Below are 57,671 nucleotides of genomic sequence, written 5' to 3' on the forward strand. Positions count from 1 at the left end.
ATAATCATTTTTGGGTAAATGGGCGAGATACCGTTTGACAATTTTGGGGAAGTTAGAAAATAGCATTTCAGTTGATTATTAATAATTTATAACTCTGCAATTATACATTGCTCTGCCAATTTTAGCAATTTTTTCCTATCATTCAACACTTCTGATTTGGATAGCAGTAGCAGGATTCCCGTACAAGATATTTGGCTAGAGTTTCGCGAGGCTCACAATCAGAATATTAAAATTACAGGTTATCCAACTAAGAAAAACCGCGCTCTAGTTAGTAGAATTATTCGAGCTTCATCAAATCCTGATGATTTAGTGCTCGATTGCTTTGCCGGTTCGGGTAGGACTTTGAGTGTTGCTTCAGAGTTTGGGAGGAGATGGATAGGAATTGATAATAGTTCGGAGGCGATCGCAACTACTTTTCGCCGTTTTGCTAAGGGTTGCGAACGGATGGGAGATTTTGTCAGCCAGCAAACATCCCTACACCAGAATCAATCGGATGACGAGTCTCGCCAATTATCGCTTTTTAACTGAGATGAATCTATATTTCAAGCTGAGTCTCCCTTAGAAAAAAGCGATATGATTAATAATTTTGGTATTTATGCAATTAATTCGTTTGCTGGGGAACTAGAAGATATTGTGAGGCAATGGATAGAATGGCAGTAGCAGCCTACAAAAAAAATCACAAAAAGCATTCGGTCACATCGCAAAAATTTGCTCGACTATTACCATATAAGATTTATCAACTATTAACCTGACTTGATATCCTAACTGTTTTCCCTAAAATTTATCGCCATTCCCCCTGAAGAGTAAAAGCCGCCCAATAATAAGGATAACGCCACTCTTCCTGCTTCAACATTTCGAGTTGTGCCGCCCTCAATGCGGCCGCTGGCGTTAACCCTTTTTGCAGCATTCCCTGATAGAAACTCGACATTAACGTAGCTGTTCCTTCATCATCCACATTCCATAAACTCACCACCACTCGCTGAGCCCCCGCATACATAAATCCTCGCGTTAATCCTACCATGCCCTCGCCTTGAATGTTCTGCCCTAATCCGGTTTGACAGGCACTTAACACTACTAAATCGGCTGCAAATTTCAGATTGAAAATATCAGTAATTCGCAGGAATCCGTTTAAGGGATTGCCCTTTTCATCTACCAGTGACAAGATGATTCCCGATAGTTCCGGGTGAGTGCTATTCGCTAAACCGTGAGTGGCAAAATGAATGATTTTATATTGGCTTAAGTTCTGACTGGTTGCGAAGGCGCGGCTGGCTGCAAAATCCAAAGATGCGGTGCGAGAATTCGCCGGAACTAACGCTTGAATGATTTGAGCTTCTTGGCGAGTGAATTTTAAACGGCTGAACTGTATGTTATTGGCGCGGCTAGAGCGGCTTAAACCGAGATTTACTGATTCTATTGCTTGGGGATTGGCGCTATTAGACTGGGTTCTGACTCGTTCATCGTCAGCGCTAAAAACTGGATCGGCGAGCATTGCTAAAGTCCGAGTTGGGGGTTGTCTGTCATTGTAGTTTTGTCTTAAGATTCCCAAGGTGGAAGCGGAAGGCAGCAGCACAATTTCATGGTCTACAATTAAAGGCGAATTCCGATTTGTACCGGGTGTTTCGGGGAGCGAGAGGGCGGCAAAGGGGAGGTAATTGAGAATGCCATCGCCAACTATCAGCAGGCGTTTTTGACCTAGTTGTGCTGCTACGGGCTGTAAAATAATTTGACTAAGCGTGTTGTTAGCTTCAGCAACTCGATCGGGAATGTTTCGGTAGAGCGGGCTAGTCACAGCATCGCGGAAATTGCGGGCTGCTTTTTCTATTTCGGCACGTTTGGGCAATTCATAACTGGTGATACTGGTTTTAGTCACCGCCCACAGATAGCTGCGTTCTTTCCCTAAAGAATACTGGAGTAAAATTGTATTCTGATCGAGGATTTGTTGTTGAATCTGTGCCACGGTTAAAGGTTGCGGTTGGGTGAGAGTGGCGTACCGGGGACTGGTGGAGCGGATTTGGGCTTGAATGTCCTGATATTGTCCTAGTAAAGTTTGCCGTTTTTGGTCTAATTCTGCTTTTTCTGCGGGGGTATGATGGGGGCGGCTTATAGTTTCGATTCGGCGTGTTTCTAAGGCATCGAGTTGCTGTTGTAAATTGCGTTCTTGCTGCAATAACTCCGGGGCTACACCTTGGCGAATATCGGCGTTTGCTTCTTGAAGAAGTTCCAATAAAGTGCGGGCGCGGGAGCGTTCGCTGGCTTCTAAGGCTTTGCGATCGTAACCAGATTTGGGATTGGTTTTGTGCAGTTCCATTAACAGGTGAATGTAGAACTGGTAATAGTCTTGTACCGTGGCAAAGTATGAGATGCGGAGCTCGTGGTTGGTAATTTTGGTGCGGAGGTTTTCGATGATTTTGATGGAGGTTTCAATGTCAGTGAGGGCTGCGATTAAATTGCCTCGCTCGCCTTTGATATTAGCCATATTGTAGAGGGTGAGAGCTTCCCCAGGACGATCGCCCACAGTGCGAAACAGCGGCAGGGCTTGGTTGAAATATTCTTCTGCTTTCTGCTGTTTTCCCAATTCTGAGTAAGTAATACCTGCATTGTTGAGGGTGTGGGCTTCTCCACGCCGATCGCCCACTTTTGGTGTCAAATCGAGGGCTTGTTTGTAGTAGTCGAGGGCTGTTTGTTTTTCTCCCAAATCTGAATAGACTAAGCCAATATTGTTGAGGATAGTGGCTTCCTTAGCCCGATCGCCCATAGCCCGGAATAAGGGAAGGGCTTGGTTAAAATACTCTTTTGCTTTCTGTTTTTCTCCCAAATCGTTGTAGGCTAAGCCGATGTTGTTGAGTGTGGTGGCTTCCGCAGTGCGATCGCCCCAAGATGTGTCGCTGTTTGCGGGTAGGTTCGAGATGTTGCTGAGGTTGATACTTGCTTCAGGGCGATCGCGCATTTCCCGAATTAGGGAAAGGGCTTGGTTATAGTAGTCGATGGCTTGCTGTTTCTCTCCCAAAGCATAGTAGACGGCCCCAATGTTGTTGAGGATGGGGGCTTGCATATGGCGATCACGTATAGTCTGATGCCAAGAAAGAGCTTGCTTGTAGTAGTTCAGGGCTTGCTGTCTGTCTCCTAATCTATTAATAATGAAGCCGATTTGATTCAGCGTGTAAGCTTCGTCCTCCCAATTTCTAAGCATTCGATAAAGCGAACGCGCTGCATCAAACTTTTGCAAGGCCTCCTGGTAAGATGCTGCTGTTTCTTGAGCGAATAATCGCTTAGCTTCCTGAAGCAATCGCTCTGCTTCATCTGTTTTTTGATTTAATAGTTGTTGGTTTTTCTGAATTAATCGCTCGGCTTCCCCATCCGGGATTTGATTTCTACTGAGATCGAGGGTTGTCAGATATACCAATCCCGCTAAAGGTTGGGCATCTGCGATTTGATTTCTACTGAGGTGTAGGGCGGTCAGATTTGTCAATCCCGCTAAAGGTTTGATATCTGCGATTTGATTGGATTCTAGGAAAAGTAGTATCAGATTGGTCAATCCCGATAAGGGTTTCACATCTGCGATTTTATTGCCACTCAAATAAAGAAAGTTTAACTCAGTCATTCTCGATAAAGGTGTCACATCTACAATTTGATTAGATGCGAGGGACAGCCCTGTTAGATTAGTCAACCCAGCTAAAGGTTTTACATCTACGATTTGATTGGCTTCGAGGAAAAGCTCTGTCAGATTAGTCAGCCCCGATAATGGTTTCACGTCTGAGATTTGATTGAAATTGAGGACGAGGGATCTCAGATTAGTCAGTCCCGATAAGGGTTGCACATCTGTTATTTGATTTATACTGAGGTTGAGCTTTCTCAGATTGGTGAATTTTGATAATGGTTTGATATCGACTATTTGATTGCGAATCAGGGAAAGTTCTGTGAGATTAGTCAGTGCTGTTTGAGCGCGATCGCACTCTTGTGTTTTTGCTTTTGATAGCAACACCTCCACCGTATGTCTGGCTTCAGGGGTCAAATTCTCTTTGTTGGTACAGAAATCAGCAAAGCTTTCAAATGTCTGGGGATTTGGCGCGGCGGCAGAGCCCATCAGCATAGTCGCACCTACAGCTAACCCCCAACGCCCCCCAATCGAAAGTATGGGATTCATAAGCACTCGCTCAAAAAAGACATGATTAGCTGCTATCATAATCTATCGCACCTTGTGATGCCCGCTTTTCCTTCCGGCTTGCTAATTAGATGGGGAGCATTTGGTGAAACAATAGTGGCTACTGCTTCTCGCTGCACTCTCCAAGCATTATTAGAAACCGGGTTTAAGAAACTGGGTATTTCCAAAAAACCCGGTTTTTTATGAAAATTTCGGTTTCTGCACAAGTCCTATCTTACGTTAATCTTAACTCAGGAATTTTAAATTAGCGATCGCCATCAAATTTAGGATCTATTATTTGCTGCTGTTTTATGAAAATCAAAAAACAACAATTTAACAAATTGAATGTTATTTTCTCCCTAGCCATGCTCGGCATTTTTCTCTTTTCCTTAACTTTACGCTTTTGGGAACTAGAGCGATTTAATACCTTAGTATTTGACGAGGTTTATTACGCTAAATTTGCCAACAATTATCTCACAAAAACTCCGTTTTTCAACGCTCACCCGCCTCTGAGCCAGTACATAATTGCGATCGGCATTTGGATCGGCACTCATCTTCCCTTCGGCAAAACAGCCGTCAACAGTATGGCTGGCTCCCTGCTTTCCCCTTGGGATTACCGCTGGCTGAATGCTCTCACAGGTTCGTTTATTCCCCTAGTTGTGGGAGGGCTAGCTTATCAGCTCGTTGGGCGCCGCACCTTTGCTTTTCTTGCTGCTTTGTTTATCGCCTGCGACGGTTTATTTTTAGTTGAATCTCGCTACGCGCTGAACAACATTTATCTAGTTTTGTTTGGAATCTTAGGCCAGTTATTTATTTTAAAATCCGTAGAAGCTGAAGGTAAGAAGCGCTGGTTTTGGCTGGTGCTAGCCGGGATAGGTTTCGGCGCATCTGCGGCTATCAAATGGAACGGATTGTGGTTCCTTTTCGGTACTTATCTGATGTTGCTGTGCGCTTGGGCAGTTCGTTTTATTCAGGGAAACAAAGAAGATGAAGAACAGGTTCGCGAGGTTAATTCGGCTCTAATTCCTCCCGAAAGTCCCGTACAAAAACTGACTCAACTCAGTTTTATAGAAGTATGGTTGAGTCTAGCTGTGATTCCTATTTTAGTTTACAGCATATCCTGGATTCCTCACCTGCACTTTAATCCAACTCCCAATTTCTGGCAGATGCAAACGGAAATTTTGACTTATCACCAGCGGATTAAAAGCGGCCCAGATGTACATCCTTACTGTTCCGCGTGGTACGGTTGGCCGTTGATGCTGCGCCCGATAGTTTACTTCTTCAAAAAAGCTAGCAACAATGCACAATCAGATCCGGTTTTGCCGCCTTTACCTGAAGGTGCAACTGAGGTAATTTTTGACGTTCACGCAATGGGAAATCCCTTCCTTTGGTGGCTGTCAACCTTAGCTTTAGTGCTAGTAATAGGACTTTTAGTTCACCGGATTTGGGTGTGGCTGCAAACGCGCAGCGAGGCTTCTGTTGACACGATAGAACAGCAGCGGCCGATTTTGTTTCCGCCGACTGCTGAAATGTGGCTGGGGTTATATTTAATAGTTAATTGGGCAGCTAATTTGCTGCCTTGGGTGAAGGTGACTCGCTGCATATTTTTGTACCATTATATGGGCTGTTCTGTGTTTTCAGCCTTAGCACTTGCTTGGTGGACTGACAGGTGGCTGCACAGCCCTCAAACTCGACTCCGAGGGATGGGGGTAACAATTATTTTTCTGGTTTTGGGTGCTTTTATTTTCTGGATGCCTATCTATTTGGGACTGCCTTTGTCGCAAATTGAATGGAAAATTCGGATGTGGCTGCCGTCTTGGGTTTAAGCTAGAAATAATTCCTTTGTGAACGGGCAAGATGCCCGTTCCACAAGAAATAAAATTAAGTTTTGTGGAACAGGCATCTTGCCTGTTCCTAACAAAGGTACAAGATGCCCGTTCCACAAGAAAATTAAGTTTTGTGGAACAGGCATCTTGCCTGTTCCTCACCAAGGTGCAAGATGTAAGTTAGGATCGTCAATTAAATAATTTCCCTTTTTTCTTGTGGGATGGGCGTCCCGCCCGTCCTTTCTGGGCGGGCGGGACGCCCATCCCATAACAGTCATGAAAAGTGGATTTTATTTAATTCTCATCCCTTATAACATTTATGACAAAGGTGAGTTGGGAAAAGCGAGCATTATTTTTGATAGAGTGCTCGATAAACTGGTTCGCCCCGTTTCAGAGTAGCAATTTCTCTTTCAGTAGCCACAGGCAGCGGATTTTCTGCTAGCCAGTTGTCGCCGTTTTGACGTTTAAAACTGGGGTTAGATGAAAAGCGCTCGCACATTTCCCTTTCTACTTCCTCAATATCTGACTGGATAAAAACTTCGCCACCAATTGCCAGATAAGTTCCCAATTCATTGACTAATTCCTGCTGTACCACCCGCCGTTTGTGGTGCTTTTTCTTGAACCACGGATCGGGAAACTGAATGCTAACTCGCTGCAAAGTACCTGCGGGTAAAGTTTCTAAAATTGGTTTCAGGGAACTATTCGCATTGCAAAACAAATAGTGCAAATTTGTCAAGCCTTTTTCGTCCCGCCAAAGATTCGCCTCCTCTACCAGAGGTTCCCGAATTTCTAATCCTAGAAAATTCCAGTCTGTTTGTACTTGCGCCATGTGCCACAAAAACCGTCCTCTGCCGCAGCCGATATCTAAATGCAGCGGTAAATTTAAGTCCGCATAGATTTTAGTCCAATCCGGGGGACTTGCAGATGCTTGATATCTAATTGATAGGGGATTGACGTGTTCCCGCACTCTTACTCTTGCCAATTTGGCTGTCTCCTGAATGTAATTTTTAACCGCTGATGAAGGCTGATTAACGCCGATAAATATTGATGTTTGCGATGTTGTTCAATACTTTTTAATTAATGAGCAATTAAAACTTTTACTCGGCAAAGTTTAATTGCTCATTATTGCATTAGGCTTCTGGTTCAATGCCTGCTGCTCTTAATTGGGCGGCTAGTCGATCGGCCCGTTCTCGTTCTTGTTCAGCTCGATGTTGAACAATTTCTATTTCTTGCCTTTCCCTTTCTACCATCTCTACTCCCCACAATAACATCTCTCCGCTCTCATCCCACCACCGCAACCAATATCCGGTTCTTTCGGCTTTTGTTCCCTGCCAAACACCCAGAAATAACCCAACTCCTGAAATCCAATAACGGCCGAAAGCATCGGGTGGTTGTACTTCATACTTTCCTGATGAATCCAAGTGGTAGACTTCTAACACTCCGGCGGCTGGTTCAAAAAGTGCATAGACTGGAACGCGCAATATTTGCTCGTAAAAATACCATTTTCCAGGCGGATAAGTTTGTTTACTAGAATATTCATCGTTGGGACTAGCTGACAAAAATTCCATGACAATCGCCGGGACTTCTCCTTCTAAGTTGGGAGTGTAACTACGGCGAATTTCTTGACTAGAAAGCGGCTGGACGTTGCGGGCATAAAACCAATCTGGAGCTTTAATAACTAGCTTGCCGTTTAATGTAGCGCAAATTCCCATGTTTGGGGCAACTAATATTCCTGTTACAATTAGCCCCGCGATTTCTAAGATTTCTCGCAAGGCGGCGGCTAGCAAGGGTTGGTCGATATTTTCCACAGGTTCCTCGTCTAAAATGAAGTCGTCTGGCAATTTTTCCCAGGTAATTTTTAAGTTGGCTGTACTGGCTGTCACGGTATTTTCCCTCTCAATGAGATTACTGGAGCGCGACTCGCAATACTTCGCGATGAAAGAGCGATCGCTCTACTATAAATTTTATCCTGTCTGGCGATAAGGCGTCGCCGTTAGCATAGTGTTCGATCCAGGTTTTGCTGATTAAATAAGGATCTTCTGGCAATTCTGATAATAAGTATCCCGGCATTTCTAACTCATCCATCAATTGACTGACTTTGGGATCGTAGCTGAGAGCAAAACAGCGGCATTCTTCGGAGGCTGCCATAATTAAACTGTGGTAGCGCATCCCGATCGCCATTTCGACTCCCCGGAATACTCCTTTCAACTTTCTCGGATCGTCTAAACTGAGGATACGGCTCCTTTGCGGCAGGGCTTCGTGCAAATGTTGGGCAATTTCTAAGTCGTGAGACGCTTGAAAAGGCAGCAGCAAAATTAAGGTGCGAGTTGCTTTTTGAAAGTCAACTAAAGCTTGAGTTAAGATTGACAAACGCGCCGGAGTTAGTGTAGGATGAGAACGCAAACAAACAGCAACTCTGGGTGCAGGTAAATCCCACAAACCCGACACGGGGGAATTCTCTAAAGCCCACACCGGATCGGGCGCTAAAGTAAAGGGAATTTTCCAATCTGCAAGTAAAGTAGCTGAACCTTTATCCCGCACGCTGACGGCGGTGCATCCAGCAAAACAGCGCTGAGATAACTTGCGAGTCATTTCGCGCTTCAAAGGCCCAATTCCCTGGGCCCAAGCAACAGTTTTTAAGCCCATCTGCTGCGCTAATCCCATCAAACCCCCATAATAGAAAGGGCTCACAATGCTAGTAGCGTCTTGGATTAAACTACCGCCGCCCCAAATTAGGGCGTCGGAGGTGCGGAGTGCTTCGAGAACTTGAAAGGCATTCATCCGATCGCGCGCTGCTACCCCGTACCGCTGATTTGTCTCGACAGGATTGCCAGACAGGACGATCGGCGTCACGCCATCTGGTAACATTTGCAGTAGCGATGCCAACAGCGCCTCGTCGCCGCCGTTGCCTTTACCGTAATAGCCGCACAAAATTGCTCGCATTTCTACTCTTTTCTTTGTTTGTGATGGGGAATCTAACTATTTTAGATTTTAGATTTGGGATTTTAGATTTTTTTGAGATTAGAAATTTGATAATACTACTACCCAAAAAAATGATACTGTCAGCAAGCTTCAAGGCTTTACGTCATCAGTCAGCTCAAATCACAAATCTAATAAAATCTCCAATCGCTAATCTAAAATTGTATGACCAGCCCAAAAACAGGTACAAGCCCCGACTTAAGTCGTGGATGCTCCTAAAATTTTAGACCAAAGCTCAAGCTCCAAGATTCATCTGTGGAGTAAATCTAAAATCTAAAATCTAAAATCTAAAATCGACTGACTCATCATACTTTATATGAAAGTTGCGTAAGTCCCGATCGATAAATCTTTCATCTTCGTTCAGAATACAAAAAATGCACGCTTTGTCAATTCCCACCTGGATTATTCACGTCTCTAGCGTCGTCGAGTGGATTGCCGCCATCTGGTTAATTTGGACTTACGGCGAAGTCACTCAAAACCGAGCTTGGTGGGCCCTTTCCGCCGGAATGCTGCCCGCTCTCGTCAGCGCTATGTGTGCCTGTACATGGCACTATTTTGACAACTCTCCCGCCCTAGAATGGATTGTTACCCTGCAAGCGGCGATGACTCTCTTCGGCAATTTTACTCTGTGGGCTGCTGCTTGGTGGATTTGGCGATCGGCTCAACCAGAAAAAATTAAAGATTGAAAAAGAGGTAAATATTTTGAAAAAAATCACTATTTGGGTCAAATTAGCCGCGAGTTCGCTGTTGTTAACCGCAGGATTTTTACTTCCCAGCCAAGCCAGCAACACTTCCTCGCAACTCGCCCAACAGCCTAACTGCAAAAGTCCTCAAACTACACAGGAGCAGAATGCGTGTTCCAGTCAAGAGTTTCAGGCAGCAGACAGAAAACTCAATCAAGTATATCAGCAACTTCAGCCGAAACTCAACAGCAAACAAAAGCAAAGATTGATAGTAGCACAGCGTAGTTGGCTCAAGTTTAGAGATGAATCTTGCAATTATGAAATGGGGCAGTTTGAAGGTGGAACTTTGGCTGCTTCTACCTACGGTTATTGCAGAGCGAGGGTGACACAAGAACGGGTTAAAGACTTGGAGCGTTATTTGCAACAAGCAAGTTTGTAAAAGTTCGGTTTGTGGCACAGGCGTCCCGCCTGTATTTGTGGCACAGGCGTCCCGCCTGTATTTGTGGCACAGGCGTCCCGCCTGTATTTGTAAAAAAATCTAATTCACCAATCTTTCAGAATTGCAATGCCACAGAATTAGTAGCAATTAAACCTGCCTCAATCAACAATCCCTCGAGACTGTCAACCAGTCCATCAAGACAATGTATAATTTGGCGATCGCCCGCAGGTAACGAAATAGAATTAGTTAGACTGTGAATCTGGCTTTCCCAATCTTCAGGCAATTTTGAACACAAAGCTGTTGCCCGTTCTACCAGACGCTTTTCGCCCGGATGAGGGAGAGAATTAATAGCAAAAACAATATCAAAATAACTGCCTAAAAAAGCGGCTGTTCGATGAATAATACTTACTGAATCGCGGCGCAAAACAGCGGATTCTAGCTGGTGGCGGACTGAAAAAATCGGGTGGCGCAAAATCGGATAATTTTTGGCAATTATGGCTCGCAATTGCTGAAACCAACCGTCTCTGTCATACAATGATACTGAGGTGAGAACGTTCCACCAAAAACAGGTTTAATAACCTATTGATACCAGGGTAAACGCATCTTAACTTTCACCCCAAATATGCGACAGTTAAATCCGAGTAAATTTCTATGTAGTTTTTTGTAGTTTATTGGTGCTATCAATGGCAAGACGTTTTAGTAAAGCTGTAACTTACCAACAAAAACAAATAGATTCATTGCCTTCAATGAATATTTTAAATACCAGTTTTTGAGAGCATTTTGCTTTCCTTGAAAGACCCAAGAATAGAAAGAAGTAAAGAACATTTGCTCAAAGATATTAGATCGATTGCGATTCTAGCTGTCCAGACGCGGTGCAGACGGAGCGGTTCGGAATAGAAGCCTATGGTAATCCCAAATATGAATGGTTAAAAAGCTTTCTAGAATTACCGAATAGTATACCATCTCATGACACATTTAGTCTCCTTCTTTGCCCGAATTGAACCACAACAGTTTCAAGAATGTTTTTTGAGTTGGGTAAATGCCATAGTCGGGGAATTAGAACTAAACGTCCTTCATAAAGTTCCTTAATAGAATTTGAAACCCGATCGCACGCCGCCAATGAAAACTAATCTAACATCATACCAAAAAAAGCGGCTCCGCTTGTCGCAGAACCGCCGTCACAGAGGATGAAAAATCAAAAATTAACGCACAGCGCCCTGTACTGAAGGTGATTCAATTGTCTTCATGAAGTACAGCTTCACTAATTGCCAGCCGTTCGACAGATACAAAGGCAACTTTTGGAAAAACTGCAAGAATTTCGGAGTATTAGAAGCAACAATTGCAGTCAACTGCTGATTGTTCTTGAGGCAAACATCCAGGCGTTCATAAAATTCTGGATTGTTCACGTCGAGCATCACGGGGAATACGCGGCCTGCTGTTTCGTTGGTCTTTTTAATCACTTCGATGTCGTATTCGCGAGCATCGAGACCGAGCGATCGATAAAAACCCGCGCGCTGGATATCATTGAGATACATTGTCGCGAACACTGACAGCAAGAAGAAACGGCACCAAAGCTTAGCGCGCCAATCATTCAACATCTGAGGCTGAGCTCTCATCACCGCATCAAAGAAATCTCCGTGGCGGTTTTCATCCTGACACCAATTTTCAAAGAATCGGAAAATCGGATAAATCTGGTCTTCAGGATGGGCTTTTAAGTGCTGATAAATCGTGATGTAGCGCCAATAACCGATCTTTTCCGACAAGTAAGTCGCGTAGAAAATAAACTTCGGCTTAAAGAATGTGTAACTGCGGCTCTTTGTCAAGAAACCCAAATCCAGGGACAAATTAAAGTCGGACAGCGCTTTGTTGAGGAATCCGGCGTGCCGCGCTTCGTCCCGCGACATCAGGTTGAAACCCTCGGCGAGCACTGGATTTTTGTCTTTGAGCCTGCGTCCCAATTCTTTGTAAAGCAAGAACCCAGAAAACTCAGCGGTGCATGAACGTTCTAGAAACTCAATGAACAACTGGCGTTTTTCGCCGTCAATGTGATCCCAAGATTGAGCGAACTCCTCATCCCGCACGAAGTGGTTTTTGTTGTAGTCAACGCGGAACTCTTGGATAATTGCTTCTAGTTCGGCTTCATTTACCGAGATGTCCATTTTGGCCATCTCGTCAAAGTCGGTTGTGTAAAATCTCGGCGTGAGAATAGTTTCTTTGGCTGGGGCTTTCACTCCCGGCCGCAGTTCTTCAAAAGTGGGTTTTTTGAGGGAATCTACCATATTTTTATTGGATTTCTGCTTATAACTACTCGCTTGTTTCCATTGTCGGGTACTGCGGGCGATCGCGCTCGTGTATGTCCGGCCAGCGCTGGCGGCGCGCTTGGTTTGGCGCTCCGTGTGGAATCCCGGTCTAAGCTGCTGTAATTTCCACGCCCTCCAGTTTACCAAGCTCTCGCCCACGCAAATATGTTGCTGGCGTTAAGAATTGCTACGCAAAATTACTCACTGGGCATGGGCATAGGGCATGGGGCATGGGGCATGGAGCATAGGGAATTGGGGAATTGGTAGTAAATAACCAATAACTTCGGACTATTCACAAATATCTGCTGGTGTCAAGCTGTTTAAACACCCGATAGAAAGTACAAAATGTATAGAGGGACTCCAATTCTTAGAATAATCAGGCAGGACGGTCAGAAAATGAGCAATTTAGGTGTTAGTTACCTTTTATGGGCAGCTTGTTTTTTCGGCCCATTCGGACTCCACCGTCTCTACAACGGCAAGATTGGTACGGGTTTGCTGTGGCTGTTTACCTTTGGTTTGTGTGGGTTCGGGCAATTGTTTGACTTGCTGCTGCTGCCGAACATGGTGGACGAACACAATGCCAGTCTCAGGGGCAAACTCGGCGTATCTCGCGAAGGTATACCGCTATATCCAGTCAGCGGGGCGATCGCCGCGACATACCCCAAGCCAACTCCAGACCAGTTAGGGGTTAAACTCCTGAAGGCAGCTTATACCAAGAACGGAAGATTATCTGTCACCCAAGGGGTGATGGCAACCGGCGCTACTTTTGCCGAAGTGGAAGAGGCTTTCACGGCACTGCTCAAAACCGGTTATGTGAGTATCGAGAACGATGCCGTAACTGGCGTGGTGATCTACCACTTTCACGAACTTTAGCTGCTGCGGGTGCATTAACTAGGGGATTTTGTCTATTTTTCCAGAAGCTAATCGCTGAGGCACCCTACTACTTGATATGGCTGACCCAGCAGTTGTTGCGGTTTTTCGAGTAAGCATTGCCGGCAAAATCGGCTAGAATGTTTGTTTGTCTATATAAGCAAGCAGAAAGTATTTAGCGTCATGGCAGTCCCTAAGAAGAAAACCTCCAAATCCAAGAAGAATATGCGTAAGGCCACATGGAAGCGCAAAGCTGTCGTGGCAGCTCAGAAAGCTCTGTCTCTGGGCAAATCTGTTCTGACTGGACGTTCCAACAGCTTCGTGTATCCCGGCAATGAAGAAGAGGAGGAAGAATAGAAACGGCATACCGGGCATGGGGCGAACCCGATGCCCGATCGATCAATCCTTTTTTGCTGTTGGTAAAATCAGCATGGCATCGCCAAAGGAATAAAAGCGATACTGATGCTCGATCGCTTCTCGGTACAAATCCAACAGCCGAGGCCTTCCAATCATCGCACTTACCATCATCATCAAAGTAGAGCGGGGCAAGTGAAAATTGGTAATCATCCCCTCTACAACCCGCCACTTGTAACCAGGGTAGATAAACAAATTGGTCGGGCCGCAAAAAGGTTGCAAGGAAAAATCGCCACTCGCGGCGGCGGCTCCCTCTAAAGCTCGGACTGCTGTTGTACCCACAGCAATAATCCGCCCGCCTCGGGCTTGAGTTTCGCGGATTTTCTCAACGGTGGCGGAGGGTACTTCCACCCATTCGCCGTGCATTTTGTGAGTCGTCACGTCTGCCACCTCCACCGGGCGAAACGTCCCTACTCCGACGTGTAAGGTGACAAAAGTTTTTTCGATTCCCCGCTGTTCCAAGCGGCTGAACAATTCTTCGGTGAAGTGCAGGCCTGCTGTGGGGGCAGCCACCGCCCCAATCCGATCGGCATAAACAGTCTGGTACTGTTCCGCAGAAGCTTGGGAATTTTCGATGTAGGGCGGCAGGGGTACGTGGCCGTATTCGTCCAAAAACTTCGCCAGATTCTCATCTGTGGGGATGTCAAACTCCAGCAGCCTTCCCCCTGTTGCGTCGTCCCTCTCTATAACTGTTGCAGTCAATCGACGACGATGGGGCATCGTGGCATCGGGAAGGCAACAGCAAGGAGCTGTGGTCGAGTCCTCACAGGCAGGGGCGATGGGATCAAACTCAATTTTTGAGCCCAACTTTAAGCGTTTCCCCGGTTTAACCAAAGCCAGCCAGCAGTTGTGCTGCCGTTCTTCCATCAACAATATCTCCACAGCCGGGCCGTTGGGTTTGTGCCCGTAGAGCCTCGCTGGCAGCACGCGGGTGTTGTTCAGTACCAGCAAGTCGCCCGGTTGCAGCAAATCGGGTAAATCCCTAAAAATCCGGTGTTGGTGGCTGCTGAGAGAATCTACAGCCAGCAAGCGAGAACTGTCCCTCGGCACTACGGGATTTTGGGCAATGCGCGAGGGCGGAAGTTCGTAGTCGTAGCCGTCCAAAGACCAGTCCATCTCTGTCATCAAGTGAATTCCTGTGCGATCGATCTGTCAACTGGGTAACAAATTGGGTAAAAACCCCCATCCAAAGTCGGGTGCTTTTCCCCTTGTGGTGGCGGGTATAGCCCGCGAGGATAGAGGTATAGCATCAGCTTTGCTCATAAGGATCGTTATGGAATACCTCTACTACATCGCCAATACTAGCCTTACTCTGAGAGTCGTGGATTACCTACGCACGGCTCATCATCTTCCCTTGCAATTTATCACTGTTATTCACCAAATTGACGGCTGGGTGGTAAAGGTGAAAATGAGCCAATATTTAACTCCCGAAATGCACGGGGATTTTCGGGCTTTTATGAACGAACTCGGGATTCCTTACGATCCTGAAATTCGCTTGCAAATGGCGCTGTGGAGTTTGGAAACCGGACAGTCGCCGCTGAGCGTGATGCGCCGCTACCAGGTGGCAGTGGTTTGTCACGGCAGCCCTGACCGCAAAGAAATTGAAGCGTTTCGCCAGCAGTTTGTCAAGGGCCTGGGGTATTGCCCTGAAACTCTCGCCTAGATTGCTACGCATATAAATTAACTGTGATGACAGAACAGGAGAGGGAGAGAAGGGGAAAGCGGGAGAAGATTTAACGCTTTTTTCAGCTCCGTTAAAGCTCAAGACAGAAATGCGCCACAGCCTAGGCAAGTTAACAATTAAAAATGACCTAGGGGCATTGCTTTGAGATTTTACCCTCTGAATTTTAATTATATATTTTTAAATGCTAAAAGCCGATCGAATGTATTCTTGCAGGGTGAGTCGGTAGTTTCCTTCAAGGGAATATTGAGAACTGGCTGCTGTTAATGGTGGTAATATTTGCTTAGTGTTTTGTTGTGAAGGTTCGCACCTGACTAAAGCGACATCAAAGCGACAATAATTATTGGCTAAATCTGGATGAGTGCTTAAAAATATTTCGGCTGTTTGCCAAAGTTTGGCTTGTTTTGTGGTAGTAACAGCCAGCATTCCACCAGCATCCCAATTTCCCCGGCGGCGAGTTTTTACCTCTACAAATGCTAATGTTTGGGAATGGGGAATGGGGAATGGGGAATTTTCGTTACCTCTGTTGATTTCGCTTTCTTCATCTCTTCCGAGTGCGATGATGTCAATCTCTCCCCAGCGACAGTGCCACTGGCGGTGCAGGATTTCCCAACCTTGCTGCTGCAACCAGTCGGCGACTAAGTTTTCTCCCAATGTGCCGATATCCCTAGAGTTTGGGGATTGGGGGGAATTGGAGTCAGCCGTCGCTAACGGGCGATTCCCTACGGGATAGCTACGCTTGACGCGCTTTCTGGTAGAATTCAATTCTGAACTGTCACGACTGCCCATTAGCTTGAACTTGTATGATGATTTCTCGAATTCGCCAACATATTTATACTTTCTTGCTGAGTTTTGTTATTTTAGCAGTAATTGCCGCTGGGGCGATCGGCATTAATCCCGCACCTGCTTTCGCTTTGGATCACGACAAAGAAATCCTAGTCGGCGCTGATTTTACTGGCCAAGTTCTGACTGACGACAGCTTTAATAAAGCCAATCTTCGCAACAGCAATTTTACTAATGCAGATTTGCGAGGTGTCAGCTTTTTTGCGGCCAATATGGAAGAAGCAAATTTAGAAGGCGCTAATTTCACGGGTGCTACTTTAGATTTAGCTCGCATGATGAAAGCAAATTTAACTAATGCTATCCTTGAGGGTGCTTTCGCTTACAATACCAGGCTGGAAGGAGCTATTATTGACGGTGCTGATTTTACAGAGACACTGCTGCGAGACGATATGATAGAAAAACTTTGTAAAGTGGCAAAAGGTACTAATCCCGTGACGGGTAGAGATACTCGCGAAACTCTTTTTTGCGATTATTAAAATGCTCGTTGAATAAAGTAATAAAGTCCTTAGTACAAACGGGTTCTTAGTAGGGACTTTATTCCTTATATCAGTTTAAAAAAATGTAACCGCACGCAAGCTTCAAACCCAGGGCTGTTTCATTCTCTTGTAGGGGCAATCCCCCCGTGGTTGCCCCGATATCTGAAACCCCTACCCGCTCGTCTATGGGCTGGGCGGGCACGGGGAGTAGGGGTCGCACCGCCCCTACAAAACCCTGCTTTTCCGTAGGGGCAATCCCCCCGTGGTTGCCCCTAAGCAGCCCTGGCTTCCAACCTATATCGAACGAGTCATCTCCAATCTCCAATCTAAAATCTAAAATCTAAAATCTAAAATGATATTAACTCCAAGGTACAGATGTTAAATCGTAAAAATTAACTTGACGCAGCCGCTCTAATTCCTTGAGCCATTCTTGTTCGGCACAGAATAGTTGGTGATATTCTATCGCCTCTTCGCCACTGCTAGCAGCCTTGGCTTTTTCCCACATATTGAGTGCAATCCGGCGGCGCTTCATGCTGATAATTTGCTCGATACAGGCGAGGGCTGATCTAATTACTAGAGGTGCGCGATAAACGTTTCTTTCTGAGAACTCATTTAAGTGAAATAAATGCGAGATTTGATTGAGTTGATTGGGATATTCAATGAAGATATCTTGCAATTTTAATATTAACTCTGAAGGCGCTACTTGTAAAGACATTTTGTGCAATATTTCTGCATTCACAATCTGGTGCCACAAAAATCTGTGGTGAGAAAGGCTAAACTGAACGTCTCTAGCTTCTATTGCCTCTCTGACATCTTGGCGGTATTCGGGACAGTGCAAATAAATCTGCAATAATTGCGCTTCTGCTTCTTCTAAAAGACTGCGGGCTACGGCAGATAAGCTGGATTTTGAGCTTTTGTTTTCGCCGCTTGCGCGCTGCTTTTTATATTGTTTGTTCGGCTTCAGCTTGTTTCTAATTAACAGGGGCATTGTTAAATATTCGTCTTGACTCTGCCGCTTTGCCCAATCGCTGACTACTTGATTTAGCAAGTTTTCAGCAATCATTTTTGTTAGTCTAAAATCTCCTTTGCTGAGTATTTCGGCGCACTTTTGCAGGTAATGTGCTAGCTGATTGTCGTCAGTGATATTGGTTAATAAATTAATAATTTTTTTAGTGACTTGCTGGGAAGTATCGGCTTGCTTCAAATCTTGATTGACGAGCATTTGTTGCAATTGCCAGTCCAGCCACAACGGAGCATTTTCGAGCAATTCTCGATATTGTTCTGGGGAGTAGGTTTTGAGATATTCGTCGGCATCTTTGCCGTCGGGAATGTTGAGCACCCGCAGTTGGACTTCTCCTTGATAAGCGAGTTTTTCTATTTCCCCAATCGCGCGTTCTGCTGCTTGAGTTCCTGCTTTGTCGGCGTCGAAGTTGAGGATAATTTGTTTGGAGTCAGTGTACCGCAATAACTGGCGCACTTGGTTTAAACTTAAGGCTGTGCCGAGGGAAGCGACGGCGTTGGAGATGCCGGCTGCCTGAAGTGCGATCGCATCAAAGTACCCCTCTACAACCACTGCGCGATCGGCTTTGCTAATGGCTGTTTTCGCCGTATCTAAGGCGAATAAAGTTTTGCCTTTATCGAAGAGTTCTGTTTCGGGAGAATTGAGGTATTTCGGCTGTTCGTCGCCGAGAGCTCTGCCGCCGAAACCGATGACTCTGCCTTGGGTGTCGCGTATGGGAATCATAATCCGATTGCGGAAGCGATCGTAATAACCGCTGCCGCCATTTTTTCGGGGTACAATTAATCCAGCTTGTTCTACTAATTGCGCGGGATAGTTTTTCTGTTCTACTAAATAACTGTAAAGTGCTTCCCAACCTTGGGGTGCATAACCTAATTGAAATTGTTGGATAGTTTCTTCGCTTAGCTGGCGCTCTGATTTGAGATATGCTAAGGGTTCTTCTCCTTGAGTTTGTCGCAAAGCGTGTTCGTAAAAGTTGGCTGTTAGTGCTGAGATTTCATAGAGTTGTTCCCGCAGGGAAATTTGCCGCTGCAATTCTTGTCGGTGTTCGGGTTCGACTGTTTTGACGGGGACTTGATAATTTTTAGCTAATTCTAATACTACTTCGCTGAAAGGGCGTTTCTCCAATTCCATGAGAAACTTAAAAGCATTGCCGCCTGCACCGCAGCCGAAACAATAATACATTTGTTTGCCGGGACTGACAGTAAAGCTGGGAGATTTTTCGTCGTGAAAGGGACACAAACCTACGAATTCTTTCCCGCGTTTCCGCAAGACGACGCGACCGGAAATAACGTCTACTATGTCGGCTCTTTGTTTGACTTCTTCGATTGTTTCTGGATGCAGCCGGGGAACTTGCATAGGGCTATTTTAGGCAAATTGAAATTATTGGAGAAGGAAAGCACTACACGGATGAGGACACGGATACACGGATGAATTATCTAGTCTGAGTGATTTCTCATGAGATTCAAAATCCCAGCCCCCTTAAAAAGGTGAAATAATCAGTGTCAAAGTCAACCCCTACTCCCCTTTTTAAGGGGGATTTAGGGGGATATTCGGGGATAGAAAACACGCCCTAGGGCATAAATTTATTGTAAGATATTTACACTAACTGTAAGGAGCATCGAAAATAATGCGAATTTTAATGATGGGCGGTACTCGGTTTATTGGGGTTTATCTTACTAAGATTTTAGCAGCACAAGGGCATGAAGTGGTGTTGTTTAACCGAGGCAACAAGCCTGTACCGGTTGCGGGCGTAAAACAGATTCAGGGCGATCGCACAAATGTTGAACAATTGCACGATAAGTTATCGACGGTCGAGTTTGACGCGGTTTTTGACAACAACGGCCGCGAACTCAGCGATACAAAGCCTTTAGCTGAAATATTTAAAGGGCGGGTGCAGCACTTTGTTTACATGAGCTCTGCGGGGGTTTATTTGAAATCGGATCAAATGCCTCATATTGAAGGGGACGCTACCGATCCTAAAAGCCGACATTTGGGTAAATGCGAAACCGAAAATTACTTGGCCGAGTCCGGTTTGCCTTGGACTTCGATTCGCCCGACTTACATTTACGGCCCCCAAAATTATAACGATTTAGAGGCTTGGTTTTTCGATCGCATTGCGCGCGATCGACCGATTCCGATTCCCGGTAACGGAATGCACTTCACGCAGTTGGGGCACTGTCAGGATTTGGCTAAAGCAATGGCGGCGGTTTTGGGCAACTCTAGGGCGATCGGGCAAATTTACAACGTTTCGGGCGATCGATTTGTCACCTTTGACGGTTTAGCCCGCGCCTGCATTCAAGCGGCAGGCAAATCCCCTGATGCTATTAAGATTGTACACTACGATCCGAAGCAATTTGACTTCGGCAAAAAGAAAGCTTTTCCGATGCGATTGCAGCACTTTTTTGCTTCAGTTAATAAAGCTGTCACCGATCTTAACTGGCAGCCGGAATTTGACTTAGTTTCTGGATTGAAAGATTCTTTTCAGAATGATTATGTAGTTTCGGGGCGGGATAAAGCTGAGATAGATTTTTCAGTCGATGACGAGATTTTGAAATCGGTTCAAAGTTAAGTTAGAGTGGGAGCGTCCCCATGCCCGAAAAAATCTAGAACCCCACCCTAACCCTCCCCTTAGTAAGGGGAGGGAACAAGAAAGAAAGCAAACAGACTGTCATAGTAAAGTTCGCACCGCGCCTTACATCAAAACCAAAGATAGCTAGTTAGAGGTGATAGCAAAATTCCACAATGGCAGGTCTGTAATTATTGAAATTCAAGTTCTAAATCGGCAGGCATTAGCCCAGCTAGCTTTGTACAATACAGCAATAACTGATGGAACTAAATTAATGATTGAAGAACTGCACAAGGGATTTCACCCTAAAATTGATTTTATTTAAATTCAAACTTCCCTGTTGCGGTTCGACCAATTAAAAAAATTAGAGAGGCCATGTTAGAATTTTCAAATGCGGAAGATGTGACAGCTTGGTTGGAAGCTAATTATCCAAACGACTAGGAAATATTAGGTGAATTTCATGCTTGGAATAACACTCGGCAATCGCTACAGTATTATCCGTCACTTGGGAGGCGGCGGATTTGCTCAAACTTATTTAGCTGAAGATAAGCAGCTACCAGGCAATCACCTCTGCGTCGTCAAGCAACTTAAACCTCAAGCAACTGATCCCGAAACTCTACAGGTAGCTAGACGTTTATTCGATACCGAAGCACAAGTTTTGTACAAGTTGGGAAATCACGATCGCATTCCCAGACTTTTTGCTTACTTTGAAGAAAATCAAGAGTTTTATCTCGTTCAAGAATTTATAGAAGGCCACGATTTAAGTCAAGAAATTACGCAAGCTTCTCCGGGAACTGCGGGAGTCATGCAGGAAGATGCAGTCATTTGTATATTGCAAGAACTTCTCGAAATTTTAGATTTTGTACACCAGCAAAATGTGATTCACCGCGATGTCAATCCCCGCAATATCCTCCGCAGAGATAGAGACGGAAAATTAGTTTTAATTGACTTCGGCGCAGTCAAAGAAATTACTACTCAAATCACCAATCCTCAGCCCAAGAATAGCTTGAGTGTCAGCATCGGTACTCCCGGTTATATGCCCAGCGAACAAGCTCACGGCAACCCGAAACTCAGCAGCGATATCTATGCCGCAGGTGCGATCGCAATTCAGTTCCTCACTGGCATAAATCCTCACCAAATGCCAAAAAACCCCGACACAGAGGAAATTATTTGGCAGGACAAAACATCCGTCAGTCCTGAACTTGCGAAGATTTTAGATAAGATGGTAAAGTACGATTTTCGCCAACGTTATTCTAGTGCCGGTGAAACGCTGCAAGCTATTAAAGAGTTGAAAAATTCTTTCAGCGGTACAGTTCCTGTATTGCCTCCGGTTGCTGCTGCGAAGGGGCCGCCCAAATCCCGAAAAAAACTGTATTTAAAAATATTGTCAATCGCCAGTTTAATTGGCATCAGTATTATAGCATCTATTTATGGTGTAAATACTTTTAATGCGGCCAATGCAACTGACCTGTACAACCGAGGTAATACTCTTTACAATTTAAGCCGATTTGAAGAAGCTCTGGCAGCTTACGAGCGAGCTATAAATCTCAGGCCGGACTACGCGGAAGTTTGGCAGGAAAAAGCCAAAACTTTATATGAATTGAAAAAATATCGAGAATCGCAGTCAGCTTATGATAAAGCCATAGAATTAAAGCCGGAATACTTGGAAGCTTGGACGGGACGCGGTTATGCTTTGGAGAAGTTGCAACAGTCTCAAGAGGCGATCGCATCTTTTGATAACGCTTTGAAAATTCAGCCCGACTATGCCGCAGCGTGGGAAGGCAGAGGCGATGTTCTCTTAGATTCGCAGCGGTACGAAGAGGCGATCGTCTCCTACGAAAAAGCCGTAAAATTTCAGCCTAACTTGTACCGTGCCTGGTACAATCGGGGACAAGCTTACCAAAAATTAAAACAGTACGATCGAGCCGTAGAATCCTATCAAAAAGCAGTTGAAATCAAATTCGATAATTATGAAGCTTGGTACAATTTAGGCAATGTTTTCCTAGAATTAAACAAAAACCAAGAAGCTTTTGAAGCCTACGAAAAAGCCGTGCGGTTTCAGCCCAATTTTTATCAAGGGTGGTACAGTAAAGGCATCGCTTTGCTGAAAATGCGGAGGCATGAACAAGCGGTAGAAGCTTACGAAAAAGCTGTCAAATTAAAACCTGATTATTATCAAGCATGGTACAATTTAGGTTGGTCATATCACGAATTACGCAGGTACGAACAAGCAATTGAGTGTTACAGCAGAGCCTTAGATTTAAACCCGAAAGAATATCAAGCGTGGTACAATAGAGGAAATGCTCAGTCCAATTTAAAGCGGTACGAAGATGCGCTAGTCTCTTACAATGAAGCCGTCTATGTCAAGCCTGACTACTCGGAAGCCTGGTACAGCCGCGGCAATGCACTGGTGGCGGTAAAAAGATACGAAGATGCGATCGCCTCCTATGACAAAGCTATTCGCTACAAACCAGATTACGGAGCGGCAATGGAAGCAAAAAAGCGGGCAGAAAGTCAGCTAGGAAGCAGCCCGCTAGAATCCCAACAACAACAATAATTGTTATTAGTTCCCTTAAGCGGACTTTGTTTGACAAGAAGCAATTTGAATTGCCAAGTTTTATCTTTTACCGAACAGCGGGAGCAATTACGGTAACTCGGCGGCTGTCTACTAACATCGGCCAAAAACCTCGATCGCTCAATGCTTTTACGGCATCAGTAGCGGCGTTTTGATCCGTTGTATAAGCGACGAATAAAAAGGGACGCTGGCCATAGGAAGCTAAGCCTACTTGCGTGCCGAATGCTTGCCTGACTTGGGCGGCTAATTCCGGTTGGTTGAAGTAATCTACTAACACTGCATAACCAGGGCCTAGGGGTTGGGGATTGAAGGCAAGATTGCCACTGGGAGAATTGGTGATTGGTTCAGAACCTGGTGCTGGCTGAGGGTTGTAGACTGGCAAATTTTGGGGTAGTGCCGCTGCGGGCGATCGTACTACGTAAGCTTGCAATCCGACAACATCTTCGATGTATTTAACCCAATCGCTGGCGATTTGCGAGTCGCGAAAGCCACCAACTCGCGTCACCGTGTCATTGATGTACCGACAAACTGTGTTGTTAGTATTTCCAGGGAAAGAGCGTTTTGCTCTTTCTTGCTGTTCGGGTGTTGGGGTGACAATTAACAGTAGATATTCATCGGACTGGGGCGGTTGGCAGCTCGACTGAGCTTTAACAGAAGTCGATAAAACTGTCAAGACCAAAAGGGCGATCGAAGTAGCAGAAAATAGGGGTAGAGACAAAATAATTTTGTACAGTTTACCCCTAATTGTTGTTAGTTGTTGGGTCTGATATTTGGCTATTTTATTCATGCTGTCTGTAGGGATGCAAGGGCATCTGGAATAGTTGGTGATGGTGCTTGAAATTCACCTGTCAGTACATATTCTAATCGCAGTTTCAACCAGGTGATGAAGACTGGATCGGTAGAAATAATAGCGGCTGATGGCTGAGGGCATTTTGCTTTAACTTCTGCCATTGTCGGTGCTTCTAGGAAAGCGGGCTGTTTGACCAACCAGAAGTCTATTTGTTTTTCTTGTTCGTTGTAGTTTCGAGTTCTTTCTTTAAACACTTCATCTAGGGCTTCTTCTTCTAACAAAAAGCGTTGGCTGGCTAAAACGTAGTAGTAGGTTTGCATTTTTCTCGGTTGTTAGGGGTTGACGATTAGCGGTTAATGCCGCCTGTACCGACCAGTTTTGCTGGTCAGGGGCGGGTTTGCCGAGTTGCGGTCGTTGGAGAGTTCTAGACTCTTGTGCCGTTTACTTTACCTTATTTGCTGTCATTTTGGGTAGGTGTAGAGCTACGTAAAGGATAAATGTTGCAAAATTTACCCAAATAGCCAGTTACTGCTGCAAAACCAGCGCTCTCCCCATGTTATATTTGTTAGTACCCACTTACTTAACTCAAACACAGTGAGGTAAATATGGCTTTTAGCAATTATAAAACGATCGGGGCAGTTATCAAAGAATTTCAGACAATTTATACTGAAGCTAATTTTGTGATTGAAATTGCTTTCAGTGTCCCTGACTACTTTCGCGAAGACTTGCAAATCATGATGATGGAAGGAGTAGTCGATAACTCAGAATTTGCAGTTTGCGAAAATTTGATTTATCCCGTGCTAAAAGAAGTTTGGAAGTGCTATCGCAGTAAATTTGTTTTGTGGAGCCATGAAGCTCTCAACTATGACACTAAGTTGTCAGGTTTTCCTGAGTATATTTTGGCAAAACGTTCTCCTCTCGGCAAAGTTGTGTTTGACAAACCGTATTTGCTTTTAGTTGAAGCTAAGCAAGATAAATTTGAAGAAGGCTGGGCGCAGTGTATAGCAGAAATGATTGCAGCCCAGCGACTTAACGATGAACTTCAAGTTATTATTTTGGGTATTGTGTCTAATGGCAAAACCTGGCAATTTGGCAAGCTAGAAGGAAATGTTTTTACCAGAAATATCAATTTTTACAGCATTCAGGAACTAGATCAACTTTTTGGTGCTGTTAATTACATCTTTCAACAGTGTGAATCGCAGCTAAATCAATTGGTAGCTGTTTGATTTGTTGTTACTTTTTCCGCCAAAGCTGTCCTAACCAAATTAGTATAGCAGTAAATAACCCAGCGGCGAGTGCGGCACTCAAGCTAAAGGTAATCTTAATGGCAAAAGGCAACCAAGCGCATGGAATATGTAGAGTAGAAAGCGCCAAATCGAGCGGGGGATTTAAGAAGTTGTCATTTGGCTCAGTCGGTATTTCGATTGAGGCGACGATGGAGCCCACTGCTAGTCCAGCACCAATAATCCCAACAGTGTTTTGGAAAGTGCGATCGCGCTCAGCTTGTTCTATCTCTGTAATTGCCCGACTTGAGTTGATTAAGTCTTGCAGTAATTGTGAGCCTAGACTGAAAGAAGCATAGTCTTTTTGCGCTTGTAACTGGTATTTTTCCTCTACATCTTCGCTGAATTTTTCCAGGAATTTTAGATCGCCAGGGAGGATTTGAGCGATCGGGTTGTGTACGTTTTGGGTTGGGATTTGATTTAGGCGATCGCCAATAGTACCGATCCGTCTACTATAGTTGATGGCGTTAATTTCAATAGTGCGAATTTGAGCATCTAGATAATGTAATTTTGTGGTATACTTAGGTAATAGATTTTGGGCATCAACAACGGTTTTGCGGAGTTTTTTGAGATTTTGACTGTAGATGTTTCCTACGAGTTGGTTAATATTTCTGAAATCTTTTTTTAGTTGTTTTTTCAGATAGCGACTTTGAGCATAAGCCCAGAAAACTTTATGGCGATAGCAAAATAAGGGCAGCAGTTTAGTGTTAAAATCTTCCCAAACTGTTTTGGCAGCATCACTGCTCGGCATTACGGCAATGATGAGATGGATATTCTCTTGTAGTTGTTGAATAGTGCGTGGTGTAGAATCCTGTGTTGACTCCTGCATCAGCAGTTGGTACCGTGAAAGCTCAAATATACTCCCTCCCAGAAAAGACCCTTTACCTGGGAAATCTCGTTCCCATTTCAAGCCAATATTTAAGGATTGACAGCATTTTTTAGCAACTTCTTCTGGACTAATGTTTGGGTTGTCCATCTCAGTTACAATCAGCCAGGTTTGCCCGATATTTGGCTCCTGATTATTTAGCTTTTCCTTGATTTTAGCTTGAAATTGGGCAAGACAACTGACTGGGTGAGGAGTCCTATCTTCCTTAAAAGAACAACCCAAAAGTAATCCATAGGTATCGTTCAAGCGGACGGGTAAATAATAGCCTTCAAATGGTTTGTCGCCGTCAGTAAAACCCTCACACCTATTTGTCAGCAGTTCCAGGTATTCCGATTCAAAAACAGAATCTCCGTTAAACAGGGATGAACGAATATTTGTCGGTAATTTAGCCGCAAAATTTTTCTGATTGGCTGTTAAGGATTGGGCATCTTCACCCAATCCTTCCCGCAGGTCATAAAGAAACAGAAATAAGTTAGGGTAGACGAGGTTTATCATTTATTGAAAGTTGTTTTAAAGAAATCTTTGAGTTTTTCCAAAGGCAATTTTTTGCTGGCTTCTACGGGGTTCAAAGTTTTCAGAACTTCGGTACTCATGTTGAGAATTTCGTTACTTTGAGAGTCTTGAACTGGCTTGGGTTTACCAGCACGTTTTTCCAGTTTATTCCCAACTGTTAATATCTGTTCTAGTTCAGCTTCAGTGGGTAGTAGTCCAGAGGGTATTTTACCATCTACGGCTTCTACTAAAGCTATTGCCACTTGATATTGCTGATTTAAAGAATCATTCGCCTCAACCACCTTCCTCAATCCTTTTTCGATGGTATCCCAAGCTTTAGGATTAGCATCTAACTGTTTACCTACCTTATTTAGGGCAGCTTGTTCAGTTGGACTCAGGGGTTGATCTAAGTTGCTCAGAGCTATCAACAACGCTAGTAAAGTGGTGTCAATGGATGCAGTCATAAAAATATTTTGTGGATATTACCAGTATATACAGCAAGTCAAAATCGCTGTAATGTAGTCTACACAAAGAAAAACATTAAATCCGGAAGAAACTAATTTGCTTGTGTATAGTCAGAAAAGACACTACTGCATGAGTGGGTGAACATGACGAAGCGACAAGCCTTGGTAATTGGCATCAATGAATATCCATTTGAAGGCTATCTCCCTACAGCAGCACAGGATGCGGAGAAGATTGCCCAACTTTTAGAGGAATACGGCAGCTTTGAGGTACATCGGTTGCCAATTTATGATGAGAGGGAAGTTTCACAAGATTTATTTGTTACCCTCCCAGAACTGAAGACGGCAATTACCCGGCTTTTTCAACCCGAAAGTGTCATAATTCCAGAAACAGCACTGTTGTTTTTTGCAGGTCATGGCTCGAGAAGGCAGAAAAATGGACAAACCGAAGGCTTTCTAGTCACCAGTTGTCATGATGATAATTGCAGGGAGAGCGGTCTGTTTTCCCTAAAAGACTTACATCAGATATTAAAAAATAGTCCGGTACAACAGCAGATTGTTTGGTTAGATTGCTGTCATAGTGGGGAGTTATTCAATTTTACAGAGACTAATTTAGGGAAAGAAACAAGAGGGCGTGACCGTTGTTTAATTGTCGCCTCGCGGGAGTTCGAGACAGCGATTGGAGGGGTGCTGACACCAGCATTGTTGGCAGGTCTTAACCCTGAGAATAACAGCGACGGCTGGGTGACAAATTACACGCTAACAGACTTTATTGATAAGAAATTGAATGCGGAAAAACCACAGCAGCATCACAGGTGTAGTAATCCAACTGGTATCATTCATTTAACTGGTAAAAACGGTGTTCTGGCAAATATTCGTCCTTACAGAGGGTTGAAATATTTTGACTTCAATCCAGAACAGCTAAAAGCGTGTGACGATCACAAATATTTCTACGGACGTACAAACTTAACAAAACAGCTATTACAAAAGTTGCGTGACAGGAATTTTATTGCGGTATTGGGAGTGTCTGGAAGCGGAAAATCTTCCCTAGTAAGAGCTGGGTTACTTTATCAGTTGTACTTAGGTAAGGAAATCGTAGGGAGTCACAGTTGGAAACTATACCCATCATTTCGACCCGGTAAGCATCCACTGGAAAGCCTCAAAAATGTCATTGGAGTAGAAGCAGACCAACTAGAGGCTTTAGTCAACCAAATGGCATCTGCTGATCGTCGTGTGGTGTTGGTAATAGACCAGTTTGAAGAAATTTTTACCGAATGCAAAGATGATGCTGAAAGACAGAAGTTTTTTAACTGCTTATTGAAAGCTGTAGAGGGTTTAGGGCATAAACTATGCCTGGTGCTGGTGATGCGTTCAGATTTTGAAGGCAGATTTCACCAACCAGAATATGAAAAAATAGGCAGGAAAATTTCGCAGAAGCAGAATCTGTTTAGAGTTGAGCAGATGACCGATGTAGAATTACGGGAAGCTATTATAGAACCAGCCAAAAAAGTTGAAATAGAAGTTGAAACTGAATTGGTAACAAGTTTAATTAAACAGGTAGAGAATTCACCGGGTTATTTGCCCTTGTTGCAGTTCACCTTAGATAAACTTTGGCAACAGTCTCAGAAAAAGCGGTTAATTAACTCGGATTTAACCAAATTAGGAGGAGTAGCAGGAGCACTGGAACAACACGCAGATGAAATATATGACTCCTTATTACAAGATGAAGACAAAAATCGGTTACCAAATCAGCAGGGGCTGGCTACGCAGCAGGTTGCCAAGTGGATTTTTGTGGCGCTGACACGCTTAAATGTTGAAGGTGATGATACACGTAGGCAGGTTCGTAAAGAAGATTTACTGACTGATAAATCACCAGAAGCTAAAGAATTGTTAGAACAGGTTATCAAACGTTTAGCAGATGCTAAGCTAATCGTAACGAGCCATCTAGAAACAGAAAATAAAAAAATTCCTGTGGTAGACATTGCCCATGAAGCATTAATTCGCTATTGGCCACGGTTATACAGTTGGCTTCACGAAAATAGAGAAGCATTGCTGATCCGACAAAATATTGAAGATGCTGCTCAAACGTGGCGAGAGCAAGATAAAAATAATCCTCATCAACTCAGTCATTCTAAGCCACATAAATTTATCGATCCTTTTATTCATTATTTTTCACTATTAGTAGGTAAAAATAGAAGTTATTTGCTGTCAGGTAAGAAATTAAAAGAAGCAGCAGATTTTATCAAAAAAGAAGATATACAGCTTTCAAAGGTGGCTGAAGATTTCCTAAATTTAAGTCTACAGTGCGAAAAATATTCACGTAGTATGCGTATTTTATTGTTTTCTATATTCGGTCTATTAGGAACAACATTGTATTTTAAAAGCCGAGTCTCTCTCAGTCAGAATCTAGTGAAACAAGCAGAAGACCTAAGAAAACAGCCTGCTGAGTTTCAAACAAGTATGCTGTTGGCTATGGAAGCTGTCAGAATTCATGAATCTCTAGAAACAACTCAAAATTTGTGGCATGGATTAACTTTATTGCCACAAAATATACAAAATATAACTAATACATCTCCCAAGAATGATGATATCGGATTTAGTAAAACTAAGAAGTATCAAGTTACTACACTTGAAAACTATCATTTTATGTTAAAAGCATGGAACAATAGTCAAAAAAAATATGAGGAGATTTATCCTTCTCAACCTTTTGGTTATGTTAACCATGTAAGTTATGAATTCAGCCACAACGATCACTATCTCGCTACAAGATATGGTAAATATGGTGGACATTCTGAAGTTTTATCAGATATGACTAATCATACTAAAGCTGAGACAGAAAATGTTAAGCTAGGTGGGGAGTATATTTTTAAGAAGATTGCATTTAGCTATAATAGCAAGTACATAGCTACAGTTAATCATGACAACAAAATTGAACTTTGGGATGCAAATAGCCGAAAAAAAATATGGGAAATAAAGTCTACTACTCAATTAAATGAAATTGCTTTTAGTCCAGGCGATAAATACTTGGCCGTTACTGATTCTAGTGAAATTAGACTGTTAGAACCACGAACTAAAAAAATAAAAACTATTAATTGGCAAAATAGTAATGGGGGGAAAATAGTCTTTAGTCCAGAAGGAAAGTATTTGTTTGGCACTTCCCAGCTTGATAAATCAGCTTATAGTGAGTCATCAGTATTTGTTTCACAAGTTTGGGATATTGAAACCGAGTCGGAAGTAGCCCGGTTTACTGACAAAGATGAAATACAAAAAGTAACTTATTCGTCTGATGAAAAATTTCTAAATATTGAGTATAGGAATGGAACAGTAAAACAATGGGAACCTGCGAATAGATGGATATTATCTTTGAGAACTCAAGATGATATTCTATCCCTCAATTTTAGTGATGATGGAAAATATTTAGTGGCAATTGGTGAGACTAATGGAGGTGTATCTGCCGATATATGGGATGTAAATAGCCATAAAAAAATCAAAACTTTTGGTTTAGCAAGTAATTCATCGCCTGCTACAACAGTGGTATATGCAGTTTTATTTAGTAATGACTTCAAATATTTATTTATATCTTTAAATGTGGGAGGTATTAGTGGTTATAGAACACAACTCCATGAAACTCAAAGTGGGAATGAGATATCATCCTTTTGGGACGATTACTTATCTTTTGAAGAATCCTGCAAATCTCGCTCTATTTGGAAGGCTGAAAAATATTCTGCTCGGTGTATTGACAATCGCAAAATTATACTGAAAGAAAATAGTAACAATAGAGAAATAATACTATCTAAACCCGCTACTTTTTCTAGACAAGACTTTATGAAGCAGATTAAGCAGCATGACCGTAAGGCAATGTTTATTATAGACTATATTCTCAGTGAAGAAAGATTTAAAGAGATAGTCTCTGAGAAGAAGGATGACAATATAAATAGTATGACTTTTAGTAAAGATCGCAAACTTCTGGCTGTTGCTGATGCAACTGGAACAGAAAATAACATAATAAAATTAGTTAGCTTACCTCAAAACAAGCTCACAGATGAAGTATGCCAACGCTTAACTCGTAATTTTACGAAAGAAGAATGGAAGCAGTATTTACCGGGAGAGGGGTATCGCAAGACTTGTTCAAATTTGCCTTAGAAATAGGAGCGATCGTATTGATGGTAAATTTGAGAATACGATCGCCCTTTCCCAATCCCCATCCCATCAATTGCGATAGTGTCAACCTACGGTACTGTGAGATCGCCATATCCCCATGCTAAAATAAACTCAATAAATTTCAAAGCATTTCCAGCCTGTTCATGATAATTGCTTATTTAGTCAACCAATATCCCAAAGTCAGCCACAGCTTTGTCCGCAGAGAAGTCCTAGCCGTTGAAAATTGCGGCCTGAAAGTCGCACGCTTTTCGATCCGATCCTGCGAGTCAGAACTCGTTGATGGGGCCGACAAACTAGAGCAAGAATTGACTAAAGTAATTTTAGGAGTTGGAGTCAAAGGTTTAGTATTAGCTTTGCTGCGTGTTGCTCTCACCAAACCAGCCAGATTCATCGAAGCTTTGCGCCTAACATTTCAAGTTGGCTGGCACTCGGAACGGGGGATTTTGCTGCATCTAGCTTATTTAGCAGAAGCTTGCATTCTTTTAAATTGGTTTGCAGAATCAGGTACAACACACGTTCACGCTCACTTCGGGACAAATTCGACAACAGTCGCAATGCTGTGCCGCGTACTTGGCGGCCCGACTTACAGTTTCACCGTTCACGGCCCTGAAGAATTTGATAAAGCCACACTTCTTTCCTTAGACGAAAAAATTAAGCGATCGACCTTTGTAGCAGCAGTTAGTTCCTTCGGTAAAAGTCAGCTTTTTCGGTGGTGCGATCGCACTTTTTGGTCAAAAATTCACGTCATACACTGCGGCGTAGATGCTGCATTTTTAACTGCACCCTACGTCCCCATACCCGCAGCACCCCGCTTAGCTTGCATTGGCCGGCTCAGCGAACAAAAAGGTCATTTATTATTGCTAGAAGCTGCTAGCAAGTTAGCAGTTCAAGGCTTAGAGTTTAAGTTGGTACTCGTAGGAGACGGGCCGCTGCGATCGGATATTGAACAGCAGATTCAGCAACTTGGTTTGCAAAACCATATAGAAATTACCGGTTGGGCCAGTGGCGATCGAGTTCAGCAAGAGATTTTAGCTTCACGGGCAATGGTATTGCCTAGTTTTGCTGAAGGTTTGCCCGTCGTAATTATGGAAGCCCTCGCTCTCAATCGGCCCGTAATTAGCACCTATGTTGCTGGCATCCCGGAACTCGTAGAACCCGGTGTTTGCGGTTGGTTAGTTCCTCCCGGTTCCGCCGAAGCATTAGCCGTAGCGATGCGCGCGGTATTGGAAGCACCTCTAGAAAAGCTAGAACAAATGGGAAAAACAGGAGCAGAGAGAGTTGCTCAACAACACAATGTCGATTTAGAGGCAAAGAAATTAGTGGCGCTGTTTGAGAGTGCTTGAGAATGGTGCAAAACCTATGGATTAACTGACATTTTGCACCATTATTAATAAGTCTTTCAAGGGTGGGCAGGATGCCCAACCCCTACTCCCCACAGGAAAATTAATTGTTTGTGGAACAGGCCGGAAAGCCTGTTCCTTGAATTAAGCTGTAATTGTTTGTGGAACAGGCCGGAAAGCCTGTTTCTTGAATTAAGCTGTAATTCTTTATTGTTTGTGGAACAGGCCGGAAAGCCTGTTCCTTTAATTAAGCTGTAATTGTTTGTGGAACAGGCCGGAAAGCCTGTTCCTTTAATTAAGCTGTAATTGTTTGTGGAACAGACATCTTGCCTGTTCCTTTAATTAAAGCAACCTACTTACAAACTTTTTAAGGAATAGGAACTGATCGCAACAACTTGTCAACAATCGTCTTAGCCCTCCTTCCGCCCGCCGGAATCAACCTGTGAGAAAGTACGTGCGGTGCCAAATATTTCACATCATCAGGAGTCCCATAATCCCGGCCCTCCATAAACGCCAAAGCCTGCAACGCCCGGTGCAAAGCCACCGCACCCCGGGGACTCACCCCCAGAGTAATCTCCTCATCTTCCCGCGTCGATCGCACCAAATCTACAATATACTGTTTCAAAGAGCCTTCCACCTTCACACCAGCGCACAAACGGCGCAATTCCTGCACCTCTTCCAAAGAAATACAAGGCTGCAAATCTTCAACAGCAAAACTATCAGAAAGCCGTTCCAACATTTGCAACTCTTCCAACGCAGCGGGATAGCCCAAAGTCAAAGACAAAGTAAACCGATCCATCTGGGCTTCCGGTAGCGGAAAAGTGCCTTGATATTCGATCGGGTTCTGAGTCGCAATCACAAAAAACGGCGTCGGAACATTTCGAGAAACTCCATCTACTGTCACCTGCTTTTCTTCCATCACTTCCAGCAAAGCTGACTGAGTTCGTGGCGTCGCCCGATTGATTTCATCGGCAAGCAAAACATTAGCAAAAACTGGTCCCGGCAAAAACTCAAACTCTCCGCTGCGCGGATTCCAAATATTAGTACCGGTGATATCCGTCGGTAACAAATCGGGAGTGCACTGAATCCGCTGAAACTTGCCATCAATAGATCGCGCCAAAGACTTCGCCAGCAGCGTTTTTCCCACACCCGGCACGTCTTCCAGCAGCGCGTGACCGCCCGAAAGCACGGCTACCAGCACCAAGCGAATAGCATCGCCTTTGCCAACAATAGTTTTGCCTAGATTTTGTTTCAGTCGCTCAATATGTTGTCTCATATCCCTGATTTCTAATTGTTAATTGCGAATTGCTAATTGCTAATTGTTGAAAAGATATCAAGATTGCCAAATTCTTGACTCTTTGCCTTGCGGACTTCGTATTTGTACAACTAGAATTTAGTTTGACTCATCTTGCACCATTTTTAAAAGCGATCGCCTGTTCTAGATCACATAATTATTAGACTTTAGCAGTTAAGAGGCTTCTAGCAATATCACAATCTGCCTGAATTTGAGTTTTGAGAGCATCCAGAGAAGCGAATTTTTGTTCTGGTCGCAAAAACTCTACCAAACTCGCACTCAAGGTTTGACCATACAAATCCCCAGACCAATCTAACAGGTGAACTTCCACAGTGGGTTGCAGACCGTCTACCGTCGGGCGGCAGCCAACATTCATCACCCCATTGACAAAAGATAAATTTGATGCTATGCCGGGGATTACAGATTTGGGGTTTTCCCGCTGATAGGAAGAACTTTCCTCTTTCATCTTTTCCCCTCCATGCTTCACCGAGACTCGCACCGCGTACACGCCAAAACGTGGCAAAAATTTTTCCGGCGGCAGTTCGATATTAGCAGTAGGAAATCCGATCGTCCTACCCAGCCGCTGTCCCCCAACCACAGTCCCGACTAAACTGTAAGGTCGCCCCAGCAACTGATTCGCTCTTGTGAGGTCGCCGGATGCCAGACCTTCGCGGATTGCAGAACTGCTGATCCGATCGCCCTCACCGCAATTATGCAGCGGTACAAGAGCAACATCAATACCGTAACCAGAGGCGATCGACTGCAAATCCACAGCCGTCCCTGCGCGTCCCCGTCCAAACCGAAAATCAACCCCCACACTAATTCGACTCGCTTTTAGTTGTCGCACCAAAATTTCCTCGACAAACTCACAAGCAGTCAAAGCGGCCAATTCTCGATCGAACGGCAGCAGCACAAGTTGCTCGACGCCCATGGCTGCGAGCAATTCTACCTTTTCTGCCAGAGGCGTCAGCAGTTTTTTCGGTTGACCCGTAAAAAATTCTTGCGGGTGCGGATCGAATGTCACCACAGTGCTATAAAGCCGATCGACCCCATCAGAATCTATCCCAGAGAGGCTGTTGCCCTCTGCCCTAGGGCCTATCAAACCATCGAAATTCTGGCTGCTGTCGGCTCGATCGGGCGGTGCTGCTGAGTCATTTTCGCAGGTCGCCGGATGTTCTGTTTCCAAATTTTGATCCTTGCCAGCGTTGGAGAGCAAGTTTTGCCCCGACGCAATCACCGTCGCAGAATTTTGCCCAGGCGATCGATGTAAAATTGGCTGCACGACTTGTCGATGCCCTAGGTGCAAACCATCAAAGTTTCCCAAGGCAACAGAAGTTGGAGTCAGAGCAGCGGTACAAGAAGAAGTTACCCACACGCTTAAAATTTTGACATACTTAGCCAGATTGCGATCGCCAGTCGATGTTAGATTTTAGATTTTAGATTTTAGATTTTAGATTTGACTCCACAGATAAATCTGGAAGGTTGAACTTTGGTCTAAACTTTTTGGTTTTCCACGACTTAAGCCGGGGGCTTGTATCCGTCTTTGAGGTCAGCCCTAACTTAAATTTGAGATTTCCGACCTCAAGATTTCAGAACCATCTGGCAATGTCACATCCCTCAGACAGGCACTTGAGGCGCTTGCACCGACGCTTCAGACAAATCGTTATCAGGAGGCAGCAATTGTAACGACAAACCTTCCCGCGCCATCAAACTATTCGGGAACCTTTGAGCCACTTCTTCTCCCACCCTGTCTAAAAACTCGTCATTGTGCAGCGGGTCGTGGTGAAAAATCACCAACTTTTTGACATTAGCAGCCTTTGCCACCTTCACCGCTTCCTGCCAAGTCGAATGTCCCCAGCCGACCTTGCTGCTTTTCTCCGCATAATACTCCTCATCGGTATAAGTAGCGTCGTAAATCAGCACATCAGCATTTTGAGCTAAATACAGCACATTTTCGTCTAAACGATCGGGAAAATGTTCGGTATCAGTCACGTAAGCAGCCGAATACCCCCGCCAGTTTACGCGGTAGCCTATAGCTTCGCCCGGATGGTTCAGCAAAGCAGTTTCCACCTTAATCTCTCCGAGTTCCAGCGGTTTGCCCACTTCTATATCGTTAAATTTCAGGTCTGCCCCCATAATTTGCAGGGGTACCGGAAAATTGGGGTGCAGCATCTGGTCGTGGAGGCGCTGCTGGATAGTAGCCTTATTAGGAGCAATAGCCCCATAGATGTGAAAGCAGTTCCCAGGAATAAAAGCTGGGACAAAAAATGGGAATCCTTGAATGTGATCCCAGTGAGAGTGAGTAAAAAACATATGAGCTTTTACGGGCATCTGGGACAGGAGAGTTTGTCCCAAAACCCGCAATCCAGTACCGCCATCGAAAATTAGGCGACTGTCACCCACTCGCATTTCTACACAGGGCGTGTTGCCCCCGTAACGTACTGTTTCTGCCCCGGGAGACGCTATGCTACCTCTAACGCCCCAGAAGTGAACCGTGAATTGGCTTTGCATACTAGACATGGGTTTTCTTGCAAGATTGTTCCGGCGAGTTATCGGTAAGGTGTTTACATATTACTAAGGGCTTTACCATCAAACCCAAGTTCTTTGACGGTCGAGTTCCCCACTTGTTGGAAGTGCCAAGAGTCTCGCTCATCGCGAGAATGCAAAACTGTTGGGCTTGACAACTGAGCAATAAATTACAAGGTAGACTAATCAAGTCTCGATCGTAACTATTCTTTTCCTCTCTTCACTAGCCTAACCTCCGCAGACACACTTTGGGGCAGCAGTTCTGTCTGAGTTTGGTCAAAAGCCGCTGTTTGTTCCAGCCTCCGCAATTGCCGAACCGGATTGCGCGGTCGGTTGCTTGCCTTGCTGCTTTACCGGTTTGAACCCGGATGATGGGCTTCCTCAACTCCCATTAATTCAAAAATCTTAGCAGTTTAGGAATGCTCCTGCTAATTATCCAACAATACTTGTCTGTGTCTGGATTCTCTGCCCGCCCGGAGGCTGCGGTGCCCTAACCTAGCGGTCAAGCTGAACCCAGCCTCATCTGACACCGGGTAGCAGCGAGAGTCCGGGCCTGCGGGCAAAAGGCTAAATTTTCGTCGTGCATTTCTTGGCGGACGAATTGAATCACTTAAAATTCCCCTATTTTCGGAAATTAAAAAATTTCGCTTTTTGGCTATCATGCCAACTCCGATCGCCATTCTGTCTCAAGAGCGATGCAGAAATATTCCCTGTTAACCTGTGGTGCTTTTCTCAACAATCTTCAATTGCTCTATTTTTGGTAAGGATTTCTCGGAATTCGGCGCATTTGCGGTACTCGCCACGGGTTTGAATTTCCGGTATCATAGAAGCTTAGAGTCTTGTTTGTCGAGAATCTAAATCAGTGCTAAAAAAGCCTGGATAACTTTAAGTTATTTTTCAAAAAAGTCAGTATGAATCAAGTTAAAAAAACTACAACCAAGCGGAATAGATCGCCGGTGAAAGTGTCCGATCGCACTTTGCAACTCGAATCGCTCTCCTTGAGCGAATTGTCCTTGGAAATGACTCAGGGCCAAGCTTTGAGAGAATTGAGTTCGGACGATCGCCCGCCGGCAACCCCAACAGTCACAGGCCGGACTGCCGAAACAAGGCGTCGGAGGATATATGGCAAGAGCGATCAGGCCCGATCGCCTGTGGTTTCTACTGCGTTTCTCAAGTGGCTGCTAGAGAGTTTGACTCGATCAAAAGGTTGGCTGGCAGTTGTCACCCTCGCAGCAGTTTGGGGGTGGTGGAATAGTGAGTTACTGTTTTCCACAGGCCTGGGGATAGCAGCGATGATGCTGGTTTACCGAGGGCAGTCGTGGGACTGGCAATTGCTGCGAGCAAAAGGCGAGCAATTTTGGGAGGGCCCGAACCGTCGGTTCGTTTTAGCCGTCGGCACCGGCGGCATTGCTACCTTGGGCGCTTACATGAGTTTGGCGATTTGGGCGGACTCTGAGAGCCACTGGATGGCTTTGAGCCTAATTTTGCAAAATTTGGGTACGATCGCGATTCCCTGGCTGTTGCTGCGGCAAGGGTTGAGTCTGGGGGCCGCAAAAGATGAAGTGGCGCTCGATCGCATCTTGGCGGATTTGACTGATGCTGACCCCGTGAAGCGTTTGATTGCTGTGCGGCAAATGACCGATTTGGTGAATCAGGGTGGGTTTGGCCCTGTGAGCTCTGTCAAAAGTTCGTTAGCGAAGCCCTCGCAGAGGATCGCCCGTTCCCGCGCTGCCGAGTGCTTTCGCCTGATGCTGAGTCGGGAACCAGAAGCTTTAGTCCGCAATGCCCTTCTCGAAGGTTTGCAGACTTGGGACGCTACTTATGGCATTGCTTTAAAATCCAAAAGTCAAGTCATCGACTATTAGCTGACCATCAAAAGCGTAAAAAGTAATTCGATGAATATTCGGAGCTTTTACGCGTAGGGGAGCCCTAGGGGCGATCGGAGAATTAGACCCCACTAGATTGGGCGCCGGCATTTCATCCTGAACAATTGGGTTGCCGTCAATGTCACACGCAGATAAAACAGTTCGCCGCGAACTGGTGACAAGTCCTGACACCCAGCGAACTGGATACTTAAAAGTTACTTCTATCAGTCCGCTTTTGGGGGCCCCCATTAACACTGTTGCCCCAGAACCAGTGAAAAATGCTGGGTTTGAAGGTTGGATGGCGACGGCATTGCTAAAAGTCACCCCCCAATGTGCAAACTGATGTTCTACTACTTCAAAGCATTTCAAGTCTTCTAAAGCTACGCGGACGATCGCAGGTACCGTGGCGCGCGATCGCACCTCTGACCCTGCGCCTGAGCGTTCTGGAGTGGCGACAACAGACTTTTTGCCGTTTAAATCCATGCTTCGATAGGCTGTATCAAATTCTGCAAACCCGTCTGATTGAAGACTTTTCGCATCAACCATAAAACCCTCGCGATCCCTTTTTCTGAGCAGTTGCATTTTAGTAAACCTCCCTGAGATTAGTTGTTTCTTGTGTTTTGGAATTGATAACGGCGAGCCCCGTGATTGCCAAACCTGGAATTAGGAATCGAAACCCCATCGCCCGCCCTCCAACAAAGACTTTCGACCTCAAAAGCCACTGCTCCGCAAAATATCGTGATTAATGATTCGTGATTGGCGAGCCTCCGCCAACATCCCGCCTGCCTGAAAGCGAGTTCTAATACTCCTCCTTTCCGAGCGCCTGCTTTCGGGGTTGGCGAACCGACTCTATTTTGTTGAGGGGTCTTACCCATCATTTTGCTATTATCTCCGATCGGCGGTAGTTTGCAAGGGTAAGGATAACTACACAGCCGAATTGCCCAAATCGCAAAACTTACTTGCTGTCTGTAGTTTCACGCTTCACCTGTACTAAAATAGATTTAAATCATTACTCAATCTTTACAAAAACGCCACCAGCTTTGCAAGTTTTTTAAACAAAGACGGGGCGACGGAAAAGAATCTAAAATATAACAGCGATTAAGGTTAGTTTATGCTTGTACCCCTCGGCTTCGGTCAGCGATCAATAGTTACTTCTCTCGGCAGAATGGTGTACTACACTGCTGAAAAAATGCCTTGGATGGGGTTGCCGACCTCAACTTCGGAAAATAAGCCAAACTTAGTATTTTTTCACGGTTTTGGCGGCGGGTCGAGTGCCTACGAATGGTCGAAAGTTTATCCGGCTTTTGCTGCAGAATATCGAATTTTAGCACCGGATTTAATCGGTTGGGGGCGATCGGAACATCCGGCCAGAAATTATCAGGTTGAAGATTATATCACAACTTTGATCGAATTTCTCGAAAAAACTTGCGGCAGTCCGACAGATGTGATAGCTTCTTCGCTAACAGGGGCGATCGCGATTCGAGCTGCGATCGCACGGCCGGATCTCTTCAAATCCCTCATTTTGACCATACCCAGCGGTTTGTCGGACTTCGGACAAGATTACGGCAGCAGTTTCTTCGCTAAACTAGTCAACACGCCGATTTTAGATCGCTTGCTCTACAGTACGGGAATCGCCACAGACGGTGGCATCCGTAGCTTCCTAGAACAACGACAATTTGCCGATTCGCGTCGCGTTTACCAAGAAATTGTTGATGCTTACCTCGCATCTGCTTTGGAACCAAATGCAGAATATGCCGCCCTGTCTTTTGTGCGGGGAGATTTGTGCTTTGATTTGTCGCTGTACATCACTCAGCTAACAACGCCGACAGCGATTATTTGGGGAGAAAAATCGCAGTTTACCGGGCCCGATATCGGTCAGCGGTTGGCAAACCTCAACCCCGAAGCAATCAAAGTTTTTCAACCTCTGGAAAACGTAGGTTTGACTCCGCAGTTAGAACTTCCCGCTGTCACGATTGGCTTAATTCGGCAATATTTAAAGTTGCTTTCGGAAGGGTGAAGAAGTTCGGCAACGGATTTTGTAACGGATGTAACGGATGTAACGGATGTAACGGATGTAAAGGATAGAAGGAAGAAGGAATATGAATTCCCTCTTCCTCATTAGCAATGACTAATGACTACTGACTACTGACTAATGACTACTGACTACTGACTATTCTTTTACTCGCACGTCGATGACGCTGGCGTTGAAAATGTACTTGTTGCCTTCAAGCTCTAGCGTAGTGCCAATTTTGACTTTCGTATTACCTAAAACCGGGCCATTTTCAGTAAGTTGACCTTTTCCCTCTAAGGTAAACATCATATTTTTGCTGAATGCTTCTTCTTCTCTGGGATCGGGGAGAGCTTTCAGAGTGCCGTTGGGCTGAGGAACTGCTAGGGTTCTGGTGAGAGTTTTGGCAGATTTAATGGTAATCTGACCGGAGGGTTGATTGCGGATCACCACATTGATTTTATCACCTGGTTTGAACAAGTCTTGAACGTTTGTTCCTTTGAGACCGATCGCAATTGCATCAATCTCTACAGGTTTGATACTGGTGCCGACTTGGGCGACGGAACCGCCAGAAGTGCCGGGAAAGAAAAAGATTCCGACTGCAACTAGCAGTACGATTAGAGCCGCACCTACGTCTAGGATGCTGAGTTTGCCGAACAGTCGGCCTTGAGAATCCAAAATTTTCATAAATCGCCTATTATACTGATAGCGACAGGAGTATGTTTACAAGCTCAGGACTTACACAGACATCGATGAAAAACAGATGCTGCTATTGCTGAGCTACCGCTGGCAATGACATACTTTATTGATGCGTAAGTCCTGAAGCTAAAAGATATTACCACAACGATCGCCCAAAATCCGCATGACTGGGGCACTTAAGCCAGAAGGCAGTTGACGGCGGTTGGTTAGCCTGGGGGTCGATCGCCCAGAAGCTGGTGGCGCGGTTAAAAATTGACAAAAAGCTAGAATAGCAACTAAGCAGCCTCAAATTACGTCTGCCTATTGAGTGACTTTTCGAGTTTTTCCTCAAATTTTATCTAACTTCTCCCACGTATCAATCATGTTAAAAAGTTTTTGGTTGACTTGCCGGCGTACTTGTGGCCGGGGGATTTATCTGTTTCTGTCCCTGATTGTGGCTGCGGGTATCTGGGTGGTTTCCCCGGAACCGACTCAAGCATTTTCTTTGCCCGAACTGATTTTTCGAGGCATTCAAGTTATTCAATTGTCGAATATGTCCGATCGCCAAGAGGTGACTATTGGCCGACAAATTAATCAGCAGTTAACGAACAGCGAGTTTAAGATTGACCGCGATCGGGACACTACAGAATATATCAACCGCATCGGTCAACGACTCGCTCAAGAAAGCACTCGCCCAAATATTCCTTATACTTTTCAAGTGATTGACGACGACACGATTAATGCTTTTGCAACTATGGGCGGTTTTGTTTATGTGAATAAAGGTTTGATGACGGCGGCGGACAATGAGGCAGAATTGGCAAGTGTGATCGCCCACGAAATCGCTCACATTAATGCTCGCCACGCGATTAAACAAATGCGTCAAATGGCCATAGCTTCAGGCGTAGCTTCGGCCACTGGGCTTGATCGATCTCAGGCGGTTCAGATTGGGGTGGAATTGGCTTTGCGCCGTCCCCACAGTCGCCAAGCTGAGTATGAAGCCGATCAGTTGGGATTGCAAACTATGGGGCGAGCAGGCTACGCTCAATCTGGGATGGTTGATTTTATGAAAAAGTTGCTCAACAAGCCTTCTCCTCCGAGCATTTTGAGCACTCACCCGGCAACTGGCGATCGAATTGCTGCTATCTCGCAGGCGATAGACCCGGAGCTCGCTAGCGGTGAAGGTTTGAATAATGAGGATTACAGGCTAGAAATCCGCAGACTTTTAGGTTCGTAGAAATATAAATCAGTCAGGGGCTCTATTGTTTTCTCTTCTATTTTCTTCTCTTTTCTTACTTCGCGCTCTTCGCGCCTTCGCGGTTCGTTAAAAAATAAATCCAGTTATATCATGTCCCATGGATTAACCATAATAGCCCGGTCGGGGCGGGTTTTTGAGATTGTCAATTATTGGCACGTATTGTTGGTGAACCCGCCCCTACAAAAATCGCGGTTCCTCCACCGGACATGATATTACTAGGGTACGTCAGAAGCAGGTTAATTTCGATTTAATTGATCAAACTTAAACTGACGCACCCTAAAACTACAAATTGATTTAACACTGCTGTTGAACAACAGAATCGATCGCAGGTTGCGGGGGTGCAATCGGCTGCGGCTTCAATTGCCGAACTACTTCGTCAAACGGCAAAATTCGGACTTGATTGTTAAATACATTTACTTGATAAACTCTGCGGTAGCTGAGGTCAAATCCTGTCAGCCAGCCGCTTTTGGGATGATAAGCACCCGTGTCAATATCCAACCACCCTTCGCCCCTGACTAATTCGCCCGGTCTGACGCCATGAAAGGTAAAGGTGATCGTGTGACCGGTGATAATTAATTTATTGGGAAAATAGGGTTTCGACATGGTGTGAAATTCCCTGCGAATCCAACAGAGTTGTTCGATCGACTGTTCATCGATCGACAGATGGGGGTCAACGCCGGCGTGAACCAGCCAGATGTCCCCTAAGTCCAGGTGCGTGGGGAGCGATCGCAGCCACTCTAAGTGTTTATACGGCATCATCCCTGTATCTCTGTAGCTGGCTACTGTCGCATCGCCGCCGCTGTAGAGCCAAGATTGCCACGCTCGCATATCCATCGGCACCCCTGACAAAGCCTCCAGCATCATTTGTTCGTGGTTGCCCAGCAGAGTGTGGTAGGGACTTTGCTGGACAAAATCTAATACCTGAGCGCTTTTGGGGCCACGATCGATTAAGTCTCCCAAAAAATAGACGCGATCGTTCGAGCTGGGGGCAAGTGCCTCTAGCAGGGTCATTAAGCCGTCGTAATGCCCGTGTACGTCCCCGATAACAATGCGCCGGTGCTCCATTGTGTTTATCCGCTTCCCTGACTCAAAAGCCCCATCTCTAGCTTATAGCATCTGATTTTGCTGTTATTTGCCTCCCCTCTTTTACGGTGGAGGGGTGTCACCCATTATAGTGCTTTTTATAAAGATTCTGTAAAGCTCACCAGTACCTGTTTGCGTAGCTACTGGTAGAAACACAGGCAAGCTGTTAATTGTGCTTCTGCAACTGCTGTTACTGAGGCAAAGCTTTGAGTTATTTCACGCTTTAGGGTGCATCAGCGATTAGCCGACGGATTAAGTCGAAAATAATCCTAGCTGACACACCGTAAAATACGATCGAGCCTTAACTATTGTTACTGAGTCAAAGCTTTGAGGAATGTCTGGAGTTCTGCCAAAAAACCTTTCTTTTTTAGAGGTTTTGCAGGTGCGGTGGAGTCAGGATCGGCGCTTGGGAGAGAACCGGCTAAAATCCGCTCTAAATCGTCTCCGACTGGTTTTTGGGCGGTTTCAGAAATTAGTTTGTATTCGTCGTTTGTTTCCAACCACACTTGCCAGGATTGGGGGTAGCAGCGGAATAAAGCAGCAGTGTCTAGGGGTCTGATATAGTAGCAGGATTCAATTTTGCTGAGGAATCGATCGCGCAATTGGCGGCCCGCATAGCCTATACCTATGGTGGCAACATCTTCCAGGCGCGGGTTGAGTAGAATTACTGGGCGACCGGCCGCAGCTATATAAATTTTTTCAACTTGGGCAACTTCTACGGCGGCTGGATTGATCAAAAGGAAAAGTTGATCTTCCGGTGATATTTTATCTTCAACAGGGGTGCGACTGCTACCCAAATCAGTGACTTTAAACGGTGTTTCTCCCCAGTCGCGGCGCGCGAGGGCTGCCGCACCAGTGTCGGGAAAAAAGACTTTTACTCCGGAGTATATTTCCTCAAATTCTGGGAGAAATTGTAGGGTGATAGACTGTGCTTGCAGGGCGATTTCTGGAAATACTAATTCGACTTGCAGTAGAGTTTTGCCGTCCGAGAGGGCAGCGGCGGTGGCAATGCGGGATTGGGCGATCGCCTCGTTGAGATCCTTGGGCAGTTCTGTCATTAATTTAATTGTTTTTACTCGACTTCTCTCAATCTAATTTTACCTGAGATATTGCGCCATTTTCCATTACTTGTTTAGGAACAGGCAAGATGCCTCTTCCACAAAAAAAATTCACTCTTTGTGGAAAGGGCATCGGGCTTTCCCTTTAGGAACAGGCAAGATGCCTGTTCCACAAAAAAAATTCACTCTTTGTGGAACAGGCATCTTGCCTGTTCTTGAGCATAGTGCAAGATGTAAGTTTTACCGCCTCAAGCAACAAAAGCTAACACCGATACGGGCGAACCGGAACCTCCCAAAAGGCGCAATATTCCGATAACTAAAGTGATTTCAGCCGCAGGTAACAAGTCTAGATTTGCTAGATTTTCCAGCACTATTCGTTGCTTTTCCAATACCAATTTGTTAACCGCAAAACTTTCATCTCGCCCGGTATCTACTCCGTGAGTGTCAGTTCCAACTCCCGCGATAGAGCGTTCTTCTAGCAAAAATTGAGTTGCTGCTTTGCCAAATCCCGGAAAGTGGCAAATTCCGCGATCGTCTCGGTTGAAAAATGCTTTCTCGTCATCCCATTTTTCTTGCCAGCCAGTATACAATAAAACTAGATTTCCAGGTTTTATAAGTTTGTGCTGCCGTTCCCAAGTCAATATATCATCAATTGTTAAAGTGTAGTCGGGATTGGCAAGACTTTGCTCTCGGATGTCGATCGCAATTGCCGGCACAACGAGCGACTGCGGGGAATAACTATCAATGCTGGCGCCTCCTGCATAAAAGCTGTTGGGTGCGTTGATGTGAGTGCCGCTGTGTTCTCCCATTGAGAATTTTCGCAGGAAATACCCGTCTGTTTCTATTTGAGCTACTGTGGCAATTTCTGTCGCTGGATCTCCGGGCCAGATGGGAATATTGGGATGAATTGCATGGGTTAAGTCTACAATTTGGCTGTAGGCGATCGTTTTGAGATTATTGGAGTTTAATTGGTCTGTCATCAGGTAAAATATATCTATTATTTATTAAACACAGTTTCTTCAATTCTAAAATCTAAAATCTAAAATCTAAAATCTAAAATCTAAAATCGATTGACCGTCTTCGCTCTCAATCTAAAATCTAAAATCTAAAATCTAAAATTCGATTAGTCGATCGAGCGTTGCTTGCATCACATCCTTGGTTTGCCCGGAAACAGTATAAACCAAAGCTTCTCGATAAACTCTCCCGGCCGGGTGTACCGCACCGTTAGCAGCGCCGCTAGAAACTGCAACCGCAGCGTGCCCACAACGCACCGCTAAATCAATGGCTTGAGCTCGCAGCGCTAATTGTTCTGCTTTCGAGCTATGTTGAGATTGTGAGAAATTCTGTTTTAGCCGATCGAGCTTTTGCTCTAGTTTTTGGCAAGCCGCCGTTATAAAAGGTGAATTCTTAGCAGCAGCCGCTGCTGCAATTACATCCAATCCCGCTCGAATACAGCCAAAAGTACCGGGGACAAAATTCAGTATATTTTTGCTGTCGTTTTCCGAAATCCAGCCGACAGGTTTAACTGAAATTATTTCCGATTCATGCAGCAACCAATTATCGAGAGTTGCTGTCACAGTATTAGTCGAGTTCATGGCGATTAACTGCATGATTTCGCTACAAGCTATTTTACCCGATTCGCGTTCAATATTGGCAAAAGGCACTAAACCGAAAACAGAGCGTTCGTCAGGAAGTACCGCCGCTACAATAAACTTTTGAAACAAGCCAAAACCTGTTACCCAAGGAACTTTTCCTGACAGTAAATAGCCATCTTTTGTGGGAGTTGCGGTGACTGCCGGATTGCCCGATCGCCTTAAATGCGAAAACCCAATACCCAAGCGTAACTCTTTTTGGGCGATCGCGGGCAAGTATCTGCTTTTTAGCATTTCATTGTCGCTGTTAGCAAGCATCGCAGTGGCGCTGTGGTGCTGAGTTTGCAGGAAAGACAAAGCGCCGGAATATCGAGCCGTCAATTCTTGATATTGGTAAAAAATCTCCGGTGCAATTTCGGCACCGCCCCATTTTTGGGGAACTCGCAATGCTAAGAGCGATCGATTTTCTAATCCAGCAACTGCTGTTTTTAGGGCTTCCGAGTCGCTGTCGATAATTTCTGCGTGGGGTGAAACGCACTTTTGCAGGTAAGTTTCTGTGCTGTTTAGAATATCTTGAAGATCCATGTTTTATAATTATTTTATAGCAGAGGTAGGGACGCGGCACTGCCGTGTCCCTACTTATTTCCTCACATTGTGCACCCTTATCAAGAACAGGCAAGATGCCTGTTCCACAAGAAATAAATTCTATCTCTTGTGGAACGGGCATCTTGCCTGTTCATAAAAGGCTGACTGAGAATGCCAAAACTAACTCATTGCCACACTTTCCAAGGAGCCTTCCCTTCATCCCAAAGTTCGTTTAAATACTTGTATTCTCGAAAAGTATCCATCGCAAAGAAGAAGCCCTCATGACGGTAAGCCATCAACTGTCCGTCTGCCGCTAAACGCTGCATCGGCTCCTGTTCTAAAACACAATCATCTTCCCCCAAATACTCAAATACCCGGCGGTTAAATATCATATATCCAACACTAATCCAGCCGTCGATTTGAGGTTTCTCAGTAAATTGTACTACACGGCTATCGCTGTCTACCTCCAAAATCCCAAAGCGAGAAATCGGACGAAATGTGGTGACAGTTGCCAGCTTACCATGAGATTTGTGGAAATCGACTAAAGCCTCAATGTTGACATCAGCTACTCCATCGCCGTATGTCACCATGAAATTCTCGCGATCGATATATTTTTCGATCCGTTTTACCCGCCCCCCTGTCATGCTTGCCGCGCCAGTTTCAGCTAGTGTCACCTTAAAATCTTGTTCGAGATGTTCCTCGTGATAAGTGATGGTATTTTGCCGTCCCAGACAGATAGTAAAGTCATTGTTCATGGCTTCATAATTAAGGAAATATTCTTTAATCATGTTGCCGCGATAGCCCAAGCACACAATAAAGTTTTGGAAACCGAAGTGTGCATAGATCTTCATGATGTGCCAAATAATCGGATGTCCCCCCACATCAACTAAGGGTTTGGGACGAAATTCTGTTTCTTCTCTGAGACGAGTACCGAGACCGCCGGCTAGGATAACTACTTGCATTTTTTCAATTTTTTAAAGATCGGGACTTACGCATCAAAACCCAAGAAACCTGGTTTTTGGCCGTTTCTGCCGGTGTAACGAAGTATTTCGCAAAAAAACCCGGTTTCTGACCACCCGTGCGTCCAGGACTAAAGATAATCAATTAATGTATCATCAATCATTAGTGATTTTTTCAAAGAATTATTAACATTTTCTCATAGTGAGTGAAGCTTTGTAAACCACAGACATCACGAACTACTATGAATAATCGTAGGGTGCGCCGAGGCGCACCGTGTATTTATGAATAATCGTAGGGTGCGCCTCGGCGCACCGTCTATTAAAATGCAGCGCGCAATTTCTAACTTACGAATGGTAGATTAGGAAATAGACAAAAAAAGCCAACACCTCTACTAAATATAAGAAATAGATTCAACAGCAATGAAAAATCAACTCGATCGCCTAAAAAAGTTTTTAGGTATCCTCTGTACGATCGCCTCAATAATTATATTATTCCAATCGGCTATACCTGGTGTTTACGCCACGGTTGTTGCACCGAAAATCTCAACCATACCACAAACCACCATAGCTTTTGTGCCCAACATACCGGGCAGCGGATTAGACTTTCACGAAGCAGCAGGAGGACACACTTTAGAGAGACACGTTGGCAAAACCGAAGCACAACTAGCACAGCGACTCGCAAGCGAAACGAGAATTTCTGCCGCATCTTCCTTTACTAACCGTTCCGTCGCCGAAGCGGCTATTGCAGAAGCAATGAACAGAAATCAAAGTGCGATCGACTCTTGGGTGAAAAGTCAAGGTAATCGTTATACGATCGACTACAACGCCAACAGAATAATTGGCATTACTCTGCGTCGCCGCGCATCCAAAGCAACTTCAACATCTCGCCTGAGAATCGTCCTTCAGCGCAGCGCCAAATTACCTCCCGGATACTTTATTCTCACAGCCTATCCCCAATGAGCAATCAATTTCCTCATTTAACCCAATTTTTCAGTTCCTACTTTCACCAAGACTGGCCGTTAGAAGCTGACACTCCCAGCGATGTAGTGAACAACTACCGCTGCTGCGAACCGCCCGCAAGTGTTGAAGCTGCATCGCAAGAACTCAGCAAACTGCTAGAAATGCCGATCGCCCCCGCCGATTTAGAAGCATTCATCCTCGATGAATTAGGGTGTTACTACGACCCCCAATCCGAAAATCAAACAGTCCGAGAGTGGTTGGAATCGGTGCAAAAATCTTTAAAAAATCCCAGCTAAACTCTATATATTTGTAAGGACGCGGCGCCGTGCCCTGTCCCACAATTTGTCTATATATTTGTAAGGACACGGCGCCGTGCCCAAGGCGTGTCAAATTAAGCTTTTCGTCCGCTAGTCCTCGCGCCTACCCGCCAGTCCGCCAGGGAATGAATTCCCTGTCTTATAGTCAAAGTCCTCTAAAAGAGGACTGAATAATTCATTAGTCCTCTTTTAGAGGACTTTAGCTTTGAGGCAGGGGTTTCAACCCCTGTCGGACTATCGGTTTAACGTTAAGTTGACAGGACGAAAGGCAGTGCCGTGTCCCTACAATTTGTTCACAATCTAATAGGATAGCTAGCTCACTTGCTAACCGTCAATAAGTAGCCTTCGTGGACGTTGAAATTAGGGATAACATAAGCCAAGCTGCCGCTACCAACCGAAAAACTTTCTTCTTTAACGGTGACAAGCTTTGGCACGGCTCCTTCTTGATTGTTAGGGATCTTTTCTAACTTTAGAGTGATTTTCTGACCTCTTTGAATACCTAGCTGCTCCAAATTGCCGAGGGTTAATGTTACCGTTGTTGCTGAGGAAAAATTGGGATCGAAATAACCTAAAAGTATCTGTGCTTTACCTTCAGGATTGGACTTGCTGGCTAAAGCGACAAGGCGATTGTTATTTGACCAACTCCGCACCCGTGAATTAACTCCGTCAGCATAAGCTTTGTAAGTCCACCAAGCAGCTCTTGGCTCAAAAGTATTAGGCGTGACCATCCCACTCAGCGTATTGTTGAAGCAATTGCTAACTTTATTTGGCCCTTGAGTATCCCAACAAGCTCTGCAAGCACCGTCAGCTTTTGCATACTCTAAGTTATACAAATAACCTAAGATTTCCCCTGGCTGGTACTGCGCTAAGTTGCCGACAATTTCGTTGACGTAAATTTTTTGCAATTTCAGTTCCTTGTAAGAGGGACTTTGCTGAAAATTGCGTTTAGCCTCAATTACGTGATCGTCAACAAATAAGATCATCGTGTCGTTAAGTTCGTGCCACGAGAGGAAATTTACTTCAAGTTTGTTAGCCTTGCAGTAATCCAAAAAAGCGGCGAGATATTCTTTGCTGTAGCGGCCGAGGCTGGGCCCGCCAATCATTGCTGACGGCCCCAATTCTTCCCGCAAGATTTTGTAAGCTCTTTTGTAAGTTTCAAAGAATTGTTCTCTGCTTCCGTTCCAAAATGGATCTTTCCAATCTGGCTCATTCCATACATCCCAAATAATTTTCTTGCCTTTATTTTGCTGAGCTAATTGCCGCACGAATGCTTCCCATGCGGGGTAGTTTTGATAGGGCCAGCCATTGGGATTGCTACCGTAGCCCCACAAGTCGCTGACTACTAACTGAAACTCGGCTCCGCTGGCGATTATGCGATCGTAAATATCGAGTCTCCCCGCCCGCCAAAGTTTGGGCTGCAAGGGTTTGATCGAGCTATCCGGCGGTTTTGCGGTGTCGATTCCGTGCAGGATGCCACTCATGGAAATGGTACCGGTGGCTGGCTGTCCAAAATCTACTGTAACGTTTGAGCGAAGTTGGGCAACAGTTGGTTGCTGTCCCAAATAGGCTATTAACAGAACAGTGACAATAGCTAAACAAATTGGCAGCAGTTTATTAATACGTGGGAACTTGAATGTAAATTGCATATCTTTTGTTTGGTTGATGTTTTGTGGAATGGGCCGGAGAGCCCGTTCCTAAGAATGCTGCAATCTCAGTTTTAACGAACGGATGACAACACTTCAAAACCCTGTATTGATTCTATCACTTGTTGCCACGATCGGGAGTTGATCAGCTCGTTGGTATCGAAATTAACTCCTTTTTCGGCAGCGAAAATACCAAAATTTTTCACCCAATCAAAGATAGTTTCTGTGGTAAAATAAGGCGTGCAGGCCCAAGCAGATTGCAAATTCTTCACCATCTCGGACATATCTCCCCGATCGTAAGCCTCCCAAGCTTTCCACACTAAATAATAGTATTTCAGCAGGCTATCCACTTGCTGTACCTGCTTTTTGAGTTTCGGACTAATAGAGAAACTGTCGATATCATCGTCACTTACCAATGCCTGTTCAATTATTTCTCCATATTCCCGAAGCATCCGTTCTTCTTTGAATAGTTCTTGGGATCGCGCTTTGCACGCTTGTCCTGCAAGTCTACGCGATTCTGGATTGTCTGCCCATATTTCCACCGTTTCTACTAACTCTTTTACTGTTCCTTCTGGGTCGATTGTAGGATCGGGGAGCAACTTTCCCGTATCTCCCAATTCTTCAGGAATCCCGCTGACTGCTGTGGCAATTACGGGCAATCCTTTCGCCATTGCTTCCATAATTGCTAACGGCATTCCTTCTGCTTGGGAAGATAAAATAAAGATGTCGCTGGCGTCGAGCCAATCGGCAATATCCCAGCGCTGTCCTAAAAATTTAACCTGTTCTTCTACTCCCAATTTGCTCACAGTTGCTCTTAATTCAGGTTCCATATTGTCGTGAGTAGTAGACCCAGGCCCAGCCCAAACAAAGTAAATTTGGGGCCAAATTGGACGATTTTTCAATTGGGCGATCGCCTGCAATTGATACTGATATCCTTTAATTGGAGTCAATCTCGCCGCCGTAAAACAAACGACAGCATTTTCGGGGATTCCTTGTTCTTGACGCAGGCGTTGGCGAGTGGAAAGATTTGGCGGCTCAAAATAACTATTTGGTCTGCCATAATAGATTACTTTTCCTCGTTCTAGAGGCGCTTTAAATAGACTTCGGAACAAGTTTAAATTCTCGTGGGAAACTGCTACTGCTGCTTTGGCTACAATGTACTGGTAGGCAACTGCATCGAAATAGGGGATTTGATCGCCGCGATCGAAGGTTTCATAATTGCGATTGATATAACCCAGACTGATGATGTACGGTATATTTTGCTCGATCGCAACTTGTTTGGCTGCAAAGTTAGCCATCGGCCACCCGTCACTAAATATAATTAAATCCGGTCGAGCCTGGGCGTAAATCTTTTGAGCATCATCCAAATTGTAAGCTATTCGCAAAAACTCTTTCATCGTGTCGAACTCTAGCCAAATATGTTCGATACCTAGCTGTTTTTGTTCGGCAATTAAAGGGTTAGAAGCTTGACTTTGAACGCTGGTTACTCGGTAGCCATCGGCAGCTAATTTACACATCAGCGAGTGGTTGAACTGAGCCAATCCGCCGACTCCTGAGTCTTCTGTGTACAGGAGTACGTGCTGTCTTGGCTGCCGAGAAGTCGAACTGGGCTCGGGTTTAAACTGATAAGGATTGTTAGCTGCGATCGCCACGATGTCTTGCCATTCCTGTAAATTGGTTAAGGCATAGGCATCAAAGTTGTCGCCGTACTGTTCTGAAACTCCCTTAAAAGTTTCCAGCCAATTAAAAACTGTTTCAGTGCCTGTCAAATGAGTGTAATACAGAGATTTTTCCAGACTTTCGACCATCTCTGGCAAATATCCGTCGCGGTACATCCGTGATGCTATCCATACGAAAGACTTGTAACGTTCCGCGCGTTTTAAGTCGTGAATGTGCTGAGGTAAATCTGGCCGTGCGAAAAAATTTTCCATCAAAATTTCCATATTTTTCATTAATTTGGAGCCGTTGGACATGAGATTGTTGTCATGCTGACGATAGCAGGTTAATATCTCTTTTAACCAAACTGACTTGCAGCCTTTTAAAGCTAAACGTAGGACAAAATCTAAATCTTCGGTTGGGGGCAAGCGATGATCGAAACCCCCCAAGCTTTCCCACCATTCTCGCCGCAGCATCATGGCGCTGGGACGCACTGATTTGTAGAAAACAAAGGCTTCTAAATCTAATTTTGGTTCTTCTTCCCAAGGCTGTACTCCATAGATGCCTTCGTCGTTTTTGCCAACTATAACCCAACCTGTTTGCACCATATCTAATGTGGGGTCAGCGTCAAAGCAAGCTACTTGTTTTTCTAGTTTTTCTGGCAAGAAGAAGTCGTCAGCATCTAGAAAAGCTAAAAATTCCCCTTGTGCTAACTTACAAGCATGATTTCGAGCAAGGGCTGCTCCTTGGTTATCTTGATAGATGTATTGAATTAAATCGAGGTAAGGTGCTAAAACTTGGCTGGTATTGTCTGTTGAACCGTCATCTACGACGATAATTTCCCAGTTTTCATAACTCTGACTGAGAACGCTCTCTACGGCTTTGAGAATGTAGCGCTCGCAGTTATAAGTCGGGATAATGACACTGACGCGTACTTTTTTGGGAGTGATGATACTAGCTATTAACTGTTTCCATTCTGGTAATTCTCCGAGAGCAATGGCATCGATTTTGCAGCCGTAGGTCTTAGCAATTCCGGTGATGCGCTTTACCCAATCTGCTATAGTTGCTGTCAGGGAGTACGGGGTATAATCCAAAGAATTTTGCAAATACTCAGTCATTTCTGCCGGATAGCCGCTGTAGTAAAGTTGCCACGCCATCCATGTCATAGCCTCATAAAAAGCCAGCTTTTCTAATTGGCGGATGTCCTCTGGTAAGTCGGCTCTACTGAAGAAATTTTGCTTTAATTTAATACAAAGGTTTGCCTGTTTTATCGCTCTCTGGATGGACACATTTTGCCCGTGCTGGCGGTAGCATACTGTCACTTGAGGCAACCAAACAGCTTCGCACCCAGATAGTGATAAACGCACAATTAAGTCGGCATCATCTACTGAATCATACTGAGAATCAAAGCCACCGACTCGTTCCAGCCACGCCCGCGAAAACATCATGGCGCTGGGAAGTAGGGGCATATAAACAATCCAGGTTTTTAAGTCGAGCTGAGGAAAGTATTCCCAGGGTTTTATATCGCAAATACTTTCGCCTTGCTCTTTAACAATTCGCCAGCCACTATTAACAATTCCTAGTGATGGCTGAGCGTCAAATAACGCAACTTGTCCAGCCAACTTATCGGACAAGAAAAAGTCATCTTGATCTAAAAAAGCAATTAATTCACCTCGGGATTCCTGAATTCCTCGGTTGCGGGCGGCAGCTACTCCTTGGTTTTCCTGATAAACATAGCGAATTTTGTCAAAATAAGCCTGCAATGCTTGGCGGGTGTCGTCGGTTGAGCCGTCGTCTACGACGATAATTTCCCAGTTTTTATAGGTTTGGCTGATGACGCTTTCTACCGCTTGCGCGATGTAGCGCTCGCCATTATATGCTGGAATAATTACACTTACTCGCGGTGTCGGATTTGCTATTGACATGAATTTTATCGGTGATAAGGAAGGGTTCGGCAACGGATTGTGAAACGGATGTAACAGAGGTCAGGCAGAAGAAAGAAGGAAGAAGGAAGATGCTATTCTACTGCTGACAGCAATCCGAATTGTCAAGGTAAATCTAGTATTTTAGCGGGCATAAAATACTGATTAAATACCCTGTACTTCCTGGACTAATTGTTGCCATTCTGCTAAATTAATTAGAGAATATGTATCTAAATTATGCCCTTTAGCTGAGGAAAAAATGCCAAAATATTCTACCCAGCTTAACAGCGTTTCTGTAGTCAAAAAAGGTGTGTACTTCAAAGATTTTTGAAGCGACTTCTGCATTCCGCTTAGATCTTCTTGACAGTAAGCCTGCCAAGCATTCCATACTAAAGAGCTGTAGTTGACCAGGCTTTCTATTTTCGCCATTGACCTCTGCACCTTTTTTTGAGTAACAAATGGATCTGTTTGGCTATCATCGCAAAGTAAAGCTTTTTCGATCGCCTCCATCGACTCTGCCAACATCCGTTCCTCTTTAAACAGTTTTTCGGCCCGCTGCTTGCAAGCTTGACCGATTTGATGCCGTAATTCTGGATTCATCGCCCAAGCTTCTACAGTTTTCGCCAATTCCCTCGCGGTTCCCTCTGGATCGGTATTCGGATCGGGCAACAATTTCCCAGTATCGCCAAGCCCTTCAGGAATGCCGCCCACAGCCGTTGCAACTACCGGCAATCCCTTAGCCATCGCTTCCATGACTGCAAGGGAAGGCGCTGCATCTGCTACAGAAGTCAAAATGAAGATGTCACTAGCATCCAGCCAATTTAGGATATCCCAGCGTTGTCCGATCGCCTTCACGTGATCGCTCACGCCTAACTCTTTAATAGTTTCCCTCAATTCTATTTCTACATTATCAGCGCTTCCCTCACCCGTTCCTGCCCAAACAAAATACAGTTTAGACCACACAGGAGACTGCTGCAACTGCTTGATGGCTTCAATCTGATATCGATGCCCTTTAATCGATGCCAATCGAGCAGATGTGAAACATACAATCGCATCTTCAGGAATTCCTATTTCTTGTCGCAGGCGTTGACGAGCCGCAGCATTAGGAGGTGCAAAATATTCAGGAGAACGCCCCAAGTAAATTACTTGTCCTCGCTCTTTTGGCAACTTGAAATGTTGGCACAATAAATTCAAATGTTCGTAAGCGCCAACAATCAAGGCTCTAGCTTGCAGGCAGTGGTAGAGCACTCCTTCTACATAAGGCACTACATCCCCGCAGGCAAAAGTTGCGTGTTCTGGTATAACTAACCCGATCACCATCATGTATGGTATGCCCATTTCAATAACTACCTGTTTAGCTGCAAAATTGGAAAATGGCCAACCATCGCTAAAAATAATCATATCCGGTTGATTGCTAGCAAAAAGCTCTCGTGCATCCTGAGTATTTCTTAACACCCGCTGTAAATCTTTATGCCCGATAAAATCCAGCCACAAGTGCTCTATACCTAACTCTCGTTCTCGCTCAAGCAAGGGGCTAGAATGTTTGGTTTGCACGCAGGTGACTCGATAGCCTAACAGGGCTAACTGACAGAGAATGGCATGATTGTATTGCGCTAATCCTCCCACGCCCGGATCGTCCGTGTTGTAGAGTAGAATGTGGGCTTGCGCTTTTGAAGGTGTGGGAATAGAACTCTGTTGAGATTGGGGGGGATTAGTCATCACCATCAAAATTATCTCTTGCCATTGGGCTAAGTTACTCAGCGAATAAGCGTCAAAGTTTTCACCATATTCTTCAGAAGCCATCTGAAAACTTTCCAGCCAATTCAAGACTGTTTTTGTGGGCGAAAAAGGCGTATATTGCAATGACTTTTCTAAACACTGTGCCATCTCTGCTAAATGACCGTCGCGATACATCCGCCATGCCAGCCACTTTAAGCATTGATAGCGTTCTGGGTTTTTTAACTGCCGGATTGACTGGGGCAAATCGGGTCGAGCGAAGAATTTTTTCATCACAATTTCTATATTCTTCATTACGCGAAAACCGATTGACATGAGATTAGAATTGTGCTGGCGATAACAGGTAAGTGTTTCTTCTAACCAAACTGATTTACACCCTTTTAAAGCTAAACGCAAGGCAAAGTCTAAATCTTCTGCTAGTGGAAACTTAGCATCGAAACCGCCCAATTTTCCCCACCACTTTCGGCGCAGCATCATCGCACTCGGTCGCACGCATTTATATAGAATAAAGCTTTCTAAATCTAATTTATACGCTTGCAGCCAAGGCTTGACAGCAGAAATTTCTCGGCCGGTTTCATCGACGAGCACCCAACCTGTTTGCACCATATCTAATGCGGGGTTAGCGTCAAAGCAAGCTAGTTGTTTCTCTAGCTTTGATGGTAGGAAATAGTCATCGGCATCTAGAAATGCCAAAAATTCGCCTTGCGCTAGTTGGCAAGCAATATTTCTGGCGGCAGCTACTCCTTGATTTTCCTGATATATGTAGCGAATTCTGTCAAAATAAGGCTGCAATACTTGCTGCGTGCGATCTGTCGAACCATCGTCTACAACTATAATCTCCAAATTAGTAAAAGTTTGACATAGGGCGCTCTCCACCGCTTGTACGATGTAGCGAGATCCATTATATACAGGTATAATTACGCTTACTACCGGTGTTCGAGTAGGTGTTGACATTATTTAGCTCGCTGTTAACCTATGATTATCTAGTTTATATTAATGTCGCGGAGATTCCGCACTATTCTGTGCTCGGTAGCTCTACTTACAGAAATTTGAAGTTTGGCAAATTCTAGCATATAATCATACAGGTAATCATTACTCAAACGAAAAAAAAAATGAATTCAGAAACAGTGCAAGTGAATTTCCAGCAGCAGGCAGAAATTTATTTAGCTACAGGGAACTTCGATCGGGCGATCGCACTTTGCCAACAAGTTTTGGCATCTGAACCCAACTCTGCAGAGACTTGCAAGACCTTGGGAAAGGCGCTGCAAGCTCAGGGTAAACTAGAAGACGCAAGGTATTGGTATAAAGTTGCGATCGCTCACCAACCGGATTTTGCCGAAGCTTTTGCTAACCTCGGCACTCTCTGCGCTACTTTGGAACAGTGGCAAGAGGCGATCGCCTGTTACCAAAAAGCCATCTCCCTGCAACCAAAGTTTGCAGGATTTTACCGTAACTTAAGCCGGATATTTACCCAAGTCGGTCAAGCTGAGGAAGCAGCAGACTGTTGGTATCAAGCACTCATGGTGGAACCGATAGAGATAGCGGAAGAATATCTCGATTTAGGTAATACTTTGTTGGCGCAAAAAAAGCCAGAAAAAGCGCTAACTTGTTACCACCGCACGATTTATTTAAACCCGAGTTTTTGCGAAGCTTACTGCCAATTAGCAGAAGCTGCTAGCGAGCTAAAAAAGTGGGACGAAGCTATTATTCACTACCGCAAAGCTATTCAACTCCAGCCGGAAATTTCGGAGTTTCATTACAAATTAGGCAATGTTTTGCAAGCTAAGGAACTCTGGCGCGAAGCGGAGGCTGCCTACCGAAAAAGTATTGATTTAAATCCCAATTCTTTTTTGTCCTACTACAACTTAGGTAGCGTGCTGCTCAATTTAGAAAAATGGCAAGAAGCTGCGATCGCCTACCGCACGGCTGTTGAAATTAACCCGGATTATTCTTGGTCTTACTACAGCATCGGTGCAGCTTGCGATCGATTACAAGAATGGTCTGAATCCGCCGCAGCTTACCAGCGCGCTACTGAAGTAGACCCGAATTTTTTCGCTGCTTTTCACAAGTTAGGAGATGCTCTTTTTAAACTAGAAAAATGGTCAGAAGCTGAGGCTGCATACGAACGGGCGATCGCCCTAAATGCAGAGTTATTTTGGTCTCATTATAACTTAGCTTTGACTTTAGTTAAACTTCAAAAGTTTGCAGAAGCAACACTCGCTTATCGGCGGGCGATCGCACTCAATCCCGAATTCTCTTGGACTTACCACAATTTAGGAGAAGCGCTGTTAAAAACTCAACAGTGG

The 57,671-nt window shown here is 44.7% G+C and carries 48 protein-coding genes (1 of these 48 running past the window's edge); 21 read left to right on the forward strand and 27 right to left on the reverse strand.

What is annotated here, in order from left to right; genetic code table 11:
• Positions 1-156: 156 nt before the first annotated feature.
• Positions 157-528 carry a site-specific DNA-methyltransferase gene (locus QUB24_RS18430; protein WP_333154623.1) on the forward strand — a complete coding sequence of 124 codons (372 nt, stop codon included), beginning with the start codon at positions 157-159 and terminating at the stop codon, positions 526-528.
• A 253-nt stretch (positions 529-781) separates the two neighbouring features.
• On the opposite strand, the gene QUB24_RS18435 is transcribed toward QUB24_RS18430, so the two are convergent.
• On the reverse strand, positions 782-4,144 hold the full coding sequence (locus QUB24_RS18435; protein WP_333154624.1) for a CHAT domain-containing protein: 3,363 nt from the start codon (positions 4,142-4,144) through the stop codon (positions 782-784).
• Positions 4,145-4,452: 308 nt separating this feature from the next.
• On the opposite strand from QUB24_RS18435, the gene QUB24_RS18440 reads away from it, so the two are divergent.
• Positions 4,453-5,967, forward strand: coding sequence for a phospholipid carrier-dependent glycosyltransferase (locus QUB24_RS18440; RefSeq protein WP_333154625.1), 1,515 nt, complete (start codon positions 4,453-4,455; stop codon positions 5,965-5,967).
• Here QUB24_RS18440 and QUB24_RS18445 read toward each other — a convergent pair.
• The 4 genes from QUB24_RS18445 to csaB all read right to left on the reverse strand — a co-directional run bounded on the left by QUB24_RS18445 (position 5,964) and on the right by csaB (position 8,910).
• Complete coding sequence (locus tag QUB24_RS18445) at positions 5,964-6,113, reverse strand: hypothetical protein (RefSeq protein ID WP_333154626.1); 150 nt, start codon at positions 6,111-6,113, stop codon at positions 5,964-5,966. The two genes, QUB24_RS18440 and QUB24_RS18445, sit on opposite strands and share 4 nt — an antisense overlap.
• 203 nt (positions 6,114-6,316) lie before the next feature.
• Positions 6,317-6,949 carry a tRNA (guanosine(46)-N7)-methyltransferase TrmB gene (trmB, locus tag QUB24_RS18450; RefSeq protein ID WP_333154627.1) on the reverse strand — a complete coding sequence of 211 codons (633 nt, stop codon included), beginning with the start codon at positions 6,947-6,949 and terminating at the stop codon, positions 6,317-6,319.
• A 148-nt stretch (positions 6,950-7,097) separates the two neighbouring features.
• Entirely contained in the window at positions 7,098-7,850 is a 753-nt protein-coding gene (locus QUB24_RS18455; RefSeq protein WP_333154628.1) for a Uma2 family endonuclease, read from the reverse strand.
• A 22-nt stretch (positions 7,851-7,872) separates the two neighbouring features.
• Positions 7,873-8,910, reverse strand: a complete 1,038-nt coding sequence (gene csaB, locus QUB24_RS18460; RefSeq protein WP_333154629.1) for a polysaccharide pyruvyl transferase CsaB — start codon at positions 8,908-8,910, stop codon at positions 7,873-7,875.
• 410 nt (positions 8,911-9,320) lie between these two features.
• Here csaB and QUB24_RS18465 point away from each other — a divergent pair, with 410 nt between their 5' ends.
• Positions 9,321-9,632, forward strand: a complete 312-nt coding sequence (locus tag QUB24_RS18465; protein WP_333154630.1) for a DUF2499 domain-containing protein — start codon at positions 9,321-9,323, stop codon at positions 9,630-9,632.
• Between the two features lie 16 nt (positions 9,633-9,648).
• Positions 9,649-10,068: a lysozyme inhibitor LprI family protein gene (locus QUB24_RS18470; RefSeq protein ID WP_333154631.1), complete on the forward strand. Its 420-nt coding sequence runs from the start codon at positions 9,649-9,651 to the stop codon at positions 10,066-10,068.
• 115 nt (positions 10,069-10,183) lie between these two features.
• On the opposite strand, the gene QUB24_RS18475 is transcribed toward QUB24_RS18470, so the two are convergent.
• Positions 10,184-10,603 carry a hypothetical protein gene (locus tag QUB24_RS18475; protein ID WP_333154632.1) on the reverse strand — a complete coding sequence of 140 codons (420 nt, stop codon included), beginning with the start codon at positions 10,601-10,603 and terminating at the stop codon, positions 10,184-10,186.
• 431 nt (positions 10,604-11,034) lie between these two features.
• Between QUB24_RS18475 and QUB24_RS33655 the strand changes: the two genes are divergently transcribed.
• Positions 11,035-11,157, forward strand: a complete 123-nt coding sequence (locus QUB24_RS33655) for a hypothetical protein (protein WP_333224336.1) — start codon at positions 11,035-11,037, stop codon at positions 11,155-11,157.
• A 113-nt stretch (positions 11,158-11,270) separates the two neighbouring features.
• Here QUB24_RS33655 and acsF read toward each other — a convergent pair whose 3' ends face one another.
• Positions 11,271-12,347, reverse strand: coding sequence for a magnesium-protoporphyrin IX monomethyl ester (oxidative) cyclase (gene acsF / locus QUB24_RS18485; protein WP_333154677.1), 1,077 nt, complete (start codon positions 12,345-12,347; stop codon positions 11,271-11,273).
• Between the two features lie 417 nt (positions 12,348-12,764).
• Between acsF and QUB24_RS18490 the strand changes: the two genes are divergently transcribed.
• Positions 12,765-13,241 (forward strand): TM2 domain-containing protein, encoded by a 477-nt coding sequence (locus QUB24_RS18490; protein ID WP_333154633.1) that lies wholly within the window; start codon positions 12,765-12,767, stop codon positions 13,239-13,241.
• A 180-nt stretch (positions 13,242-13,421) separates the two neighbouring features.
• Positions 13,422-13,595, forward strand: coding sequence for a 50S ribosomal protein L32 (gene rpmF / locus QUB24_RS18495; protein ID WP_006632406.1), 174 nt, complete (start codon positions 13,422-13,424; stop codon positions 13,593-13,595).
• A gap of 42 nt (positions 13,596-13,637) precedes the next feature.
• Here rpmF and queA read toward each other — a convergent pair whose 3' ends face one another.
• Entirely contained in the window at positions 13,638-14,777 is a 1,140-nt protein-coding gene (queA, locus tag QUB24_RS18500; RefSeq protein ID WP_333154634.1) for a tRNA preQ1(34) S-adenosylmethionine ribosyltransferase-isomerase QueA, read from the reverse strand.
• Between the two features lie 148 nt (positions 14,778-14,925).
• On the opposite strand from queA, the gene QUB24_RS18505 reads away from it, so the two are divergent.
• A complete protein-coding gene (locus tag QUB24_RS18505; RefSeq protein ID WP_006632408.1) occupies positions 14,926-15,315 on the forward strand; it encodes a hypothetical protein in 390 nt (129 codons plus the stop codon).
• Positions 15,316-15,513: 198 nt separating this feature from the next.
• On the opposite strand, the gene QUB24_RS18510 is transcribed toward QUB24_RS18505, so the two are convergent.
• Entirely contained in the window at positions 15,514-16,122 is a 609-nt protein-coding gene (locus QUB24_RS18510; protein WP_333154635.1) for a YraN family protein, read from the reverse strand.
• A 14-nt stretch (positions 16,123-16,136) separates the two neighbouring features.
• Here QUB24_RS18510 and QUB24_RS18515 point away from each other — a divergent pair, with 14 nt between their 5' ends.
• Complete coding sequence (locus QUB24_RS18515) at positions 16,137-16,652, forward strand: pentapeptide repeat-containing protein (protein WP_333042425.1); 516 nt, start codon at positions 16,137-16,139, stop codon at positions 16,650-16,652.
• Between the two features lie 358 nt (positions 16,653-17,010).
• Here QUB24_RS18515 and dnaG read toward each other — a convergent pair whose 3' ends face one another.
• Positions 17,011-19,029 (reverse strand): DNA primase, encoded by a 2,019-nt coding sequence (dnaG, locus tag QUB24_RS18520; RefSeq protein WP_333154636.1) that lies wholly within the window; start codon positions 19,027-19,029, stop codon positions 17,011-17,013.
• A gap of 271 nt (positions 19,030-19,300) precedes the next feature.
• Here dnaG and QUB24_RS18525 point away from each other — a divergent pair, with 271 nt between their 5' ends.
• The 3 genes from QUB24_RS18525 to QUB24_RS18535 all read left to right on the forward strand — a co-directional run bounded on the left by QUB24_RS18525 (position 19,301) and on the right by QUB24_RS18535 (position 22,796).
• Entirely contained in the window at positions 19,301-20,242 is a 942-nt protein-coding gene (locus QUB24_RS18525; RefSeq protein WP_333154637.1) for an NAD-dependent epimerase/dehydratase family protein, read from the forward strand.
• Between the two features lie 154 nt (positions 20,243-20,396).
• Positions 20,397-20,564, forward strand: coding sequence for a hypothetical protein (locus QUB24_RS18530; protein WP_333154638.1), 168 nt, complete (start codon positions 20,397-20,399; stop codon positions 20,562-20,564).
• 135 nt (positions 20,565-20,699) lie between these two features.
• A complete protein-coding gene (locus QUB24_RS18535; RefSeq protein ID WP_333154639.1) occupies positions 20,700-22,796 on the forward strand; it encodes a tetratricopeptide repeat protein in 2,097 nt (698 codons plus the stop codon).
• Between the two features lie 67 nt (positions 22,797-22,863).
• On the opposite strand, the gene QUB24_RS18540 is transcribed toward QUB24_RS18535, so the two are convergent.
• On the reverse strand, positions 22,864-23,601 hold the full coding sequence (locus QUB24_RS18540; RefSeq protein ID WP_333154640.1) for a hypothetical protein: 738 nt from the start codon (positions 23,599-23,601) through the stop codon (positions 22,864-22,866).
• The gene (locus QUB24_RS18545) at positions 23,598-23,924 is read right to left on the reverse strand and encodes an MgPME-cyclase complex family protein (RefSeq protein WP_333121453.1); all 327 of its coding nucleotides are present in this window, start codon (positions 23,922-23,924) and stop codon (positions 23,598-23,600) included. The genes QUB24_RS18540 and QUB24_RS18545 overlap by 4 nt, the downstream gene beginning before the upstream one ends.
• A gap of 285 nt (positions 23,925-24,209) precedes the next feature.
• On the opposite strand from QUB24_RS18545, the gene QUB24_RS18550 reads away from it, so the two are divergent.
• Positions 24,210-24,830, forward strand: coding sequence for a hypothetical protein (locus QUB24_RS18550; RefSeq protein WP_333154641.1), 621 nt, complete (start codon positions 24,210-24,212; stop codon positions 24,828-24,830).
• A gap of 7 nt (positions 24,831-24,837) precedes the next feature.
• Here the strand turns inward: QUB24_RS18550 and QUB24_RS18555 are convergent, their stop codons facing one another.
• Both QUB24_RS18555 and QUB24_RS18560 read right to left on the reverse strand, forming a co-directional pair.
• Positions 24,838-26,268, reverse strand: a complete 1,431-nt coding sequence (locus QUB24_RS18555) for a hypothetical protein (RefSeq protein ID WP_333154642.1) — start codon at positions 26,266-26,268, stop codon at positions 24,838-24,840.
• Positions 26,265-26,729, reverse strand: coding sequence for a hypothetical protein (locus QUB24_RS18560; RefSeq protein ID WP_333154643.1), 465 nt, complete (start codon positions 26,727-26,729; stop codon positions 26,265-26,267). The genes QUB24_RS18555 and QUB24_RS18560 overlap by 4 nt, the downstream gene beginning before the upstream one ends.
• 144 nt (positions 26,730-26,873) lie before the next feature.
• Between QUB24_RS18560 and QUB24_RS18565 the strand changes: the two genes are divergently transcribed.
• Both QUB24_RS18565 and QUB24_RS18570 read left to right on the forward strand, forming a co-directional pair.
• Positions 26,874-30,869, forward strand: coding sequence for an nSTAND1 domain-containing NTPase (locus QUB24_RS18565; RefSeq protein ID WP_333154644.1), 3,996 nt, complete (start codon positions 26,874-26,876; stop codon positions 30,867-30,869).
• A gap of 161 nt (positions 30,870-31,030) precedes the next feature.
• Positions 31,031-32,230, forward strand: a complete 1,200-nt coding sequence (locus QUB24_RS18570) for a glycosyltransferase (RefSeq protein ID WP_333154645.1) — start codon at positions 31,031-31,033, stop codon at positions 32,228-32,230.
• A 364-nt stretch (positions 32,231-32,594) separates the two neighbouring features.
• Here the strand turns inward: QUB24_RS18570 and QUB24_RS18575 are convergent, their stop codons facing one another.
• From QUB24_RS18575 to QUB24_RS18585, 3 genes are all read right to left on the reverse strand, one after another.
• Positions 32,595-33,503, reverse strand: a complete 909-nt coding sequence (locus tag QUB24_RS18575; RefSeq protein ID WP_333154646.1) for a MoxR family ATPase — start codon at positions 33,501-33,503, stop codon at positions 32,595-32,597.
• Between the two features lie 178 nt (positions 33,504-33,681).
• The gene (locus QUB24_RS18580; RefSeq protein ID WP_333154647.1) at positions 33,682-34,896 is read right to left on the reverse strand and encodes a bifunctional riboflavin kinase/FAD synthetase; all 1,215 of its coding nucleotides are present in this window, start codon (positions 34,894-34,896) and stop codon (positions 33,682-33,684) included.
• Positions 34,897-35,138: 242 nt separating this feature from the next.
• Positions 35,139-36,041: an MBL fold metallo-hydrolase gene (locus QUB24_RS18585; protein ID WP_333154648.1), complete on the reverse strand. Its 903-nt coding sequence runs from the start codon at positions 36,039-36,041 to the stop codon at positions 35,139-35,141.
• Between the two features lie 917 nt (positions 36,042-36,958).
• Between QUB24_RS18585 and QUB24_RS18590 the strand changes: the two genes are divergently transcribed.
• A complete protein-coding gene (locus QUB24_RS18590) occupies positions 36,959-37,912 on the forward strand; it encodes a hypothetical protein (RefSeq protein ID WP_333154649.1) in 954 nt (317 codons plus the stop codon).
• On the opposite strand, the gene QUB24_RS18595 is transcribed toward QUB24_RS18590, so the two are convergent.
• Positions 37,880-38,494, reverse strand: a complete 615-nt coding sequence (locus tag QUB24_RS18595) for a hypothetical protein (RefSeq protein ID WP_333154650.1) — start codon at positions 38,492-38,494, stop codon at positions 37,880-37,882. The genes QUB24_RS18590 and QUB24_RS18595 overlap by 33 nt on opposite strands.
• 529 nt (positions 38,495-39,023) lie before the next feature.
• On the opposite strand from QUB24_RS18595, the gene QUB24_RS18600 reads away from it, so the two are divergent.
• Positions 39,024-39,929 carry an alpha/beta hydrolase gene (locus QUB24_RS18600; protein WP_333154651.1) on the forward strand — a complete coding sequence of 302 codons (906 nt, stop codon included), beginning with the start codon at positions 39,024-39,026 and terminating at the stop codon, positions 39,927-39,929.
• Between the two features lie 153 nt (positions 39,930-40,082).
• Here QUB24_RS18600 and QUB24_RS18605 read toward each other — a convergent pair whose 3' ends face one another.
• Positions 40,083-40,607: a DUF4330 domain-containing protein gene (locus QUB24_RS18605; RefSeq protein ID WP_333154652.1), complete on the reverse strand. Its 525-nt coding sequence runs from the start codon at positions 40,605-40,607 to the stop codon at positions 40,083-40,085.
• Positions 40,608-40,980: 373 nt separating this feature from the next.
• Here QUB24_RS18605 and QUB24_RS18610 point away from each other — a divergent pair, with 373 nt between their 5' ends.
• Positions 40,981-41,832, forward strand: coding sequence for a M48 family metallopeptidase (locus QUB24_RS18610; protein WP_333154653.1), 852 nt, complete (start codon positions 40,981-40,983; stop codon positions 41,830-41,832).
• A gap of 315 nt (positions 41,833-42,147) precedes the next feature.
• On the opposite strand, the gene QUB24_RS18615 is transcribed toward QUB24_RS18610, so the two are convergent.
• From QUB24_RS18615 to rfbF, 5 genes are all read right to left on the reverse strand, one after another.
• Complete coding sequence (locus tag QUB24_RS18615) at positions 42,148-42,918, reverse strand: metallophosphoesterase family protein (RefSeq protein ID WP_333154654.1); 771 nt, start codon at positions 42,916-42,918, stop codon at positions 42,148-42,150.
• 329 nt (positions 42,919-43,247) lie between these two features.
• Positions 43,248-43,994 (reverse strand): DUF1995 family protein, encoded by a 747-nt coding sequence (locus tag QUB24_RS18620; protein WP_333154655.1) that lies wholly within the window; start codon positions 43,992-43,994, stop codon positions 43,248-43,250.
• Between the two features lie 248 nt (positions 43,995-44,242).
• Positions 44,243-44,974 (reverse strand): cyclase family protein, encoded by a 732-nt coding sequence (locus QUB24_RS18625; RefSeq protein ID WP_333154656.1) that lies wholly within the window; start codon positions 44,972-44,974, stop codon positions 44,243-44,245.
• A 132-nt stretch (positions 44,975-45,106) separates the two neighbouring features.
• Complete coding sequence (locus tag QUB24_RS18630; protein WP_333154657.1) at positions 45,107-46,171, reverse strand: acyl-CoA dehydrogenase family protein; 1,065 nt, start codon at positions 46,169-46,171, stop codon at positions 45,107-45,109.
• A 185-nt stretch (positions 46,172-46,356) separates the two neighbouring features.
• A complete protein-coding gene (gene rfbF, locus QUB24_RS18635) occupies positions 46,357-47,133 on the reverse strand; it encodes a glucose-1-phosphate cytidylyltransferase (RefSeq protein ID WP_333154658.1) in 777 nt (258 codons plus the stop codon).
• A 417-nt stretch (positions 47,134-47,550) separates the two neighbouring features.
• Between rfbF and QUB24_RS18640 the strand changes: the two genes are divergently transcribed.
• Positions 47,551-48,090 (forward strand): RNase A-like domain-containing protein, encoded by a 540-nt coding sequence (locus tag QUB24_RS18640; RefSeq protein WP_333154659.1) that lies wholly within the window; start codon positions 47,551-47,553, stop codon positions 48,088-48,090.
• Positions 48,087-48,386: a contact-dependent growth inhibition system immunity protein gene (locus QUB24_RS18645; RefSeq protein ID WP_333154660.1), complete on the forward strand. Its 300-nt coding sequence runs from the start codon at positions 48,087-48,089 to the stop codon at positions 48,384-48,386. Before QUB24_RS18640 ends, QUB24_RS18645 begins: the two co-directional genes overlap by 4 nt.
• Before the next feature lie 338 nt (positions 48,387-48,724).
• On the opposite strand, the gene QUB24_RS18650 is transcribed toward QUB24_RS18645, so the two are convergent.
• The 3 genes from QUB24_RS18650 to QUB24_RS18660 form a co-directional block, all read right to left on the reverse strand.
• Positions 48,725-50,053 (reverse strand): GH39 family glycosyl hydrolase, encoded by a 1,329-nt coding sequence (locus QUB24_RS18650; RefSeq protein ID WP_333154661.1) that lies wholly within the window; start codon positions 50,051-50,053, stop codon positions 48,725-48,727.
• Between the two features lie 71 nt (positions 50,054-50,124).
• The gene (locus tag QUB24_RS18655) at positions 50,125-53,631 is read right to left on the reverse strand and encodes a glycosyltransferase (protein WP_333154662.1); all 3,507 of its coding nucleotides are present in this window, start codon (positions 53,629-53,631) and stop codon (positions 50,125-50,127) included.
• A 162-nt stretch (positions 53,632-53,793) separates the two neighbouring features.
• Positions 53,794-56,319, reverse strand: coding sequence for a glycosyltransferase (locus QUB24_RS18660; RefSeq protein WP_333154663.1), 2,526 nt, complete (start codon positions 56,317-56,319; stop codon positions 53,794-53,796).
• Between the two features lie 158 nt (positions 56,320-56,477).
• Here QUB24_RS18660 and QUB24_RS18665 point away from each other — a divergent pair, with 158 nt between their 5' ends.
• Positions 56,478-57,671: the 5' portion of a tetratricopeptide repeat protein gene (locus QUB24_RS18665; RefSeq protein WP_333154664.1), read on the forward strand. Its footprint extends 1,125 nt past the window's final position; 1,194 of the gene's 2,319 nt are visible here — the first part of the coding sequence; it begins with the start codon at positions 56,478-56,480; its stop codon lies beyond the right edge, outside the window.

Origin of the sequence: Microcoleus sp. B9-D4 (genome assembly GCF_036705105.1) — a bacterium.
Classification (GTDB): domain Bacteria; phylum Cyanobacteriota; class Cyanobacteriia; order Cyanobacteriales; family Microcoleaceae; genus Microcoleus.

What these genes read in the sequence shown, in the direction of transcription:
- QUB24_RS18435 (WP_333154624.1), bottom strand. Translation starts at nt 4,144, where the DNA reads ATGAATCCCATACTTTCGATTGGGGGGCGTTGGGGGTTAGCTGTAGGT.
- QUB24_RS18440 (WP_333154625.1), top strand. Translation starts at nt 4,453, where the DNA reads ATGAAAATCAAAAAACAACAATTTAACAAATTGAATGTTATTTTCTCC.
- QUB24_RS18445 (WP_333154626.1), bottom strand. Translation starts at nt 6,113, where the DNA reads ATGCCTGTTCCACAAAACTTAATTTTCTTGTGGAACGGGCATCTTGTA.
- csaB (WP_333154629.1), bottom strand. Translation starts at nt 8,910, where the DNA reads ATGCGAGCAATTTTGTGCGGCTATTACGGTAAAGGCAACGGCGGCGAC.
- QUB24_RS18465 (WP_333154630.1), top strand. Translation starts at nt 9,321, where the DNA reads ATGCACGCTTTGTCAATTCCCACCTGGATTATTCACGTCTCTAGCGTC.
- QUB24_RS33655 (WP_333224336.1), top strand. Translation starts at nt 11,035, where the DNA reads ATGACACATTTAGTCTCCTTCTTTGCCCGAATTGAACCACAACAGTTT.
- acsF (WP_333154677.1), bottom strand. Translation starts at nt 12,347, where the DNA reads ATGGTAGATTCCCTCAAAAAACCCACTTTTGAAGAACTGCGGCCGGGA.
- QUB24_RS18490 (WP_333154633.1), top strand. Translation starts at nt 12,765, where the DNA reads ATGAGCAATTTAGGTGTTAGTTACCTTTTATGGGCAGCTTGTTTTTTC.
- rpmF (WP_006632406.1), top strand. Translation starts at nt 13,422, where the DNA reads ATGGCAGTCCCTAAGAAGAAAACCTCCAAATCCAAGAAGAATATGCGT.
- queA (WP_333154634.1), bottom strand. Translation starts at nt 14,777, where the DNA reads ATGACAGAGATGGACTGGTCTTTGGACGGCTACGACTACGAACTTCCG.
- QUB24_RS18505 (WP_006632408.1), top strand. Translation starts at nt 14,926, where the DNA reads ATGGAATACCTCTACTACATCGCCAATACTAGCCTTACTCTGAGAGTC.
- QUB24_RS18510 (WP_333154635.1), bottom strand. Translation starts at nt 16,122, where the DNA reads ATGGGCAGTCGTGACAGTTCAGAATTGAATTCTACCAGAAAGCGCGTC.
- QUB24_RS18515 (WP_333042425.1), top strand. Translation starts at nt 16,137, where the DNA reads ATGATGATTTCTCGAATTCGCCAACATATTTATACTTTCTTGCTGAGT.
- dnaG (WP_333154636.1), bottom strand. Translation starts at nt 19,029, where the DNA reads ATGCAAGTTCCCCGGCTGCATCCAGAAACAATCGAAGAAGTCAAACAA.
- QUB24_RS18525 (WP_333154637.1), top strand. Translation starts at nt 19,301, where the DNA reads ATGCGAATTTTAATGATGGGCGGTACTCGGTTTATTGGGGTTTATCTT.
- QUB24_RS18535 (WP_333154639.1), top strand. Translation starts at nt 20,700, where the DNA reads ATGCTTGGAATAACACTCGGCAATCGCTACAGTATTATCCGTCACTTG.
- QUB24_RS18540 (WP_333154640.1), bottom strand. Translation starts at nt 23,601, where the DNA reads ATGAATAAAATAGCCAAATATCAGACCCAACAACTAACAACAATTAGG.
- QUB24_RS18545 (WP_333121453.1), bottom strand. Translation starts at nt 23,924, where the DNA reads ATGCAAACCTACTACTACGTTTTAGCCAGCCAACGCTTTTTGTTAGAA.
- QUB24_RS18550 (WP_333154641.1), top strand. Translation starts at nt 24,210, where the DNA reads ATGGCTTTTAGCAATTATAAAACGATCGGGGCAGTTATCAAAGAATTT.
- QUB24_RS18555 (WP_333154642.1), bottom strand. Translation starts at nt 26,268, where the DNA reads ATGATAAACCTCGTCTACCCTAACTTATTTCTGTTTCTTTATGACCTG.
- QUB24_RS18560 (WP_333154643.1), bottom strand. Translation starts at nt 26,729, where the DNA reads ATGACTGCATCCATTGACACCACTTTACTAGCGTTGTTGATAGCTCTG.
- QUB24_RS18565 (WP_333154644.1), top strand. Translation starts at nt 26,874, where the DNA reads ATGACGAAGCGACAAGCCTTGGTAATTGGCATCAATGAATATCCATTT.
- QUB24_RS18570 (WP_333154645.1), top strand. Translation starts at nt 31,031, where the DNA reads ATGATAATTGCTTATTTAGTCAACCAATATCCCAAAGTCAGCCACAGC.
- QUB24_RS18575 (WP_333154646.1), bottom strand. Translation starts at nt 33,503, where the DNA reads ATGAGACAACATATTGAGCGACTGAAACAAAATCTAGGCAAAACTATT.
- QUB24_RS18585 (WP_333154648.1), bottom strand. Translation starts at nt 36,041, where the DNA reads ATGTCTAGTATGCAAAGCCAATTCACGGTTCACTTCTGGGGCGTTAGA.
- QUB24_RS18590 (WP_333154649.1), top strand. Translation starts at nt 36,959, where the DNA reads ATGAATCAAGTTAAAAAAACTACAACCAAGCGGAATAGATCGCCGGTG.
- QUB24_RS18595 (WP_333154650.1), bottom strand. Translation starts at nt 38,494, where the DNA reads ATGCAACTGCTCAGAAAAAGGGATCGCGAGGGTTTTATGGTTGATGCG.
- QUB24_RS18600 (WP_333154651.1), top strand. Translation starts at nt 39,024, where the DNA reads ATGCTTGTACCCCTCGGCTTCGGTCAGCGATCAATAGTTACTTCTCTC.
- QUB24_RS18605 (WP_333154652.1), bottom strand. Translation starts at nt 40,607, where the DNA reads ATGAAAATTTTGGATTCTCAAGGCCGACTGTTCGGCAAACTCAGCATC.
- QUB24_RS18610 (WP_333154653.1), top strand. Translation starts at nt 40,981, where the DNA reads ATGTTAAAAAGTTTTTGGTTGACTTGCCGGCGTACTTGTGGCCGGGGG.
- QUB24_RS18615 (WP_333154654.1), bottom strand. Translation starts at nt 42,918, where the DNA reads ATGGAGCACCGGCGCATTGTTATCGGGGACGTACACGGGCATTACGAC.
- QUB24_RS18620 (WP_333154655.1), bottom strand. Translation starts at nt 43,994, where the DNA reads ATGACAGAACTGCCCAAGGATCTCAACGAGGCGATCGCCCAATCCCGC.
- QUB24_RS18625 (WP_333154656.1), bottom strand. Translation starts at nt 44,974, where the DNA reads ATGACAGACCAATTAAACTCCAATAATCTCAAAACGATCGCCTACAGC.
- QUB24_RS18630 (WP_333154657.1), bottom strand. Translation starts at nt 46,171, where the DNA reads ATGGATCTTCAAGATATTCTAAACAGCACAGAAACTTACCTGCAAAAG.
- rfbF (WP_333154658.1), bottom strand. Translation starts at nt 47,133, where the DNA reads ATGCAAGTAGTTATCCTAGCCGGCGGTCTCGGTACTCGTCTCAGAGAA.
- QUB24_RS18640 (WP_333154659.1), top strand. Translation starts at nt 47,551, where the DNA reads ATGAAAAATCAACTCGATCGCCTAAAAAAGTTTTTAGGTATCCTCTGT.
- QUB24_RS18645 (WP_333154660.1), top strand. Translation starts at nt 48,087, where the DNA reads ATGAGCAATCAATTTCCTCATTTAACCCAATTTTTCAGTTCCTACTTT.
- QUB24_RS18650 (WP_333154661.1), bottom strand. Translation starts at nt 50,053, where the DNA reads ATGCAATTTACATTCAAGTTCCCACGTATTAATAAACTGCTGCCAATT.
- QUB24_RS18655 (WP_333154662.1), bottom strand. Translation starts at nt 53,631, where the DNA reads ATGTCAATAGCAAATCCGACACCGCGAGTAAGTGTAATTATTCCAGCA.
- QUB24_RS18660 (WP_333154663.1), bottom strand. Translation starts at nt 56,319, where the DNA reads ATGTCAACACCTACTCGAACACCGGTAGTAAGCGTAATTATACCTGTA.